48 protein-coding genes and 1 pseudogene (1 of these 49 cut by a window edge) are annotated in these 50,768 nt (G+C 71.7%); 25 read left to right on the top strand and 24 right to left on the bottom strand.

All coding sequences use genetic code 11. The features are described from left to right. The first annotated feature begins 151 nt into the window (after positions 1-151). Complete coding sequence (locus ACFXAE_RS15615; protein ID WP_384713923.1) at positions 152-595, top strand: ATP-binding protein; 444 nt, start codon at positions 152-154, stop codon at positions 593-595. A gap of 15 nt (positions 596-610) precedes the next feature. Here ACFXAE_RS15615 and argF read toward each other — a convergent pair whose 3' ends face one another. The 9 genes from argF to ACFXAE_RS15570 form a co-directional block, all read right to left on the bottom strand. Next, the gene (gene argF, locus ACFXAE_RS15610; RefSeq protein ID WP_384713920.1) at positions 611-1,618 is read right to left on the bottom strand and encodes an ornithine carbamoyltransferase; all 1,008 of its coding nucleotides are present in this window, start codon (positions 1,616-1,618) and stop codon (positions 611-613) included. Positions 1,619-1,689: 71 nt separating this feature from the next. Then, entirely contained in the window at positions 1,690-2,913 is a 1,224-nt protein-coding gene (locus ACFXAE_RS15605; RefSeq protein ID WP_384713917.1) for an arginine deiminase, read from the bottom strand. A 162-nt stretch (positions 2,914-3,075) separates the two neighbouring features. Further along, positions 3,076-5,667, bottom strand: a complete 2,592-nt coding sequence (locus ACFXAE_RS15600) for a polynucleotide kinase-phosphatase (RefSeq protein WP_384713914.1) — start codon at positions 5,665-5,667, stop codon at positions 3,076-3,078. Next, complete coding sequence (locus ACFXAE_RS15595) at positions 5,664-7,127, bottom strand: 3' terminal RNA ribose 2'-O-methyltransferase Hen1 (RefSeq protein WP_384713911.1); 1,464 nt, start codon at positions 7,125-7,127, stop codon at positions 5,664-5,666. The genes ACFXAE_RS15600 and ACFXAE_RS15595 overlap by 4 nt, the downstream gene beginning before the upstream one ends. A gap of 165 nt (positions 7,128-7,292) precedes the next feature. Further along, positions 7,293-8,216 (bottom strand): LLM class F420-dependent oxidoreductase, encoded by a 924-nt coding sequence (locus ACFXAE_RS15590; RefSeq protein ID WP_384713908.1) that lies wholly within the window; start codon positions 8,214-8,216, stop codon positions 7,293-7,295. A 105-nt stretch (positions 8,217-8,321) separates the two neighbouring features. Further along, positions 8,322-8,792 (bottom strand): DUF6099 family protein, encoded by a 471-nt coding sequence (locus ACFXAE_RS15585; protein WP_384713905.1) that lies wholly within the window; start codon positions 8,790-8,792, stop codon positions 8,322-8,324. A gap of 181 nt (positions 8,793-8,973) precedes the next feature. Continuing rightward, the gene (locus ACFXAE_RS15580; protein ID WP_384713902.1) at positions 8,974-9,342 is read right to left on the bottom strand and encodes a nucleotide pyrophosphohydrolase; all 369 of its coding nucleotides are present in this window, start codon (positions 9,340-9,342) and stop codon (positions 8,974-8,976) included. Then, positions 9,335-10,606, bottom strand: a complete 1,272-nt coding sequence (locus tag ACFXAE_RS15575) for an ATP-binding protein (protein ID WP_384713899.1) — start codon at positions 10,604-10,606, stop codon at positions 9,335-9,337. The genes ACFXAE_RS15580 and ACFXAE_RS15575 overlap by 8 nt, the downstream gene beginning before the upstream one ends. Before the next feature lie 87 nt (positions 10,607-10,693). Further along, positions 10,694-11,089 carry a cell division protein SepF gene (locus ACFXAE_RS15570; RefSeq protein ID WP_384713896.1) on the bottom strand — a complete coding sequence of 132 codons (396 nt, stop codon included), beginning with the start codon at positions 11,087-11,089 and terminating at the stop codon, positions 10,694-10,696. Positions 11,090-11,327: 238 nt separating this feature from the next. Between ACFXAE_RS15570 and ACFXAE_RS15565 the strand changes: the two genes are divergently transcribed. Then, on the top strand, positions 11,328-11,918 hold the full coding sequence (locus tag ACFXAE_RS15565) for a YdeI family protein (RefSeq protein ID WP_384713893.1): 591 nt from the start codon (positions 11,328-11,330) through the stop codon (positions 11,916-11,918). A gap of 19 nt (positions 11,919-11,937) precedes the next feature. Here ACFXAE_RS15565 and ACFXAE_RS15560 read toward each other — a convergent pair whose 3' ends face one another. The 4 genes from ACFXAE_RS15560 to ACFXAE_RS15545 all read right to left on the bottom strand — a co-directional run bounded on the left by ACFXAE_RS15560 (position 11,938) and on the right by ACFXAE_RS15545 (position 16,620). Beyond that, entirely contained in the window at positions 11,938-13,428 is a 1,491-nt protein-coding gene (locus tag ACFXAE_RS15560) for a glycoside hydrolase family 3 protein (RefSeq protein ID WP_384713890.1), read from the bottom strand. Between the two features lie 9 nt (positions 13,429-13,437). Beyond that, positions 13,438-14,271, bottom strand: coding sequence for a carbohydrate ABC transporter permease (locus ACFXAE_RS15555; RefSeq protein WP_384713887.1), 834 nt, complete (start codon positions 14,269-14,271; stop codon positions 13,438-13,440). Further along, positions 14,268-15,254 carry a carbohydrate ABC transporter permease gene (locus ACFXAE_RS15550; RefSeq protein WP_384713884.1) on the bottom strand — a complete coding sequence of 329 codons (987 nt, stop codon included), beginning with the start codon at positions 15,252-15,254 and terminating at the stop codon, positions 14,268-14,270. Before ACFXAE_RS15550 ends, ACFXAE_RS15555 begins: the two co-directional genes overlap by 4 nt. Positions 15,255-15,342: 88 nt before the next feature. Then, the gene (locus ACFXAE_RS15545; protein ID WP_384713881.1) at positions 15,343-16,620 is read right to left on the bottom strand and encodes an extracellular solute-binding protein; all 1,278 of its coding nucleotides are present in this window, start codon (positions 16,618-16,620) and stop codon (positions 15,343-15,345) included. A gap of 370 nt (positions 16,621-16,990) precedes the next feature. Between ACFXAE_RS15545 and ACFXAE_RS15540 the strand changes: the two genes are divergently transcribed. The 7 genes and pseudogenes from ACFXAE_RS15540 to ACFXAE_RS15510 all read left to right on the top strand — a co-directional run bounded on the left by ACFXAE_RS15540 (position 16,991) and on the right by ACFXAE_RS15510 (position 23,544). Beyond that, on the top strand, positions 16,991-17,755 hold the full coding sequence (locus tag ACFXAE_RS15540; RefSeq protein ID WP_384713878.1) for a GntR family transcriptional regulator: 765 nt from the start codon (positions 16,991-16,993) through the stop codon (positions 17,753-17,755). Positions 17,756-17,927: 172 nt separating this feature from the next. Then, positions 17,928-18,251: a hypothetical protein gene (locus ACFXAE_RS15535; protein WP_384713875.1), complete on the top strand. Its 324-nt coding sequence runs from the start codon at positions 17,928-17,930 to the stop codon at positions 18,249-18,251. Between the two features lie 70 nt (positions 18,252-18,321). Then, on the top strand, positions 18,322-19,347 hold the full coding sequence (locus ACFXAE_RS15530) for a phytanoyl-CoA dioxygenase family protein (RefSeq protein ID WP_384713873.1): 1,026 nt from the start codon (positions 18,322-18,324) through the stop codon (positions 19,345-19,347). Beyond that, positions 19,344-20,660, top strand: a complete 1,317-nt coding sequence (locus tag ACFXAE_RS15525) for a DUF6271 family protein (protein WP_384713870.1) — start codon at positions 19,344-19,346, stop codon at positions 20,658-20,660. Before ACFXAE_RS15530 ends, ACFXAE_RS15525 begins: the two co-directional genes overlap by 4 nt. Then, positions 20,618-21,820, top strand: a pseudogene (locus ACFXAE_RS15520) (type III PLP-dependent enzyme); the annotation flags it as partial. The gene ACFXAE_RS15525 and the pseudogene ACFXAE_RS15520, both read left to right, overlap by 43 nt. Beyond that, complete coding sequence (locus ACFXAE_RS15515; protein ID WP_384713929.1) at positions 21,815-22,354, top strand: GNAT family N-acetyltransferase; 540 nt, start codon at positions 21,815-21,817, stop codon at positions 22,352-22,354. The pseudogene ACFXAE_RS15520 and the gene ACFXAE_RS15515, both read left to right, overlap by 6 nt. Positions 22,355-22,359: 5 nt before the next feature. Beyond that, positions 22,360-23,544, top strand: coding sequence for an MFS transporter (locus ACFXAE_RS15510; protein WP_384713865.1), 1,185 nt, complete (start codon positions 22,360-22,362; stop codon positions 23,542-23,544). 280 nt (positions 23,545-23,824) lie between these two features. Here the strand turns inward: ACFXAE_RS15510 and ACFXAE_RS15505 are convergent, their stop codons facing one another. Beyond that, a complete protein-coding gene (locus ACFXAE_RS15505; protein ID WP_384713862.1) occupies positions 23,825-24,493 on the bottom strand; it encodes a MerR family transcriptional regulator in 669 nt (222 codons plus the stop codon). A 121-nt stretch (positions 24,494-24,614) separates the two neighbouring features. On the opposite strand from ACFXAE_RS15505, the gene ACFXAE_RS15500 reads away from it, so the two are divergent. After that, positions 24,615-26,048 (top strand): MFS transporter, encoded by a 1,434-nt coding sequence (locus tag ACFXAE_RS15500; RefSeq protein ID WP_384713859.1) that lies wholly within the window; start codon positions 24,615-24,617, stop codon positions 26,046-26,048. A gap of 263 nt (positions 26,049-26,311) precedes the next feature. On the opposite strand, the gene ACFXAE_RS15495 is transcribed toward ACFXAE_RS15500, so the two are convergent. Beyond that, the gene (locus ACFXAE_RS15495) at positions 26,312-27,010 is read right to left on the bottom strand and encodes a 2-phosphosulfolactate phosphatase (protein WP_384713856.1); all 699 of its coding nucleotides are present in this window, start codon (positions 27,008-27,010) and stop codon (positions 26,312-26,314) included. 50 nt (positions 27,011-27,060) lie between these two features. Beyond that, a complete protein-coding gene (locus ACFXAE_RS15490; protein ID WP_384713852.1) occupies positions 27,061-27,606 on the bottom strand; it encodes a GNAT family N-acetyltransferase in 546 nt (181 codons plus the stop codon). A gap of 126 nt (positions 27,607-27,732) precedes the next feature. Here ACFXAE_RS15490 and ACFXAE_RS15485 point away from each other — a divergent pair, with 126 nt between their 5' ends. The 11 genes from ACFXAE_RS15485 to ACFXAE_RS15435 are packed head-to-tail and all read left to right on the top strand — an operon-like array spanning position 27,733 to position 39,382. Beyond that, positions 27,733-28,989: an ATP-grasp domain-containing protein gene (locus ACFXAE_RS15485; RefSeq protein WP_384713847.1), complete on the top strand. Its 1,257-nt coding sequence runs from the start codon at positions 27,733-27,735 to the stop codon at positions 28,987-28,989. After that, positions 28,986-29,834 carry a Rossmann-like domain-containing protein gene (locus ACFXAE_RS15480; RefSeq protein ID WP_384713844.1) on the top strand — a complete coding sequence of 283 codons (849 nt, stop codon included), beginning with the start codon at positions 28,986-28,988 and terminating at the stop codon, positions 29,832-29,834. The genes ACFXAE_RS15485 and ACFXAE_RS15480 overlap by 4 nt, the downstream gene beginning before the upstream one ends. Then, positions 29,831-30,910, top strand: a complete 1,080-nt coding sequence (locus tag ACFXAE_RS15475) for a PLP-dependent cysteine synthase family protein (RefSeq protein WP_384713841.1) — start codon at positions 29,831-29,833, stop codon at positions 30,908-30,910. The genes ACFXAE_RS15480 and ACFXAE_RS15475 overlap by 4 nt, the downstream gene beginning before the upstream one ends. Beyond that, positions 30,907-31,968, top strand: a complete 1,062-nt coding sequence (locus ACFXAE_RS15470; RefSeq protein ID WP_384713838.1) for a dipeptide epimerase — start codon at positions 30,907-30,909, stop codon at positions 31,966-31,968. Before ACFXAE_RS15475 ends, ACFXAE_RS15470 begins: the two co-directional genes overlap by 4 nt. After that, positions 31,952-33,232 carry an MFS transporter gene (locus ACFXAE_RS15465; RefSeq protein ID WP_384713835.1) on the top strand — a complete coding sequence of 427 codons (1,281 nt, stop codon included), beginning with the start codon at positions 31,952-31,954 and terminating at the stop codon, positions 33,230-33,232. The genes ACFXAE_RS15470 and ACFXAE_RS15465 overlap by 17 nt, the downstream gene beginning before the upstream one ends. Then, entirely contained in the window at positions 33,229-34,035 is an 807-nt protein-coding gene (locus tag ACFXAE_RS15460) for a class I SAM-dependent DNA methyltransferase (RefSeq protein ID WP_384713832.1), read from the top strand. The genes ACFXAE_RS15465 and ACFXAE_RS15460 overlap by 4 nt, the downstream gene beginning before the upstream one ends. A 10-nt stretch (positions 34,036-34,045) precedes the next feature. Beyond that, complete coding sequence (locus ACFXAE_RS15455; protein ID WP_384713829.1) at positions 34,046-35,632, top strand: ABC transporter substrate-binding protein; 1,587 nt, start codon at positions 34,046-34,048, stop codon at positions 35,630-35,632. After that, entirely contained in the window at positions 35,629-36,582 is a 954-nt protein-coding gene (locus ACFXAE_RS15450; protein WP_384713826.1) for an ABC transporter permease, read from the top strand. The genes ACFXAE_RS15455 and ACFXAE_RS15450 overlap by 4 nt, the downstream gene beginning before the upstream one ends. Then, complete coding sequence (locus ACFXAE_RS15445; RefSeq protein ID WP_384713823.1) at positions 36,579-37,406, top strand: ABC transporter permease subunit; 828 nt, start codon at positions 36,579-36,581, stop codon at positions 37,404-37,406. The genes ACFXAE_RS15450 and ACFXAE_RS15445 overlap by 4 nt, the downstream gene beginning before the upstream one ends. Next, entirely contained in the window at positions 37,403-38,965 is a 1,563-nt protein-coding gene (locus ACFXAE_RS15440; RefSeq protein ID WP_384713820.1) for an ABC transporter ATP-binding protein, read from the top strand. The genes ACFXAE_RS15445 and ACFXAE_RS15440 overlap by 4 nt, the downstream gene beginning before the upstream one ends. A 33-nt stretch (positions 38,966-38,998) precedes the next feature. Beyond that, positions 38,999-39,382 carry a hypothetical protein gene (locus tag ACFXAE_RS15435; RefSeq protein WP_384713818.1) on the top strand — a complete coding sequence of 128 codons (384 nt, stop codon included), beginning with the start codon at positions 38,999-39,001 and terminating at the stop codon, positions 39,380-39,382. 72 nt (positions 39,383-39,454) lie between these two features. On the opposite strand, the gene ACFXAE_RS15430 is transcribed toward ACFXAE_RS15435, so the two are convergent. The 8 genes from ACFXAE_RS15430 to ACFXAE_RS15395 form a co-directional block, all read right to left on the bottom strand. After that, positions 39,455-40,381, bottom strand: coding sequence for a hypothetical protein (locus ACFXAE_RS15430; RefSeq protein WP_384713815.1), 927 nt, complete (start codon positions 40,379-40,381; stop codon positions 39,455-39,457). A 16-nt stretch (positions 40,382-40,397) separates the two neighbouring features. Beyond that, the gene (locus ACFXAE_RS15425; RefSeq protein ID WP_384713812.1) at positions 40,398-41,522 is read right to left on the bottom strand and encodes a DUF3696 domain-containing protein; all 1,125 of its coding nucleotides are present in this window, start codon (positions 41,520-41,522) and stop codon (positions 40,398-40,400) included. Further along, complete coding sequence (locus ACFXAE_RS15420; protein ID WP_384713809.1) at positions 41,519-42,685, bottom strand: DUF262 domain-containing protein; 1,167 nt, start codon at positions 42,683-42,685, stop codon at positions 41,519-41,521. Before ACFXAE_RS15420 ends, ACFXAE_RS15425 begins: the two co-directional genes overlap by 4 nt. Positions 42,686-42,730: 45 nt before the next feature. Further along, positions 42,731-44,479, bottom strand: a complete 1,749-nt coding sequence (locus ACFXAE_RS15415; protein ID WP_384713806.1) for an ABC-three component system protein — start codon at positions 44,477-44,479, stop codon at positions 42,731-42,733. Continuing rightward, entirely contained in the window at positions 44,479-44,724 is a 246-nt protein-coding gene (locus tag ACFXAE_RS15410; protein ID WP_384713803.1) for an ABC-three component system middle component 6, read from the bottom strand. Before ACFXAE_RS15410 ends, ACFXAE_RS15415 begins: the two co-directional genes overlap by 1 nt. 1 nt (position 44,725) lies before the next feature. Continuing rightward, positions 44,726-45,679, bottom strand: coding sequence for an ABC-three component system protein (locus ACFXAE_RS15405; RefSeq protein WP_384713800.1), 954 nt, complete (start codon positions 45,677-45,679; stop codon positions 44,726-44,728). A gap of 116 nt (positions 45,680-45,795) precedes the next feature. Then, complete coding sequence (locus tag ACFXAE_RS15400) at positions 45,796-46,215, bottom strand: hypothetical protein (RefSeq protein ID WP_384713797.1); 420 nt, start codon at positions 46,213-46,215, stop codon at positions 45,796-45,798. An 84-nt stretch (positions 46,216-46,299) separates the two neighbouring features. Next, positions 46,300-46,653, bottom strand: coding sequence for an ATP-binding protein (locus tag ACFXAE_RS15395; RefSeq protein ID WP_384713795.1), 354 nt, complete (start codon positions 46,651-46,653; stop codon positions 46,300-46,302). A gap of 252 nt (positions 46,654-46,905) precedes the next feature. Here ACFXAE_RS15395 and ACFXAE_RS15390 point away from each other — a divergent pair, with 252 nt between their 5' ends. The 4 genes from ACFXAE_RS15390 to ACFXAE_RS15375 all read left to right on the top strand — a co-directional run. Further along, entirely contained in the window at positions 46,906-47,745 is an 840-nt protein-coding gene (locus ACFXAE_RS15390; RefSeq protein WP_384713792.1) for a helix-turn-helix domain-containing protein, read from the top strand. Then, on the top strand, positions 47,742-47,948 hold the full coding sequence (locus ACFXAE_RS15385) for a DUF397 domain-containing protein (protein WP_384713789.1): 207 nt from the start codon (positions 47,742-47,744) through the stop codon (positions 47,946-47,948). Before ACFXAE_RS15390 ends, ACFXAE_RS15385 begins: the two co-directional genes overlap by 4 nt. Before the next feature lie 177 nt (positions 47,949-48,125). After that, positions 48,126-48,752 (top strand): RNaseH domain-containing protein, encoded by a 627-nt coding sequence (locus ACFXAE_RS15380; RefSeq protein ID WP_384713787.1) that lies wholly within the window; start codon positions 48,126-48,128, stop codon positions 48,750-48,752. Between the two features lie 535 nt (positions 48,753-49,287). Continuing rightward, positions 49,288-50,768, top strand: partial view of a lysyl oxidase family protein gene (locus ACFXAE_RS15375; protein WP_384713784.1) — the 5' portion only. The gene runs 283 nt beyond the window's last position; only the first 1,481 of its 1,764 coding nucleotides appear in the window; the start codon lies at positions 49,288-49,290; its stop codon lies beyond the right edge, outside the window.

Here is a 50,768-nt window from a genome sequence, read left to right as displayed (position 1 = left end):
GGGGGGGGGGGGGCCTGGGGGGGGGCCCCCCGCGGGGCGGGGGGGGCGCCGCCCCGGGCGCGGGGCGGCCCGGGCTTCGGGGCCCGCCCCCTCGAAGGGCCGCACCGGGTGCGCCGTACCATGGGCAGCCGAAAGCAGGAGCACCCGCTCCATGAACGGACCCGCTGTGCACGAACCCCCCGCCGCCTCCACCTCCTGGCGCGTCGCGCTGCCGCACACCACCGCGGCGGTGCCCGTGGCCCGTGCGCTGGTCCGCACGGCGCTGGCCGAGCGGGAGCACACCGCCGACTGCGACACGGCGGAGCTGCTGACGGCGGAACTGGTGGCCAACGCCGTGGAACACACCTCCGGGAGCACCCCGATAGAGCTGGTGGTGCGGCTGCTGCCGACCGGCTGCCAGGTCGAGGTGCACGACGCCGACCCGGAGCCGCCCGGCGATCTCACCCGTCCGGCCCGCGGCGTGCCCGACCCCTGGCAGGAGCACGGACGGGGGCTGCTGCTGATCCGCACCCTGAGCTCGTCCTGCGGCCACCGCCCCACCGAGTCCGGCAAGGCGGTGTGGTTCCGGCTGCCGGGCCGGCGGCGCCCGGTCTGAGCAGGACGCGGGCGCTCAGGCGAGGGTCGCGACCAGGACGGCCTTGATCGTGTGCATACGGTTCTCCGCCTCGTCGAAGACGACCGAGTGCGCCGACTCGAAGACCTCGTCGGTCACCTCCAGGGAGGTGAGGCCGTGGGTCTCGAAGACGTCCCGGCCGACCTCGGTGCCGAGGTCGTGGAAGGCCGGCAGGCAGTGCAGGAACCTGACATCCGGGTTGCCGGTGGCGCGCAGGACGTCCATGGTCACCGCGTACGGGGCGAGGGCCTTGATCCGCTCGTCCCAGACCTCCTTGGGCTCCCCCATGGAGACCCAGACGTCCGTGGCGACGAAGTCCGCGCCCGCGACGCCCTCGGCGACGTCCTCGGTGAGCGTGACGCGCGCCCCGCTCGACACGGCCAGCTCCCGCGCCCGGTCGACGATCTCCTGGGCGGGCCAGTAGGTCTTCGGGGCGACGATACGCACGTCCATGCCCAGCAGGGCCGCGGTGACGAGGTAGGAGTTGCCCATGTTGAAGCGGGCGTCGCCGAGGTAGGCGAAGGCGATGCCGGTGAGCGGCTTGGGGCTGTGCTCGGTCATGGTGAGCACGTCGGCGAGCATCTGGGTGGGGTGCCAGTCGTCGGTGAGACCGTTGAAGACCGGCACCCCCGCGTACGCCGCGAGCTCCTCCACCTTGGCCTGGCTGTCCCCCCGGTACTCGATCCCGTCGTACATCCGGCCCAGCACCCGCGCGGTGTCCTTCACGGACTCCTTGTGGCCGATCTGCGAGCCGGAGGGATCTAGGTACGTCGTCGAGGCGCCCTGGTCGGCGGCCGCCACCTCGAACGCGCAGCGCGTACGCGTCGAGGTCTTCTCGAAGATCAGCGCGATGTTCCTGCCCCGCAGGTACCGGCGCTCGGTCCCCGCCCGCTTGGCGGCCTTCAGTTCGGCGGCCAGCTCCAGCAGGCCGCGGAACTCCTGCGCGGTGAAGTCCAGCTCCTTGAGGAAGTGGCGGCCGGCGAGGGCGGTCGGGACAGTCGCCATGGGGTGCTCCAGGGATGGGGGACACGAACCCTTGGAAGTATATACGAAGTTTTGTATTTCTATACGGTGCTTTACACCGCGTCCCGCTGGACGGGACAACTCATGCAGCGCGGCCCGCCCCTGCCCCGGCCCAGCTCGCTGCCGGGGATCTCTATCACCTCGATGCCCTGCTTGCGCAGGTGCGTGTTGGTGGTGGCGTTCCGCTCGTAGGCGACGACGACGCCCGGCTCGACGGCCAGGACGTTGCAGCCGTCGTCCCACTGCTCGCGCTCGGCCGCGTGGACGTCCTGGGTGGCGGTCAGCACCCGGATCTCGCTGAGCCCCAGCGCGGCGGCGATCGCGCGGTGCATGTGCTCCGGCGGATGGTCGGTGACCTTCAGCTCCTTGTCCCCCACACCCGGCTCGATGGTGTACGACCGGAGCATGCCGAGGCCCGCGTACTGGGTGAAGGTGTCGCCGTCGACCATGGTCATCACGGTGTCGAGATGCATGAAGGCGCGCCGCTTCGGCATGTCGAGCGCGACGATGGTCTCGGCGGAGCCCGCCGCGAACAGCTTGTGCGCGAGCATCTCCACCGCCTGCGGGGTGGTCCGCTCGCTCATCCCGATCAGCACCGCGCCGTTGCCGATGACCAGCACGTCCCCGCCCTCGATGGTGGACGGGTAGTCGGCCTGCCCCTGGGACCAGACGTGGAAGGGCTCCGCGCGGAACAGCGGGTGGTGCCGGTAGATCGCCTCGAAGTGCACGGTCTCGCGCTGCCGGGCCGGCCAGCGCATCGCGTTGATGGCGACACCGTCGTAGATCCAGGCGGAGGTGTCGCGGGTGAAGAGGTGGTTGGGCAGCGGGCCGAGCAGGAAGTCGTCGAGCTCCATGGCGTGGAAGCGCACGGAGGTGGGCTCCGGGTGGGCCTCCAGGAACTCCCGCTTGGTCATCCCGCCGACCAGCACCTCGGCCAGCTCGGGCGCCGGAAGGGTCTCGAACGCGGCGCGGAGGTGGTCGGTGGCCAGCGGGCCGTACTCCTTCTCGTCGAAGACGCGGTCCAGGACGAGCGCGCGGGCCGCCGGGAGGGCCAGCGTCTCGGAGAGCAGGTCACCGAAGAGGTGGACGGTGACGCCGCGGTCGCGCAGGACGTCGGCGAACCCGTCGTGCTCGGCGCGCGCCCGGCGCACCCAGAGCACGTCGTCGAAGAGCAGGGCGTCCTTGTTGCTGGGGGTGAGCCTTTTGAGCTCGAGATCGGGCCGGTGCAGGATGACGCGGCGGAGCCGGCCGGCCTCGGAGTCGACGTGGTAGGTCATGTCTCCATCCTGACCAGCCGGGCACGTGTTCACCCCTGCCCCCGGGATCCCGGGGTCCGGAAATCCGCTTCCGCCGGCCGTGGCGCACGAGGTCGGCGTACACCGGTCCGGACGGAACGTGGGACACCCCGTCCGGACCGGGTCGTGGCGCGGGTCCGTCCGCTACAGCCTCGGATCCACCGGTTCCGATTCCAGGGCCAGCACGGCGAAGACCGGCTCGTGCACCCGCCACAGCGGCTCGCCCCCGGCGAGGCGGTCCAGGGCCTCCAGGCCGAGGGCGTACTCGCGCAGGGCGAGGGAGCGCTTGTGGTCGAGGAAGCGGTTGCGCAGGCGGGCCAGGTTCTCCGGGCGGGTGTACTCGGGACCGTAGACGATCCGCAGGTACTCGCGGCCCCGGCACTTGATGCCGGGCTGCACCAAACGGTCCTTCCCTCCCCCGCTCCCGGCTTCGCCCGAGCGGGCGGACCCCCACCGCACCAGGGCGCCGACCGGTTTGACGACCATGCCCTCGCCGCCGCGTCCGGTCATCTCCAGCCACCAGTCGACTCCGGCGCGTACGGATTCGGGGTCGGCGGTGTCGACGTAGAGGCGGCGGGTGGTCTGCAGCAGTCCGGTGGTGTCGTGCTCGACCATGCGGTCGATGAGGGCGAGCTGCTCGTCGTGGGGCAGGGCGGCGAGGCTGCGGCCCTGGACGGCGAGGATCTGGAACGGGGCCAGGCGGACACCGTCCAGGCCGTCGGTGGTCCAGCAGTAGCGGCGGTACGCGTCGGTGAACGCCGCGGCGGAGCCGGCACGTTCACGCTGGCGGTTCAGCAGGTCCTTCACCTCCACGCCGCGGGCCGCGGCGCTCTCCAGGGCGGCCAGGACACCCGGGAAGGCCGCTCCGGAGGCGGCGCCCACGGCGGCGTACTGGGAGCGCAGCAGTCCGGACGCCTTCAGCGACCACGGCATCAGTTCGGCGTCCAGCAGCAGCCAGTCGGTGTCCAGTTCCGCCCAGAGGCCGGCTTCGGTGACGGCCGTGCGCAGCCGGCCGAGGATCTCCTCCGTGACGGCCTGGTCGTCGAAGAAGGGACGGCCGGTGCGGGTGTAGAGCGAGCCGGACGGGCCTCCCGGGACGCCGAAGCGCTTGGCGGCCACGTCGGCGTCGCGGCAGACCAGGGCGACCGCGCGGGAGCCCATGTGCTTCTCCTCGCACACGACCCGGGCGACGCCGTCCCGCTCGTACTGGGCGAACGCCTCGACCGGGTGCTCCAGACAGCCGTCGAGGTGGGAGGTGGCGGCGGGCGCCATGGTCGGCGGGAGGTACGGCAGCAGGCGCGGGTCGACCGCGAAGCGGCTCATGACCTCCAGGGCCGCGGCGGCGTTCTCCTCACGGATGGATATCCGGCCGTGGTGCCGGGTCTCGACCACGCGGCGGCCCCGCACGTCCGCCAGGTCCAGCGGACGGCCGTCGTGGCCGCCGGGGGCCTCGGTGCGCAGCGGGCGGGCCGGCTCGTACCAGACCCGCTCGGCCGGTACGTCGACCAGTTCCCGCTCCGGCCAGCGCAGCGCGGTGAGCTTGCCGCCGAAGACGGCGCCGGTGTCCAGGCAGATGGTGTTGTTGAGCCAGGTCGCCTCCGGGACGGGGGTGTGGCCGTAGACGACGGCGGCCCGGCCCCGGTAGTCCTCCGCCCACGGATAGCGCACGGGCAGGCCGAACTCGTCGGTCTCGCCGGTGGTGTCGCCGTAGAGGGCGTGGCTGCGGACCCGGCCGGAGGTGCGGCCGTGGTACTTCTCCGGCAGACCGGCGTGGCAGACCACCAGCCGGCCGCCGTCGAGGACGTAGTGGCTGACCAGCCCGTCGATGAACTCCCGTACCTCGGCGCGGAACTCCTCGCTCTGCCCGTCCATCTGCTCGATGGTCTCGGCGAGCCCGTGGGTGTGCTGCACCTTGCGGCCCTTGAGGTAGCGGCCGAACTTGTTCTCGTGGTTGCCCGGCACGCACAGCGCGCTGCCCGCCTTCACCATGGCCATCACGCGGCGCAGGACGGCGGGGCTGTCCGGGCCGCGGTCGACGAGGTCGCCGACGAAGACGGCCGTACGGCCGTCGGGGTGGGCGCCGTCGACGTAACCCAGCTTGCCGAGCAGCGCCTCCAGTTCGGCCGCGCAGCCGTGGATGTCGCCGATGATGTCGAAGGGGCCGGTGAGGTGGGTGAGGTCGTTGAACCGCTTCTCGGTGACGACGCCGGCGTGCTCGATCTCCTCCACGCCGCGCAGCACGTGCACCTTGCGGAAGCCCTCGCGCTCCAGGTGGCGCAGGGAGCGGCGGAGTTCGCGGATGTGGCGCTGGATGACCCGGCGGGGCATGTCGGCGCGGTCGGTGCGGGCCGCGTTGCGCTCGGCGCACACCTGCTCGGGCACGTCGAGGACGATGGCGATCGGCAGGACGTCGTACTTCCTGGCCAGCTCGATCAGCTGCCGCCGGCCGTCCTGCTGCACGTTGGTCGCGTCGACGACGGTGCGGCGGCCGGCCGCCAGCCGTTTGCCGGCGATGTAGTGCAGGACGTCGAAGGCGTCCCGGCTCGCGCTCTGGTCGTTCTCGTCGTCGGCGACCAGGCCTCGGCAGAAGTCGGAGGAGACGACCTCGGTGGGCTTGAAGTGGCGGCGGGCGAAGGTGGACTTGCCCGACCCGGAGGCGCCGACGAGCACCACGAGGGAGAGGTCGGTGACGGGCAGGGTGCGGCCCCGCGGCCGCGGGTTCTCGGCGGTGGTCATGCGGCCTTCGCCTCCTGCACGGTCCCGGCCGTGAACACGGCCATCTGGGTGGGCGGCCCGACCTCGGGGTCGTCCGGTCCCACGGGCACGAACTCCACGGTGTAGCCGTGCCGTCCGGCCACCTCGGCCGCCCAGGCGCGGAACTCCCCGCGGGTCCATTCGAAGCGGTGGTCGCCGTGCCGGACGTGGCTGGCCGGGAGGGTCTCCCAGCGCACGTTGTACTCGACGTTGGGGGTGGTCACGAGGACCGTGCGGGGGCGGGCGGCACCGAACACCGCGTACTCCAGGGCGGGCAGCCGGGGCAGGTCGAGGTGCTCGATCACCTCGCTGAGCACGGCGGCGTCGTAGCCCTCCAGCCGCTTGTCGGTGTACGCCAGCGAGCCCTGGAAGAGCTGGACGCGCGCCGCCTGCCGTTCCCCCATGCGGTCCAGCTTCAGCCGCCGGGAGGCGATGGTGAGCGCCCGCATCGACACGTCGACGCCGACGATCCCGGTGAAGGACGGGTCCTTGAGCAGTGCCTGGAGGAGCTGGCCCTGGCCGCAGCCGAGGTCGAGCACCCGGGCGGCGCCACAGGCGCGGAGCGCGGCGAGGATCGCCTCCCGCCGCCGCACGGCGAGCGGGGTCGGCTTCTCCTCGGACTCGGTCTCCGCTTCCACGGCGTTGTCGATCTCCTCGACGTCGCTGTCGTCGGCCTCGGCCAGCCGGACCAGCTCGAGGCGTTCCATGGCCTGCCGGGTCAGCGACCAGCGGCGGGAGAGGTAGCGGCTGGTGATCAGCTTCTGTTCCGGGTGCGCGGGCAGCCAGCCCTCACCGGCGCGCAGCAGCTTGTCGACCTCGTCGGAGGCGACCCAGTAGTGCTTGGCGTCGTCGAGGACGGGGAGCAGCACGTAGAGGTGGCGCAGGGTCTCGGCGAGGGTGAGCGTCTCCGCCTCCAGGACCAGGCGCACGTACCGCGAGTCGCCCCACTCGGGGAACTCGGCGTCCAGGGCCACGGGCTCGGCGGTGACCGTCCAGCCGAGCGGCGCGAAGAGCCGGCGGACGAGTTCGGGGCCGCCGCGGGCGGGCAGCGCGGGTACCTCGACGCGCAGGGGGCGCGGCTGCGCGGGGAGTTCCGGGCGGGCGGCGCACACGCCGCGCAGCGCGCTGGAGAAGACGGCGCTCAGCGCGACGGCGAGCAGGGAGGACGCCGCGTACGGGCGGTCGTTGACGTACTGCGCGAGGGCCGCGTCGGGGGCGCCGCCGCGGCCCCTGCCCTTGCCGCGCCGGACCAGTGCCACCGCGTCCACCTCCAGCAGCAGCGCCGCCGTGCAGCGCTCGGCGTCCGCCTCGGGGTAGAGGACGTGGGCCGTGCCGTGGGACGTGGAGAACGCCTGCGCCTTCTCGGGATGCTTGTGCAGCAGGAAACCGAGGTCGGTCGCGGGGCGCTCTGCGGAGCCGGTGGTACTGATCGTCAGGAACACGGTGGTTACACCTCGAAACGCCTTCTGAGCTGGGGGTACACGCCGGATTCGGGCGTGTGGTGCCAACGTACCGGGAACCGTCGGGGACGCCCCGGGAATTTACCGGCGCATGCGGCGGGGCCGTCCGTTCCGTGCGGACGGCCCCGGGTGGTGCGGTGCTCGTGGCTACGACAGCTGGGACTGGACCTGGGCGGAGATCAGTTCCAGGTGGTCGAGGTCGTGCAGGTCGAGGACCTGGAGGTAGATGCGGCTCGAGCCGGTCCCGGCGTAGCGGCCGATCTTGTCGACGACCTCGGCCGGGGAGCCCGCGAGGCCGTTGGCCTTGAGTTCGTCGACCTCGCGGCCGATCGCGGCGGCGCGGCGGGCGACCTCCTGGTCGTCCTTGCCGACGCAGACGACGAGGGCGTTGGAGTAGACGAGGTCGCCCGGGTCGCGGCCGGCCGCCCGGGCGGCGTCGCGGACCCGGCCGAACTGCGTCGCGGTGTCCTCGATCGAGGCGAAGGGCATGTTGAACTCGTCGGCGAACCGGGCGGCCAGGCGGGGCGTGCGGGTCGCGCCGTGGCCGCCGATGAGGACCGGCACCCTGGCCTGGGCCGGCTTGGGGAGCGCGGGGGACTGGGTGAGGTCGTAGTACGTGCCGTGGTAGTCGAAGGTCTGGCCCGTCCCGGTGGCCCACAGGCCGGTGACGATCTCCAGCTGCTCCTCGAGGCGGGCGATCTTCTCCTTGGGGAAGGGGATGCCGTACGCCTTGTGTTCCTCCTCGAACCAGCCCGCGCCCAGGCCGAGTTCGATGCGGCCGCCGGACATCTGGTCGACCTGGGCGACCTGGATGGCGAGCACGCCGGGGAGGCGGAAGGTGCCGGCGGTCATCAGGGTGCCGAGCCGGATGCGCTTGGTCTCGCGGGCGAGGCCGGCGAGGGTGATCCAGGCGTCGGTGGGTCCGGGCAGGCCGTCCCCGGAGCCCATGCTGAGGTAGTGGTCGGAGCGGAAGAAGGCGTCGAAGCCGAGGTCCTCGGTGGCCTTGGCGACGGCGAGGAGGGTGTCGTAGGTGGCCCCCTGCTGGGGCTCGGTGAAGATGCGAAGATCCATGGCTCCATCCTGCACGGTCCGCGGCGGGACGCCGCGCGACGGTCCGGGGCGCCCCGTCCACGACCGGGTGAACCGGGCGGGGCCGGCGGTGCGGGGCGCGCGGTGTCAGCCCGCCTCCCGCTCCGGCAGGCGTTCGTCGCGGTCCGCCAGTTTGCGGAGCATCTCCAGGACGCGGTCGCGGGACTCGTCCGCCGCGTCGATGGCCTCCATGCACTGCCAGTACGTCGCCTCGTCGTCCGCGGAGCAGGCGAGCCCCACCAGGGCGATGCCGACCTCGCCGAGCAGACCGCCGAGGTGCATCAGGACCGGGCGGGGCTCCCCCAGCTCGGTGAGCCGGGCCGCGCGCAGTTCGCCCGGGCCGAGCTCCGGGGTGCCCAGCACTCCGCAGCCACGGCTCGCCAGCTCGGTCAGCCCCAGTGCCTCGCCCCGCAGTTCGGGCGGGCCGGCGACGGCGAGGCGGCTCCCTATCGCCTGCGCCAGGGCCTGCGCCTGCCAGACCTCGGTCAGCAGCTCCCGTCCGCCGCCGCCCGCGGCCAGCGCCCGCCTGCTCGTCACGATGAGCCGCACAGCGTCCATGCGCTGCCCCCGTCTGTCCGACGCGCTGCCCACGCGTCCGCATCCGTTGAACTCCCTTGTTCACTACCCAGAGTGAGGGCGTGTGAGACAAAAAGCCAGAGGAAGACCGAAATCTGCGGACAACGATTCGTACAGGGTTCACTTTTCGCATACGGAGAGTGAATACGGAGTTGATGGCTCCTCACCCGTGGGGTGGCTCCCCCACCGGAAATCTGCGCTCGTTGCGGTCGATCTTCGCGGCCAGCGCGGCCAGCGGGTCGACGCCGAGCACCTCGCACAGCTGGAGGAGATAGGCGAGGACGTCGGCGACCTCGTCGCTCACACGGTGCGCGGTGTCCGGGTCGTCCATGACGCGGACGGACTCCTCGGGCGTCAGCCACTGGAAGATTTCCAGGAGTTCGGACGCCTCCACGCTGAGCGCGGCGACGAGGTTCTTCGGGGTGTGGTACGGCTGCCAGTTCCGCGCGGCGGCGAACCGGGCGAGTCGGTGCTGGAGTCCCGCGAGGTCCTGGGGCTCGCGGGAACGCTCGGCGTCGTACGGATCAGTCACGGTCCAGGTGTACCACCGTCACCCCGCTCACCCCCGCCGCCCAGGAGGCGTCGCTCACCGCCCCGACCAGCCGGATGTGCCCGCGCTCGCACATCCGCGCCGCCAGGCGCAGCAGTTCGCCCCGCTGCCCCGGATCCAGTGCCCGGTCCAGGCCGTCGGCGAGGACCGTGAGGGTCTGGAGCGCGGCCGGGACCTCGCCGGGCGCGTCGACCTCCAGCACACCGGGCCCGGTGAGCAGCACCAGGGCGAGCGCGGTGTACCGCAGCTCGCCGTCGCCGAGGCGGCGCAGTTCGGTACGGGTGCCGTCACCCCGGTCGAGGAGGGCGCGGACCAGGCGGCCGGCGTCGTACGGCTCGGCGAGCAGGCCGGTGACCGGCCCCGCGCATCCGGCGCGCACCGCGTCCACGAGGAGGGCGTGCCGGCGTCCGCACTCGGCGCGGGTGCGCCACAGGACGTCGGCGAGGTTGTCGCAGCCGCCGAGCAGCCGCCCGGTGCCGGCCGGGACGGGGTCCCGCATCCGCTCGGGGCGGGGGTCGCAGGGGAAGACGGACCGCAGGGCGACCACCATCTGCTCGGCGGCGGCGAGCACCCTGCGCTGCCCGGGGGTCTTGCCGGCGACGCGCAGCGGCAGCAGCGCGGTGCCGAGCCGGTCGTCCGGCAGCGGGGCGCGGGTCACCGGGGCCGCCCCGGCCGTGTGCCAGGCGGCCTGTACGGTGCGCCGGCCGGGATCGCGCAGGGCGGTCTCCAGGAGGACCACCCCGCCCGCCGTCAGCCGCTCCCCCACGATCCGCAGCCCGGGTTCGGCCTGCACGGCGACCTCCAGCCGGACCGGCCCCTCCGGGCCGTCGGCCGTACAGCCGATGCGGAAGCCGCGGCGGTGCTGGGCGTCGGCGCGGGCCCGCTCCGGCACGCAGGCGCCGGGCTCCGGGAACGCCTCCCCCAGCCCGGCCCCGCCGCCGAGCCGGGCGAGCGCCTCGTACGCCCGCAGCGCACTGGTCTTGCCGCTCCCGCTGGGCCCGGCGAGCAGGGTGAGCGCCCCGAACGGGAGCGCCACGGCGCGATGCCCGGCGAAGGCGGACAGCAGCAGTTCGGTGACGCGCGGCCGGTCGGGACGGCCCACGGTGCCGCCGGCCCGTCCGTCCGTCAGGGACCGCGGGCGGTCGCCGGCTCCGGCGGGCCGCGCGGCCGGCAGGTCCGGTGCGGCCGGGCCCGAAGACGGGGGCGACGTGCTCACGCCCCGGCGGGGCGGGGAAGGTGGGGTCATGTGCGGGACGCTAAGGGGTCCGGTGCGGGGCGAACCGTTCCGCTGGACGGGCCTTCCCACGATCGGGCGAGCGGGTGCCCGCGCCGCTCACACCCCCGGCACCCCCACTCCCTCCATCAGCCCCGTGACCTCCGTGCCGGCCGGCGTCAGGAGGAAGACGTTGCGGTCGACCCGGTGCATGCCGCTGGCCAGGCCGAAGACGACGCCCGTACTGAAGTCCAGGACTCGTTTGGCGGTCTCGGTCTCCGCGCCGGTCAGGTCGAGCAGGACCGGTATCCCGGACATCAGTGTCTCGGCGACGTCGCGGGCGTCCGCGAACACGTTCACCCGCAGGACGACGAAGCGTCGGCGGGCCTCCGTCGCGGCCTCGGGCAGGGCGCGATGGCCCACCGCGGACGGCCACGCGTCGCGGCCCCGCAGCGGAACGACCTGGGCGAGCCCCTCCCACTGTTCGTCGGTGACGTCGTGGCTGTTCACCGGCATGCTCCGTCCCCTGTCGCACTGGCTGTCTGCATCGGGCAATTCTTACTCATGGTCACCCGTTCGGCCCAATAACGACACGCTCCGCCATCGCGGGGGCCGCGCAGCGTGACGCCCGCCCGGGCGCCTGCGGGGTGTGCGGCGCGCCGTCGGCGCCTCTCCCCCGCCGGGGCCGGGCCGCCCGGCTGCCGGACCGCGCGACCGCGTTGACCCGAACCGTCCGGGCCGGTTGCATGGGCGCATGACCGGTACAGCGGATGGTGTGGTGGGGCCCGTCGTCTCCTTCGGGACGCAAGAGGACTGGGAGGCGTGGCTGGAGGAGCATCAGGGGGACGTCGACGGGGTCTGGCTGAGGATTCCGAAGAAGGGGTCCGGGATCATCGGGGTCGACTACGCGACCGCGCTGGAGTCGGCGCTGTGCTACGGGTGGATCGACGGGCACAAGAAGGGGCTGGACGACACCCACTGGATCCAGCGGTTCACTCCGCGCCGGGCGCGCAGCCGGTGGTCGGCGGTCAACCGGCAGAAGGCCCTCGCTCTCATCGAGCAGGGGCGTATGCGGCCGTCCGGGCTGCGCGAGGTGGAGCGGGCGCGGGCGGACGGCCGCTGGGAGGCCGCGTACGCGAGCCAGAGCACGGCGACCGTCCCCGACGACCTGCGGGCGGCGCTGGACGCGGCACCCGGGGCCGGTGACTTCTTCGGCACCCTCGACAGCCGCAACCGCTACGCGGTCCTCCACCGGATCGAGGAGGCCAAGCGGCCGGCGACCCGGGCGGCCCGGATCGAGAAGTTCGTCGCCATGCTCGCCGAGGGGCAGAAGATATACCCGTAGATCTTCCGGTGACGGCGGCTCAGCCCGCCACTACCGCCTCCGCCGCCGCCACACCGCAGACGCGGGCGGCGCCGTGGGTGGCGATGTGCGGGGCGCCGCGCGGCGGCGACTGCGGTACACCCATCTCCACGACCACGGTGGACGGGTCGGCGGCGAGCAGGGTGTCCAGGGCCGTGCGCATCCACGGGTGCCGGTGCTCGTCGCGGACCACGGCGACGACGCGCCGGCCGGCCGCCGCCCTCAGCGCCCGCTCGCCGGCGTCGGGGCCGGTGAAGCCGCCGGTGGTGGTGCCGGGCAGCCGCCGTTCCAGCTCCGCGCCGACGCCCCACGGCGTCTCGTCGCCCACGGCGATGTTCGGGGCCGGATTGAAGGTGGCCACGTACACCGGCCCGGTGACCGGCGCCGAGCCGCCCGCGCGGGTGACGGTGACCGCGCGGCGGGCCGCCGTGAGGCCGATCTCCGGCTCGGGTGCGACGGCCGCGGCCGGGGAACGCCGTACGCCCGCGGTCCAGTCGGCCAGGGCGCGCACCCGGGCGGCGGCGTCGGCGAGCCGCTCCTCCGGGAGTTCGCCGGAGCGCACGGCGCCCACCAGCGCGTCCCGCAGGCTCCGCACCGTGCCCTCGTCGCACAGCCCGCCGCCCACGCAGATCGCGTCGGCGCCGGCGGCGATGGCGAGGACGACCCCGTGTTCGAGCCCGTACGTGCCGGAGATGGCCCGCATCTCCATGCCGTCGGTGACGATCAGGCCCTGGTAGCCGAGTTCGCCGCGCAGCAGGTCGGTGAGGATGCGCCGGGAGAGGGTGGCCGGGCGGTCCGGGTCGAGGACCGGCACCCGGATGTGGGCGCTCATGACGGCGCGGGTGCCGGCCTCGATCGCCGCCCGGAACGGCTGGAGTTCCCGCTCGTGCAGCGTGGTGGCGTCGAGGTCGATGTGCGGGATCGCGTGGTGGGAGTCGACGCTGGTGTCGCCGTGGCCGGGGAAGTGCTTGGTGCAGGCGGCGACACCGGTGGACTGCAGGCCCTCGACGTAGGCGGCGGTGTGCCGGGCGACCAGGGCGGTGTCGCCGCCGAAGGAGCGCACGCCGATCACCGGGTTGTCGGGGTTGGCGTTGACGTCGGCGGACGGCGCCCAGTTGAAGTTGACCCCGCACTCGGCGAGCCGGCGGCCCAGCTCGCGGGCGACGCCGCGGGTCAGGCCGGTGTCGTCGACGGCACCGAGGGCGTGGTTGCCGGGGAAGGAGGAGCCGGTGCGGACCTCCAGGCGGGTGACGTCGCCGCTCTCCTCGTCGATGGCGACCAGCAGGTCGTCCCGCTCGGCCCGCAGTTGCGCGGTGAGGGCGGTGACCTGCTCGGCGGTGGTGACGTTGCGGCCGAAGAGGGCGACGGAGGCGAGGCCCTCGGACAGGCGGCGGCGGATCCAGTCGGGCGCGGTGGTGCCGGCGAAGCCCGGCTGCAGTACGGCGAGCGCGTCCCGGGTGAGGGTGTCGGTGCCGGTGGTGAATGTCGTCATCGGGTGGCGTTATCCCTTCACGGCGCCCGCGGTGAGGCCGCTGACGGCCCTGCGCTGCAGGAAGACGAAGAGGATCAGGATCGGGACGGCGAACAGGGAGGAGGCGGCCATGGTCGCGCCCCAGTCGTCGCCGAACTGGGTCTGGAAGCTGGACAGCCACAGCGGCAGGGTCTGCGCGCCCCCGGATTCCTTGCTGAGCACCAGGACGAGGGGGAACTCGTTCCACGCGGTGATGAAGCCGAACATGGAGGTGGACATCAGGCCCGGCGCGAGCAGCGGCAGGATGACCCGGCGGAACGCCTGGGCGCGGGTGCAGCCGTCGACCATCGCCGACTCCTCCAGCTCCTTCGGCACGGCGGCGACGAAGCCGCGCAGCGTCAGGATGGTGAAGGGGAGGATCATCATCATGTAGAAGGCCGTGAGCGGCACCAGGCTGTTCAGCATCGAGGCGTCCCGCACGATCATGTAGATCGCGATGACCATGACCTCCCAGGGCGCCATCTGGGCCAGCATGAAGCCGATGACGAAGCCGCGCCGGCCCCTGAACCGCATGCGCGCCAGGGCGAAGGAGCCGGCCAGCGCGATGACCAGCGAGAAGACGACGGCCAGGCCGGTGACGGTCAGCGAGTTGCGGACGTACGTCCAGAAGTGCTCGGCGTCGGTCGCGGTCCTGAAGTGCTCGAACGTGACGTTCGTCGGGAACCAGACGGGGGTCTCCGAGATGATGTCGCCGGTCGGCTTGAACGCCGTGGAGAACATCCAGTACACGGGGAAGACGCAGACGATGAACAGGACGACGGCCGTGACGTTGGGCCACAGGCGGCCGAAGAGCGAGCGCTTCACAGCTCGTCCTCCTCTTGCTTGAGCACGATCCTGAGGTAGTAGGCGGTCAGACCGAGCATGATCAGAATGGTCAGTACGGCGATCGCCGCGCCCATGCCGTAGTGCTGGTTGCCGACTCCCTCGACGTAGGCGTAGACGGGCAGGATCTCGGTGAGCCGGTCGGGGCCGCCGCCGTTGAAGGTGAAGACCTGGACGAACGCCTTGAAGATCCAGATGATCTCCAGGAACGTCGTGGCGTAGAGGAACGGCCGCAGGAACGGCAGGGTGACCGTGGTGAAGCTCCGCCAGGCGCCGGCGCCGTCGAGGGCGGCGGCCTCGTACAGTTCGCCGGGGATGGTGGTGGTCGCCGCGTAGAGGTTGATCGCGACGAACGGGACGGACATCCAGACGATCAGCAGGGTGACGACGAAGAACGTCGACAGCTGGCTGCTGGTCCAGCTGTAGTCGGCCATGGAGTGCCAGCCGAGCTTGTCCAGGACCCAGTTGACGACGCCGAACCGCTGGGCGAACAGCCACTGGTAGACGGTGGTGGCGGCCACCACGGGCATGGCCCAGGCCAGCACCAGGCCGATCAGCAGGGTGAGCCGCATCCGCTTGCCGAGGCGGGCGAGCAGGAGACCGGTCAGCGCGCCCAGGACCATGGTCAGGGCGACGTTGACCGCCGTGAACAGGATGGAGCGGACGGTGACCCGCCAGAAGTCCTCGCCGGTGAGGACCTCCTTGTAGTTCTCGACGCCGTTCCACTCGGTGACGTGCTGGATCAGCTGCGCCATGTTGAGGTTCTGGAACGACAGCAGTACGTCCTTGAACAGCGGCCAGCCGAGCAGCAGCACGGTGGCCGCGACGGCGGGCAGCAGCAACAGGTACGGGGCGAGCGCGCCGGCGCGCGACGCGGCTCGCGGTGTGGGCCTGCCGGGTCCCCCGTCGTCCGTCTTGCGGACGTCCGCCGGGCCGGAGGGCGGCCGTTCGGTCTGCACGGTCATGCTCGCGATCTCTCTTCTCGGCGTGCTCAACGCGGGGCGGGGGCCGTCGCGTCGGTCGGCCCCCGCTCCGGTCGGAGCGCGTGCGCTGTTACTGCTGCTGCGCCAGGCGCTTGTTGAACTCGCCCTCGACCTGCTCGGCGGCCTCGGCCGGGGACTTGCCGTTCAGGACGGCGGTCAGGTACGTCTTGATCGGGTTGGGCGCGTTCTCGACGGCGGCCCACTCGGGGATCAGCGGCGTGGTGCCGCCGACGGCGGCGGCCGGCGCGGCGGCCTCGGCGGGGGCGTTGCCCTTGAGGTTGCTCTGCAGCGACTCCTTGTTGGGGATGACGCCGTTGGCCTTGGCGAGCGCGCCCTCGAACTTGTCGGAGAGGACGATCTTCAGGAACTCCTTGGCGAGGTCCTGCTTCTGGCTGCCCGCGGCGACGGCGAGGTTGGAGCCGCCGAGGAAGACACCCTCGGGCTTGTCGGCCGTGGCACCGGGGATGGTGAAGTAGCCGATCTCCTTCTCGATGTCCGGGTTGGCCTTGATCGCGATGCCGGCTTCCCAGCCCATGCCGATGAACGCGCCGGTCCTGCCCTTGGCGAAGACCTCGCCCTGCTGCGGGGTGGCCTCGTCCTTGTCCTTGGGCGCCTTCGACAGGGCCTGGAACTTCTTGTACGTCTCCGTGGCGGCGGCGACCTTCGGGTCGTCGAGGTTGGAGACGTACTTGTCGCCGTCCTTCTTGACCAGTTCGCCGCCCTCGCCGATCACCAGGCCGACGAAGTGGTACCAGTTCTGGCCGGGCAGGTAGATCGGCTCGGCGTCGGTCTTCTCACCGATGGTCTTGAGGGCGTCGTAGAACTCGTCGCGGGTCTTGGGGGTGTCCTTGAGGCCGGCGTCCGCCCAGACCTTCTTGTTGTAGAGGACGACGCGGTTGGCGAAGAACCACGGTGCCGCGTACTGCTTGCCCTCGAAGACGGACGACTCGTTGAGGGACTCGGTCCACTCGCCGCCGATCTCGGACTTGAGGTCGGCGAGGTCGGCGAGGCCGCCGGTCTTGGCGTAGGCCGGAGTCTGGGTGTTGCCGACCTCGATGACGTCGGGCGGGTTCTCCTCGGACAGGGCGGTGGTCAGCTTCTGCTGGATGCCGTTCCACTGCTGGACCTCGAACTTGACCTTCGCCTTGGTCTTCGCCTCGAACTCCTTGGCGAGGTCCGCCTGCCAGTCGTCGGGCGACGAGCCGTCCATCACCCACACGGTGAGCGTCTCGCCGGCGTAACCGTCCGCGCCGGCCTTCTTGCCGTCGTCGCCGTCGTCGCCGCCGCACGCCGCGACGGAGAACAGCATGCCCGCGACCCCGATCGCGGCTATCAGCTTGCGCTTCACGCGCCACCCCTCCTCAGGAATGCCTTGCACACCCACGCCCTCGGCGGTGACCCCCACAGCGGCGCAACAGCTCGGCGGGCTGGGACCCGGCTTCCTCTAAATGGTTTAGACCAGCAAGGGGAGCTTGGCCTAGACCTATGGCCCTGTCAAGGGTCGTGGACTCACGCCTGGATAACGGCTCGGACACCTCTGACGGGGCGCGGAACTCCACCCAAACAGGGACGGGTTGACGCTTGGACTAGACCAAAGCGAGAACGCACCGTTATAACGGGATCGCCGAGCGTGCGGCGCCGAACCCGGCCGTCCGCCGACGTGCACCGCGGTCGGCACCTGCCGTCCGCGCGCCGGACACCGCAGCCGGAGGCAGGTCTTGAGCACGGACGTCAGCAGCACCCAGGCCGACACGGGGGCGCCGGGTCGTATCGGGCGCGTACCGAAGTACTACCGCATCAAGCAGCGGTTACTGCAGATGACCGACGAGCGCGCCCCGGGCGCCCCGATGCCGGCCGAGCGCCTGCTCGCCGTCGAGTTCCGCACCTCCCGCACCACGATCCGCAAGGCCCTGCAGGAGCTGGTAGGCGAGGGCCGGCTCGACCGGATCCAGGGCAAGGGCACGTTCGTCGCCCGCCCGAAGGTCTACCGGACGCTCCAGCTGACCTCGTACACCGAGGACATGCGGGCGCAGGGGCTCAACCCCACCTCACAGGTACTGGACATCGGCTACATCGCCGCCGACGCGGACCTGGCGGCCCTGCTGGAGGTGGAACCGGAGGACAGGGTGCTGCGCATCGAGCGGCTGCGGCTGGCCGGCGGGGAACCCATGGCGATCGAGACGACCCATCTGTCCGACCGGCGCTTTCCCCGCCTGCGCCGCAACCTGACCCGCCACACCTCGCTCTACACCGCGCTCGCCGAGGTGTACGGCGTGCGGCCGACGGAGGCCGAGGAGACCATCGAGACCTCTCCGGCGACACCGCGGGAGGCGGGGCTGCTCGCCACGGACGTGGGCCTGCCGATGCTGCTGCTGTCCCGCCACTCGCGGGACGAGACGGGAACGCCGGTCGAGTGGGTCCGCTCGGTGTACCGGGGTTCGCGGTACAAGTTCACCGCGACACTGACGCGTCCGGGGCCCTGACCGGGCAGTTCGCATCCAACACAGCCTGATCTCAAGGAAATCGGGGCGACGCACCGAAAGGGCATTCCTTGACAGGGCCCATTGGTCCAGTCCAATATCCCAGTGGTCTGAACCAGTCGTGGCGCGTTCCGTACGCAACCGCCGCGTGCACAACCCCGCACGGAGGCACCGCATGACCGAGAGCAGCCACCCGCGACTGCCGCGGCGGGCGCACTCCGTGCTCCAGCCGGGCAACGCGTCCCGACCGGGCGGCCTCATGCCCGGCGCACCGGTCGACATCGATGTCGCACAGGCGGCCCGGGACACCGCCCGCCACGGCCGGACGCCCCGGGCGCGCTCCGGCCCGGTGCGCCGGCGGTCCGATGCCCTCGTCGCCGGGACGGGCGCGCCCGTGGGTGAGCACCCGGGGACGGTGTGCCCGGCGGCGCACGGCGCGCCCCGCGCATCGGGCAGCACCGCCGCCGAGGTCCTCGCGGACCGCACCGTGCCGTCGTAGCACCGACTTCCCACCGGCTCCTTCCTTCTGTCCGCATGCCGTGAGCGATCCCGATCTTTCGGAGTACCGCATGACGACGCACCACCGTTTCTTACACCGCGCCGCCTCCGAGCGCCCCTACTTCAGCGCCGACGGTGAGACCTACCTCGCCGGGGCGCAACTGCGGCACCTGACCAAGGACCTGCCGCTGCGGGTGCTCTCCGAGGAGCAGTTCGCGTCCTGGCAGAACCACGGCTACGTGGTGGTGCCGGAGGCGATCTCCCCCGACGCGGCCAAGCTGCTGCTGGAGTTCGCCTGGGACTTCCAGGGCCTGGACCCGCAGCGCCCCGAGACCTGGTACGAGGAGCGCTCCTTCCGCTCGGATCTCGACCGGGACCTGTTCGTCTACGGCTTCGTCGAGGCGTACCAGCACCAGCTGCTCTGGGACAGCCGGCAGGCCCGGCGGGTGTACGACGCCTTCGTGGACGTGTGGGACTGCGAGGAGCTGTGGGTCACCCTGGACCGGCTCAACCTCAACCCGCCCAATGTGAAGAACCGTTCGCGTTCCCTCATCGACCCCACGGACGAGGGGTTCGACATCGAGCTGCACTGGGACGTGGACACCACGGCGAGCGTGCCGCCGCAGCGGGTGCAGGGCATCATCGCGCTCACCGACACGGAACCGGACCAGGGCGGTTTCCAGTGCTCCCCGGAGCTCTTCCGTCGCTTCGAGGAGTGGAAGGTCGCACAGCCGGCCGACCGGGACCCGATCCGGCCGGGTGCCGACCGCACCGAGTTCCCGGTCGTCCGGCCCCAGCTCAAGGCCGGTGACCTGCTGATCTTCAACGGGATGCTGGCGCACGGCGTGGCCCCCAACACCTCGGCCGACGGGGTGCGCGCGGTGCAGTACCTGTCGATGATGCCCGCGCTCGAGGAACACGAGGAGCTGCGCCGCTCCCGGGTGGAGTCCTGGCGCACGCTCAGCACCCCCGAGTGGAACGCGACCCTGCTCGGTGACGCGGTGAAGCACGAGTCCCTGCGCTACGGCTCCGCCGAACTGGACGATCTGGGACGGAAGTTGCTGGGTCTGGACTCCTGGCACGGGCGGACCCGATGAGCGAGGGAGCCGACGTGCACCGGATATGCCTGAGCCTTCCCACCGACCGGGAGTGCTCCACGACCATCACCGCCATCGGCGGAGAGGCCGCGTACGCCGCCCGGCACTTCGACGTCGAGGTGCACCTGCTGATCCTCGACTCCTCCGACGAGCGGACCCGCGCGGCCCACGCCCAAACGGTCGCCGCGCTCCCCGGGGCCGCGGGCGTCGTCGTGCACCACCTCGACGAGTCCGCCCAGCGGGACTTCCTGCGCGGCGCCGTCGAGCGGGCCGCGCTCCCGGAGCCGGAGCGGGTCCTCGACCTGATGCTCCCCGACGCGCTCTCGTACGGTGCCTGCACCAACCGGGCGTTCCTCGTCGCGGCGGCGCTGGACTGCCGTTCGGTGCACCGGCGCGACTCCGACTGCAGTTACCAGGTCTTCGACGGCGAGCCCGTCTACCCCGTCCACCACGAGCTGACCTCCCTGGGCAAGCGCGCCCGTGACGCCTTCGCCGGGGTGTCGGAGGTGGTGCTCGACCCCGCGATCGCCGACCGGCCCGTGTCGATGGTGGGCGCCTCCTTCATCGGGGAGCTCTCCGTCGACATCGGCGGGATCCGGGAGCTCGACAAGGACGTGTACGACGAGGTGGTCGGCCTGTGGGCGCCCGGCCACTGGACCGCCGAGCAGAGGCGGGAGCTGGTCGAGGAGTCCTTCAAGGGCGCCGGGACACTGCCCTTCACGGGCGACCGCTCGACGCTGACGCTGGTCGACCCGATGCGCGTCGACATGTCCAACATCGCCTTCGGCCGGAACGTGTACGAGCGGCTGCCGCTGCCGCCCGCCACCGCGACCATCGGCAGCGACTACTTCCTCATCCACGCCGTGTACGACGCCGCGCTGCCCGGCGTCCTGCACAACCGGCACATCGAGAACTACTACACCGGGGAGCGCCGCACCCACGCCGGTTTCCTCGCGTACCAGACGCGGTTCGTGAAGTTCCTGCTCTCCATGCTGTACCTGCACCACGTCTACGAGCGGATGGCCGACGCGGGCGCCGCGCTGCTGGACGACAGGGGGCGGCTCGACCCGGCGCCGTTCGCCGCGTTCCTCGCCGAGAGCGTGCGGCTGGACCGTACGGAGAACGAGCGGCGGCTGGACACGGTCGCGGCGGCGTACGGACGGCTGGGCGGGAAGTACGCCGAGTTCGCGCGCGGCATGACGGCGGACCGGGAGCGGCTGCTGGACGAGGCCGCGCTGGACACCGAGGACTTCGTGGCACTGATCGGCGCCTGGGAGGCCCTCGTGCACGCGAGCCGGGGCGCTCTCCGGTGACCGCGGCCCTGCGCGCCGCCCTCGCGGCCGCCACCGAGGACGCGCTCGTCTACGACCTGGACGGGATCGCCGGCCAGTACGACGCGCTGACCGCGGAACTGCCCGGCGTGGACGTGCGGTTCGCGATGAAGGCGTGTCCCGTTCAGGAGGTCCTGGCCCTGCTGGCCGGCCGGGGCGCCGGTTTCGACGCGGCGAGCCCCCGGGAGATCGCCCGGGCGCTGGCGACGGGCGTGCCCGCGCACCGGGTCCACTACGGCAACACCGTCAAGTCCGACCGGGACATCGCGCGGGCGTACCGGCTGGGTGTGCGGGACTTCGCCACGGACAGCGTGGAGGACGTGGCGGCACTGGCCGGACACGCCCCGGGCGCCCGGGTGTTCTGCCGGCTGGCGACCCGCGGCGAGGGTGCGCTGTGGGGGCTGGGCCGGAAGTTCGGGTGCTCGGCGGAGGACGCCGTACGGGTGCTGGAGACCGCGCGGGACGCGGGTCTCGTCCCCGCCGGTCTTTCGGTGCACGTCGGGTCGCAGCAGATGACCGCCGAGGCGTGGCAGCAGGCCTTCGCGGCCCTCGCCGAGGTGCTCACGGCCCTGCACGGCCGCGGGATCGTGCCGGACCACGTCAACCTCGGCGGCGGTCTGCCGGCGCTCGGCTACGCCGACCGCCGGGGTGAACGGCTCGACCCCCCGCTGGACAAGATCTTCGCCGTGCTGCGCGAGGGCATGGAGCGGCTGACCGGACTGTCGCCCCGGCCGCTGGACTTCCTCGTCGAACCGGGACGCCATCTGGTGGCCGACCACGGCGCGATCCGGGCGCACGTCTCCCGGCTGACGTCCCGCCACCGGCCGGACGGGGAGCGGGAGCACTGGCTGTACTTGAGCTGCGGCAAGTTCAACGGGCTGTACGAGATGGACCAGGTGCGCTACCCGCTCGTCTTCCCGTCCCACCCGGACGCGGCCGACGACGGCCTGGTGCCCGTCGTCGTCGCGGGCCCCACCTGCGACAGCGACGACGCCTACGCCCACGAGCACCGCCGGGTGCGGGTGCCCAGGGCGGTCGCGTCGGGCGACCCGGTCTGGGTGCTGTCGGCGGGCGCGTACGCCGCCAGTTACACGACCGAGGGCTTCAACGGCTTCGAGCCGCTCCCCCGCGTCTGCGTGGGCGGTGACGGCCCGGACGTCCGCGTACGCCGTGTCGCCGAGGACGACTGGCCGCGGATCGCCGCGCTGGAGGCCGAGGTGTACGCGTCGGCCTCGCTGTCCGAGGGCGTCGAGGCGCTCCGCTCCCGGGGCCGGGCCTCCCCGTCGACCTGCTTCGTCCTGGAGACCGGTGACCGTGTCGCCGGCTATGTGCTCGCCCTGCCCTACCCGCGGCTGCGGTACCCGGATCTGGCCCGGCCGGAGGAGCGGGCGTACGACTCCCGCAATCTGCATCTGCACGACCTCGTGATCGCGGACGATCTGCGGGGCAGGGGGTTGGGCAGCAGACTGCTGCGGCACCTCACGACGGTCGCGGAACGGTCGTCGTACGAGCGGATCTCCCTGGTCGCCGTCGGCGGGACGGCGGGCTTCTGGTCCGGTCACGGCTACCGGCCCGAGCCGGGGGCCGAACTCCACGGGAGTTACGGCGACGGCGCCGTCTACATGTCCTGCCCGGTCCCGCACCACCGCCCCGGCGGCCCGGAAGAGGGGTCCTGACATCCATGCTGCCCACTCTCGGCGACTTCCGCCGTGACCAACTGGCGATCGCCACCCTGTTCTTCCTCCTCGGCTTCCAGTACGCCACCTGGGCCTCCCGGCTGCCCGCCCTCAAGGACCGCTTCGGCCTGGGCGGGACGGAGGTGGGGCTGCTGCTGATGGCCGCCGGTGTCGGGGCGGCGGTGTCCTTCCCGCTGGTCGCGCCCCTGCTGCGGCGGCTGGGCGCCCGGCGGCTGGCGCTCTGGTCCGCGCTGGGCCTGATGGCGGTGCTGCCCGTGCTGGCCGCGGCCGGCAGTTATCCGCTCGCCCTGCTGGTGATCTTCGTCGACGGTGTGGCCGTCGGCTGTCTGAACGTCGCCATGAACGCGCAGGGCGCCGCCCTCGAGTCCCACTACGGGCGGGCCGCGATGGCCCAGTTGCACGCGACGTTCAGCGGAGGGTCGCTCGGGGGCGCGCTGCTGGCCTCCGGGGTGAACACCGTGACGCACTCGGTGACCGCGCACTTCACGGTGGCGGCGGCGCTGGGGGTGCTGCTGCTGGCCGGTTCCCGGCCCCGGGTGATCACCGACGCTCCCCCGTCCGGGGAACAGCCGGCGGAGAACAGGAAGAAGGGGTTCAGGAGTCTGACCGGTGCCTCGCGCGCGGCGCTCTGGCTGGGCTGCGCCATGGTGTTCGGCACGGTCGTCGAGGGCGCCATGAACGACTGGTCGGCGCTCTACCTGACGGAGGAGACCGGCGCGTCGGGGCGGCTGGCGCCGCTGGGCATCGCCGTCGTCTCGGTGATGATGGTGCTGGCCCGCCTCCTGGGCGACGGCTGGCGCAACCGGTGGGGCGACGCGCGCATGGTGCGGGTGGGCAGCACGATGGCCGGCACCGGTCTCGCCCTCGCCCTGCTGGCCGACGGCACCTGGCCCGCGCTCGTCGGCTTCGCCTGCGTCGGCCTGGGCATGGCGACGGTGACCCCCTGTCTCTACGTCGCCGCCGCCGCGGAGGGGCCGGGCGCCCTCGCCCTGGTCGCCGCCATGGGCACCACCGGTCTCCTGGCGGGCCCCGCCGTGATCGGCTTCGTCGCCGGCCGCACGGACCTGACGACCGGCATGGCGGTGGTCGCGGTGTCCGCCGTGCTGGTGGCGGTGTGCTCGACGCGGGTCCGCTTCAAGACGCGGGAGAACGAGCCGGCGCCCCACTGAACAGCGGCGGGCTCCCGCACGGGACGGTCCGTGCGGGAGCCCTCCGACGGGTTCACGGGGCGAGCGGCAGCCCTTGCCGCTTGAGCGACTCCACGACTTCCTGCGGCTCGGCCTCCCTGCAGTCGGCCGTCGCATTGACCCTCGCCATGCCGATGCCACCGGCACCGCTCGCACAGAGGTCCGCGTTCTCGTTGAAGAGCCTGGGCAGCCGAGCAGGACAGGCCGGACCGGGGCAGTCGGCCGGGCCCGATCCGACCACCGCCGGTGCGCACGGCCTCCGTCACCCCTCCGCCTCTTCGTCCGGGCCGGTCCTGAACAGGCGGGCCGACTTGTCCTCCTGGGCGAGGCGGCGCATGGCCAGCAGTGCCGGTTCCAGGAGGACCGAGACCAGCACCGCGCGTTCGGCCAGTTCCAGCACGCCGGACGCGCCTTCCATCTGCCGGACGTCCAGCTCCGAGATGCGGTCCGCCAGCCGCGCGTAGGGCAGCAGGGACCGCCAGTCGATGCCCGAGTCCACGTCCGACAGGGCGTCGAGGACTTCGCCGAGACTCTGCAGGGCGGCGGTATCGGGGTGGACCTCCCAGCCCATTTCGGTGACCAGCTCACGCGCGTCCTTGACGCCGCCCGCCTCCTCACCCGCCTCCCGCTGCTCCCGCGCCAGTTGCTTCTGCCGCTGGGTGGCGGGGCGGGCGTCGGTCACGATGCCGAAGATCTGGTGCAGATCACCTTCCTCCGTGATGGCACCGAGGATCTCCTTCACCGCGCCCACCGGCAGCCGCCGCACGCCGACCAGGGTGCGGACGAGACGCAGGCGGCGCAGGTGCTCCTCGCCGTAGTCGGCCTGGTTGGCGGCGGTGGCCTGCCCGGGGGGCAGCAGACCGTCCCGCAGGTAGTACTTGATCGTGGGGATGGACACGCCGCTGCGGCGGCTGAGTTCCGAAATCTTCATCGAGCCTCACTCACTGGATATCGGATAGCGGATCGCACTACTATCCATTGCGGAGCCGGGGGCCTCCTCGTACCGGGACCCCGTGCGCCGCTCCGCCTTGTCGTACACGGGAGGTATTGTCATGGGCACTCTCAAAAAGCCGTTATGGTCGATCATCCTCGCATGCAGTCTGCCGATGTTCATGGTCGCGCTCGACAACCTGGTGGTGACGACCGCGCTGCGGGCCATGGCCGTCGACCTCGACGCGTCCACCGAGGATCTGCAGTGGTTCGTCAACGCCTACGTCCTCAGCTTCGCCTGTCTGCTGCTGACCGGTGCGGCGCTGGGTGACCGGTTCGGCCGACGCCGGGTCTTCGTGGCCGGCATCGCACTGTTCACCCTGGCCTCGATCGGCTGCGGTCTCGCCGACAGCAGCGGACAGCTCATCCTGATGCGGGCGTTGCAGGGCCTGGGCGCCGCGGCCGTGATGCCGCTGTCGCTGACGCTGCTCGCGGAGGAGGTGCCGGAGAAGAAGCGCAACCTCGCCCTCGGGCTGTGGTCCGCGGTCAGCGGAACGGCCGTGGCGTTCGGGCCCGTGGTGGGTGGCGCGGTGGTCGACGGCCTGGACTGGCAGTGGATCTTCTGGATCAACGTCCCGGTGTGCGTGGTGGCGATCCCGCTGGTGCTGTCCGTGCTCCGGGAGAGTTCCCTGGCCGGCACCCGGCTCGACCTGCCCGGCATGCTCCTCGCCACGGCGGGGCTCCTCGCGACCGTCTGGGCGATCGTGAACGGCGAGAAGGAGGGCTGGAGTTCGGGCATCGTCCTGTTGGCGTTCAGCGGCGGAGCCGTCCTGCTGGCCCTGTTCGTGGTGTGGGAGCGCCGAGCGGCCCAGCCGCTGCTTCCGCTCTCCTTCTACCGTGAGCGGGCCTTCGTCTTCTCCAACCTGGTCTCCGCGAGCATGTACTTCGGCGTCTTCGGGTCGATCTTCCTGCTGGCACAGTTCTTCCAAGTCGCGCCCGTCCGGACCCCGTTGGAGGCCGGTGTGCTCACGCTGGCCTGGACCCTGATGCCGATGTTCGTCGCCCCGGCCGCCGGCGCCCTGACCGACAGGGTGGGCGGCGGACGGCTGATGGCTCTCGGCCTCTTCCTCCAGGCGGCCGGACTGGCCTGGATCAATCTGGTGGCCACGTCGGACACCCCCTACGCGCGCATGGCCGGCGCCATGGTCGTCGCGGGCATCGGCATGGGCCTCGTCTTCGCCCCGACGGCGGCGGTGGTGCTGGGCGCGGTCGGGCCGCAGCACCGCGGGAAGGCGTCCGGTGCCAACAGCACCGTCCGCGAGCTCGGCGGCGCCCTCGGCACCGCCGTCCTGAGCAGTGTCTTCGTGCACTACGGCGACGACCGTACGGCTCAGGGGTTCGTCGACGGCATGAAGCCGGGCATCTGGATCGGCGTCGCCGTGGTCCTCGCGGGCGCCCTGTGCGCCCTCGCGATCCCGCGCCCCGGCGTCACCACCCCGGCCCCCATGACCGAGGACCGCGAACCCGACCGGACCTCCAGCCCGGTGACCCGGTGAGGCGATACGGAATACGCAGGGCGTCCGGCCGGGGAAGCGTGAGCATGTCCCGCTGCGCATGCGGCGTGCGGCGTGCGGCGTGCGGCGAGTGAGGTACCCCGCGAGATCAGCCCTGCGGTAGAGGCACCCGCGCACCGGCCGGTGCGCCGCAGAGGTCCTGGTCGGCATCGGCGTTCCCGGGGAACTCCCGGGTTCACCGACGAAGAGACGTCAAACGCGCCCAGCAGGGGCTCCGCCGCCCGGAAATCCGACGTTCCAGCGGTTCAGCGCGGACCGGACGGGGTGTCAGGCGCCGCGACGGGACGGAGCACCGTCAGGGACTCCTCCCGTCGGGCCGCCATCGCGAAGGGGAACCTGTCGATCTCCAGGCAGAGGTCGACGTCGTCCGGGTGGTATCCGCTCCGCAGTCCACCGGCGAGTTCGGCCGCGGCACGGGAAGTCCTCGCGCGGTGGAGGTACGGGGCCGGCTCGACCTCGCCCCCGGCCATGGACCGGCCGATGTACTCGGCGCAGGCCAGGTCCTCGTCGGCCCGGCCTCCCTCGCCGGTGACCACGAACGTCACCGGGCCGCGGTCCTCGGCCCGCAGGAACCGCGCGGTCGGGCCGGCCACCACGAAGCTCGCGCACAGGACCAGCGGCGCGTCCGCGACGGCCAGTGCGCCCACGGTCCCCGCCGTCGTCTTCTGCACCAGCGTGCGGCCGGTGAAATCGCGTGACCTGAGCAAGCCGGGTGAGTTCACCGCGTCGAAGCCCGCCGCCGGGGCTCCGTCCTTGAGCGCCAGCCAGTCCGCGTGGCTCCCCTTCAGGGCGAGTGCCTCACTCTCCGTCGAGGCCAGGACGATCCTCTCGACGCCACGCGAAAAGGCCCAGGCGGCGACGGTGAAGGCACGCATGACGTCGATGACGACGGCGACACGGGGAACGCCGGTCAACTCCGGTATGCCGACGAAGTGGTGTCCCATCGCGCCATTCTGACGCCTCGGGATCGTCCGAGCGAGCCGATTCCTTCCGCTCAGAACGGGATCTCGAAGTGGACCGTGGACACGCCCGGGCCGTGTTCGCCGGTGGTGCGGGCGTCGAAGATCTCCTTGGCCGTGCTGCGCCAGAAGGCTTCCGCGCCCTCGACGTCCACGTTGGTGTGCAGGTAGACGCAGTCGTAGCCGGGGGTGTTCGCGACGAAGTCGCACGCCGCGTCGACCAGCGTGCGCGCGAGGCCGCGGCGCCGGTGCTCCGGACGTACGTAGACGCGGACCAGTTGGGCGGTGGTGCCGGACGGGTAGCGTTCGGCCAGCCAGCGGGGGTGCGGCGGGTGGGCGGGGCCCTGTGAGTGCACGCCGGTGGTGGCGACCACCTCGCCGTCGTGGACCGCCACCAACAGGACGTGGCGGGGGTCGTCGAGGTACGTGCCCTTGAGGTCGGTGACGTCCCGGTGCCAGCGGGGCACGTATCCGTACCCGAACTCCTTGTAGAACGTGTCGAGCATGACGGCGCGGGCGCCGTCGGTGTCCGCGGGGGTCGCGGGACGCACGGTGTATCCGGCGGGTGCGGTCCGGCTCATCGCGAGGTCCTTCCGTATCGGGGCCCTCACAATACCTGACAATGAAAATGATTACCGATATCGTGACGCCCGTCGCGGCCCTGCCGTCAGGACCGTGCCGTACACGACGACACGAAAAGGGGAGCCGTGGCTCATCTGCTGGTGGTCGAGAGCTGGGTCGGATCGATGAGCAGGCTGCTGCCACGGGCGATCCTGGAGAGCGGACACGAGTTCACGTTCCTCACCCGCGACCTGCACCACTACCTGCGCTCGGCACCCGAAGGCGTGGCGCACCCGCTGCTCGGGGCACGCAATGTGATCACCGCGGACACCAACGACACCAAGGCCCTGCTGCCCCGGGTGGAACGGCTGCACACCGCGTTCGGCTTCGACGGGGTGGTCACCTCCTGCGACTACTACCTGCCCACAGTGGCACGGGTGGCCGCACGTCTCGGGCTGCCCGGCCCGGCGCCCGAGGCGGTCGAAAGCGCCTGCCGCAAGGACGCCACCCGCCGGGTCCTGGCCGACGCCGGGGTTCCCGGCCCCCGGTTCGCGGTGCACGAGGAGTGGGCCGAACTCGCCCGCTCGGCACGGGAGATCGGTTATCCGCTGGTGGTCAAGCCCGTCGACCTGTGTGCGGGCATGTACGTACGGCGGGTGGACGACGAGGAGCAACTCGCCTCCGCCGTACGGGCGCTGGCCGACTTCCCGGTCAACGCGCGCGGGCAGCGGCGGGCCCCCGTCGTGCTGCTCGAGGAACTCCTGGACGGCCCGGAGGTGAGCGTCGAGACCGTGTCGCACGCGGGCGCGGTCCACGTCGTCGGCGTGACCGACAAGAGCGTCGGCGGGGCACCCGCGTTCATCGAGACCGGCCACATGTTCCCCGCCGCCCTTCCGGCCGCGGACGCCGAGGCCGCCGAGCAGACCGCGCTCGGCGCGCTCAAGGCGCTCGGGCTGACGGACGGTGTGGTGGCGCACACCGAGATCAAGCTGACCTCCGCCGGGCCGCGCGTGGTCGAGGTCAACCCGCGGCCCGCCGGGAACCGCATCACCGAACTGATACGGCATGTCACCGGCATCGACCTCGCCGCGGCCTTCGTGGACGTCTGTCTGGGCCGCGCCCCCGACCTGCGGCGCACGGACACCGGACTGCGCAGCGCCGCCGTCGGCTTCCTCGTGCCCCGGACGGCGGGCACGCTCGAGGCGCTGGACGCCGGCCCCGTCCGGACCGCGCCGGACGTCCTCGAGGTACAACTCGCCGAGCCGGGACGGCAGGTGAAGGCGGCGGGCAGCAACAACGAGTACCTGGGGCACGTGATGGCGGGTGACCCGGCCGGCACCGGCGCCCGTGCCCGGGTCGAGTCGCTGCTCGACGAGCTGCGGTCCGGGCTGGTGATCCGGTGAGCCCCGCCGCCCCGGCGTCCGCCCGCGCGGCGACGTACGACGAACTCCTCGCCCGCGCCCGCGCCGGCGAGCTGGGACCGGATCCGGCCGCGCTGCGGATCTCCGTGGCCTTCACCACCCGGCAGGCCGTACGGCACGAAGGGCGCGGCACCGGCTACCGCAACGAGGTGCTCAGCCTGCGGCTGGCGGAGGCCGTCGGCAGTTGCGCGGTCGAGCCCGGCGCGCTGCCCGACGGCGCGGTGGAGGACTGCGTCGGCACGGACGTGGCCCGGCTCCTCGGTCATCCGCTGCCTCCGGTGCGGGTCGCCGCGCTCGACGCGTACCTGATGCACGTCACCCCGCACGCCCCGAAGAACGGGGCGCGGCCCGTCGCCCTGCCCGCCGGGACGTCGCTGGAGAAGTCCCGGGCCCGGGCCGATGCCGTCGCCGGGCTGCTCGTCCTGCCGCCCGGGGCGACGGTGCTCGTCGTCGGTGTCGTCAACTCCCTTCTGGAAGCGCTGCGTTCACGAGGACTGACCTACGTCCCGTGCGACCTCAAGGGCGGGGTCACCGAATGGGGGGAGACGGTCGTCACCGACGCACTCGCCGCCGTCGGCCGGTGCGACGCGCTGCTCGTGTCCGGGATGACGCTCGGCAACGGGAGCTTCGAGCCGCTGCGGGAACACGCCCTGCGGCACGGCAAGCAGCTGGTGATGTTCGCCCAGACCGGCAGCGCCGTACTGCCCCGTTTCCTGGGTCACGGGGTGAGCGCGGTGTGCGCGGAGCCGTACCCGTTCTTCTGGCTGGACGGCGGCCCCGGCACCGTCCACCGCTACCGCGCCGACCGTCCGGGAGGCACCCGGTGACCACCGCCGCCGTACGGTCCGCCGCCCGCCCGGAACTGCTCACGCTGCTCGGCCGCACCCCCGTCGTCCGCATCACCGCCGACCTGCCCGGACCGCACCCCGGTTTCTGGGCCAAGCTCGAAGGGCTCGCCGCGGGCGGGATGAAGGCGCGAGCCGCCGTCTCGATGCTGATGGGCGCCCGTGAGCGCGGTGAACTGCGGCCCGGCGCACCGGTGGTGGAGTCCACCTCCGGCACCCTCGGCATCGGGCTCGCCTTCGCCGGGCAGGCCCTCGGCCATCCCGTCGTACTGGTCGGCGACAGCGAACTGGAGCCTTCCATGCGCCAGTTGCTGCGCTCCTACGGGGTGCGGCTGGAGATCGCGGACCGGCCCGCGCCCCAGGGCGGCTGGCAGGCCGCGCGCCTCGCCCGACTGCGCGAACTGCTCGCCGTGCTGCCCGGCGCCTACTGGCCCGACCAGTACAACAACCCGGACAACACGGCCGGTTACGCCTCACTGGCCGCCGAACTCGCCGACCGGCTCGACCACATGGACGTGCTGGTGTGCAGTGTGGGCACCGGCGGGCACAGTGCCGGCGTCATCGGGCCGCTGCGCCGGCACTGGCCCGCGCTGCGGCTGATCGGCGTCGACTCCACCGGCTCCACCATCTTCGGCCAGCCCGCCCGGCCCCGGCTGATGCGCGGCCTCGGCAGCAGCATCCATCCGCGCAACGTTGCCTACGACGCCTTCGACGAGGTGCACTGGGTCGGCCCCGCCGAGGCGGTGGACAGCTGCCGCCGGCTGGCCCGGGGCAGTTTCGTCAGCGGCGGCTGGAGCACCGGCGCGGTCGCCCGCGTCGCCGCCTGGGCGGCCCGCGTCCACCCCGGCGCGGTCGTCGCCACCGTCTTCCCCGACGGCCCGCACCGCTATCTCGGCACGGTCTACGACGACGACTTCACCGCCGCGCACGGCGTCGACCCCGACGCGGCGGCCACCCGTCCCGTACAGATCCCGCACCCGTACACCGCCGAGGCCACCGGCTGGACACGGTGCACCCGCGTCACCGATCCGCTCGCGCATCCGAAGGAGGACCGGTGAGGACCGGCCTGCGCACCGTGCGCCTCGAACTCACCGAGCCGCTGCGCATATCCCGCTCGACGATGTCCGCCCGTGACGCCGTGTGGCTGGGCGTCGAGCACGAGGGCGTGACCGGTCACGGCGAGGCCGTCAGCAGCGTCTACTACCGGCTCGACGTCGAGGGTCTCGTACGCCACTTCACCGCCGTGGGCGCGGACCTGGTCCGCTTCCCCGACCCCGAGACCGCCCTGGAGGCCCTGCGGACGGGCGAGTTGGCCGCCGTCGGCACTCCCCCGGCCGTGACCGCCGCCGTGGATGCCGCCCTGCTGGACCTCGTCGGCAAGCGCGCGGGCAGGCCCGTCCACCGGCTCCTGGGCGCCGCGGACGCCCCGGTCGCGGCCACCGCCCGCACCATCGGCATCACGTCCCCCGCGCACGCGGCGGCGCAGGCCCGCTCCCTCGCGGCCCGCGGCTTCGAGGTGCTCAAGGTCAAGGCGGGGGCGGCCGATCCCGAGGAGGACGTCGAGCGCGTACGGGCCGTCCGGGACGCGGCGCCCGGAGCCCGGCTGCTTCTCGACCCCAACGGCGCCTGGACCACGGGGCAGGCGCGGGCGTTGCTGCCCCGGTTCGCCGAACTCGGCGTCGAGGCCGTCGAACAGCCCCTCGCCCCCGGTGACCCGGAGGCGCTGGGGGCGCTGGCCGAACGCTCGCCGCTGCCGGTCGTGGCCGACGAGGACGCCGTGGACCTGAAGGACGTACGCCGCCTGGCCGGGCGCGTCCACGGCGTCAACGTCAAGCTCGCCAAGTGCGGCGGGGTGCACGCGGCCCTGCGCATCGCCGAGTCGGTCGACGGCAGCGGCACGGAGCTGATGCTGGGCTGCCTGGCCGCCAGCACCCTGGGGCTCGCGCCCGCCGTGCACCTCGCCGACCGGGCCCGCTGGGCCGACCTGGACGGGCATCTGCTGCTCGCGCACGACCCGTGGACCGGCATCGGCGGCGAGGACGGCCGGGTACGGGCGAGCGGCCTGCCCGGACTGGGTGTCGAGCCGCGGGAGGGGCGCCGTGCAGACCTGGCATGAGATACGCCGCTTTCCGCCCGCCGTTCAGCTTCTGCTGGTCAACCAGCTCGGCGTCAACACCGGCTTCTACCTCCTCATCCCCTACCTCGCCACCCACCTCACCGAGAACCTGGGCATGTCGGCCGTCGTCGTCGGCGTCGTCCTCGGGGTCCGCAACCTCAGCCAGCAGGGCCTGTTCCTCGTCGGCGGCTCCGCCTCCGACCGGCTCGGCGCACGCGGCGTCATCATCGCCGGCTGCGCCCTGCGCACCGTCGGCTTCGCGCTGTTCGCGCTCGGCGACCACCTCGCCGTCCTGCTCGCCGCGTCCGTCCTCAGCGGGTTCGCGGGGGCGCTGTTCAACCCCGCCGTCCGCGCCTACCTCGCGCAGGAGGCCGAGGAGCGCAGGGCCGAGGCGTTCGCCCTGTTCAACGTGTTCGCCACCACCGGCGCGCTGATCGGGCCGCTGCTGGGCGGCGCGCTGCTGCTCGTGGACTTCCGCGCGTCGGCCCTGGTCGCCGCCTCGGTCTTCGCGGTCCTGACCGTCGCACAGGCCCTGGTGCTGCCCGCCCGGCCGGTCGAGCCGAGCGGGGGCGGGGTGCTCGCCGACTGGCGGGAAGTGCTCGGCAACCGCGCCTTCCTGGCCTTCGCGCTGGCCATGACCGGCCTGTTCACGCTGGAGAGCCAGCTGTACCTGCTGCTGCCCGACGGCGCCCGGCGGGCCACCGGCTGGGACGGCGCCGCCGGTCTCGTCTTCCTCGTCGGCGCCCTCGCCCACCTCGTGTTCCAACTGCGCCTCACCCGCGCGCTCAAGCGACGCGGCGACCGGGCCCGTTGGGTCGCGGCGGGGCTGGGCCTCATGGCGCTGGCCTTCCTGCCGCCCGCCCTGGTCACCACGGCGTCCGGCGGCCCGGACGGTGTGGCCGACGCGACGCTGCGGGTGCTGCCCGTGCTGGCGGGCGCCCTGCTGCTGTACCTCGGGGTGATGGTCGCCCAGCCGTTCGTGATGGACATGGTCCCCGCCTTCGGCCGCCCCGGGCTGACCGGCACCTACTTCGGCGTCTTCTACGTCGTCTCGGGCGTCGCCGCCGCACTGGGCAACACCGTCGTCGGCTGGGCCATGGACACCGGGCGGCACGGTGACGCCGCGTGGCTGCCGTGGGTGTGCTGCGCGCTGGCCGGGCTCGCGTCCGCGCTCGGTGTCGTCCGGCTGCGCCGGCTGGGGTCGCTGCCCGCGCCGTCCAGGCCCTTCGCATCCGCGGCCGTACGAGGAAGGACTCCGGCATGACCGGCAACCTGCTCACCGACAACCCCGCGTTGTACGAGGCCCGTTTCCCCGATCCCGACCGGCTGGCCGGACGCTGGGCGGAGGACTGCCTGCGGCGGCACGGCGCGGGCCGGCGCGTGCTGGATCTGGGCTGCGGTACCGGCCGCGACGCCGCGTGGCTGCACGGCGCCGGCCGCGAGGTGACCGGCGCGGACCTCTCCGGGGCGATGCTCGCGCACGCCCGCGAGCACCATCCCGGACCCGAGTACGTCCGTGCCGACCTGCACGGATTCGATCTGGGGCAGGGGGTGTCCGACGCCGTGGTGTGCCTGGACAGCTCCCTGCTGTACTGCCACACCAACGACCAGCTCGACGGTTTCCTGTCCTCCTGCCGCCGTGCCCTGGTCCCGGGCGGCCTGCTCGTCGCGGAGATGCGCAACGGCGCGTACTTCCTCGGCCGCACCGACCTGCTCGACGCGCCCAAGGCCAACGAGTTCACCTGGCAGGGCACCGTCCACCGGTCCGTCACCACGCTGACGGTCGACCGCACGGCCCAGTTGCTGCGCCGTACGCGGGTGTGGACCGCGGACGACGGGTCTCCGCCCGCCGAACAGCGCTCCGCGTGGAGGCTGCTGTTCCCGCAGGAGCTGCGCCACCTGCTGAGCGCGCACGGCTTCGAGGTCCTGGAACTCCACGACGGACCGGGCCCGCGCACCGAACCGCCCTGGCGGGAGGGCCTGCTTCCCGGCCGTACCACCGACGCCGACCGGCTGCACGTGGTGGCCCGTCTCACCAAGCCACCCACTGGCACGACTACCTACTGAGGAATCCCAGATGCACGACGATTCGACCCGTCATCTCCCCTTCCCGGCCCTGCGCCGTCGCGGCTTCCTCGCCGCGACCGGTCTCGGTGCGCTCACCCTGGCCGGATGCGGCGGCTCCGGTTCTGGTTCCGACGACGGCGAGGGCAAGGGCGACGGCTCGCCGAAGAAGGGCGGGCGGCTGCGTGCCGCGTTCGCCGGCGGTGGCGCGAGCGAGACCCTCGACCCGCACCTCGCCAACCTGTTCGCCGACGTCGCCCGCGCCAAGGCCCTGTTCGACAAGCTCGCCGACTACGGCGCCGACCTGTCCGCCGTACCCCGCCTCGCCGAGAAGTGGGAGTCGAACAAGGCGCTGGACCGCTGGCGGGTCACCCTGCGCGAGGCCACCTTCCACGACGGCAGCCCGGTCACCGCGAAGGACGTCCTCTACAGCTACCGCCGTATCGCCGACCCGAAGCAGGCGTTCCGCGCCAAGGCGTCCCTGGAGCCCATCGACCTCGACGCCAGCCGCGCCACCGGCGAACGCGCGATCGAGTTCGTGCTCAAGCGGCCCACGGCCGAATTCCCCAACATCCTGGCCGCGTTCGGCGCGTACATCGTGCCCGAGAACGCCACCGGGTTCGACAAGAAGCCGGTCGGCTCCGGCCCGTTCCGCTTCGTGTCGTTCGCGCCCGGCCGCTCGGCGGTCTTCCGCCGCTACGACGACTACTGGGAGGGCGCCCCGCACCTCGACGAGATCGAGTTCGTCGTGGCGAACGAGGAGTCGGCCCGGGTCAACGCGCTGCTCGGCGGGCAGGTCGAGTACGCCCACGAGCTCAACCCCACCACCGCCCGCGCCCACGAGGACCAGGGGCAGATCGAGATCGTGCGGCTGCGGGGCAGCGCCATGCAGGCGTTCTGCATGAAGACCGACCGGCCGCCCTTCGACGACGAGCGGGTGCGCCAGGCGTTCTTCCTCATCGCCGACCGCCAGGAACTCGTCGACGGCGCGCTGTCCGGCGCGGGCGAGGTCGGCAACGACCTGTTCGGCAAGGGCTACGAGTACTACGCCGACGGTCTGCCCCAGCGCGAACAGGACCTCGACAGGGCCCGCGCCCTGCTCAAGCAGGCCGGCGCCGAGGACCTGAAGGTCACCCTGGACACCTCCGCCGTCGCCGCCGGGTTCACCGAGGCCGCCAGCATCTTCCGCGACCAGGCGAAGAAGGCCGGGGTCACCGTCGAGGTGAGGATGGGCAGCAAGGACTCCTACTGGAGCGACATCCTCGACAACGGCTCCCTGTGCTGCTACCGCTCCGGCGCCATGCCCATCGAGGCACACATCTCCCAGCGGCTGCTCACCGACTCCACCACCAACGCCACCAAGTGGCGGCACAAGGACTTCGACGCGCTCTACCAGCAGGCCCAGTCCACCCGCGACAAGACCGAACGCGCCGCTGTCTACGAGCGCATGCAGCGCCGCCTGTACGCCGAAGGCGGCTTCCTCATCTGGGGGTTCGCCGACTGGATCATCGGAACGGCCCGTACCGTGAAGGGCGTGGAGACCGACGCGCCCGCCAACACCCTCGACTGGGCGCGCTTCGACACGGTGTGGCTCGCGTGAGCGGACTGCGCTCCTTCGTCGCCCGGCGGCTGCTCCTCGGCGCGCTGCAGACCGTGGCCGTGGTGCTGCTGGTCTTCGCGCTCACCGAGGCGCTGCCGGGCGACGCCGCGGTCGCCCTCGCCGGGGACCAGCCCGACCCGGCCCGCGTCGCGGCCATCCGGGAGGCGATGGAGCTCGACCGGCCGGCGTGGGAACGGCTGGCCGACTGGGCGGCCGGACTGCTCCACGGCGACCTCGGCACCTCCCTGGTCTCCGGCCGTCCGGTGAGCCGGTACCTCGCCGACGGCTTCGGCCCCACCCTGCTGCTGGCCTCGCTCACCGTGGCGCTGCTGGTGCCGGCCGGGTTCGGGCTCGGGGTACTGGCCGCCCGGCACGCGGGCCGGTGGGCCGACCGGCTGATCAGCTCCGTGACGCTCGCCGTGTACGCCGTCCCCGAGTTCGCCCTCGGTGTGCTGCTGGTGACCGTGTTCGCCCTGCGCCTCGGCTGGCTGCCGCCGACCGCCGTCGGCTACGGCACCGACCTGCTCGCCCACCCGGCCGCGCTGGTCCTGCCCGTGCTGGTCCTGCTGTCGCGGCCGGTGTGCTCGCTGGTGCGGCTGGTGCGCGCGGGCATGATCGACGCGCTCGCCTCCCCGTACGTGGCGCAGGCCCGCCGCTACGGCGTGTCCGGCGCCCGCATCCGGTACACCCACGCGCTGCCCAGCGCCCTGGCTCCCGCCGCCCAGCAGCTCGCCCGCACCGTCGACTGGCTGCTGTGCGGTGTCATCGTCGTGGAGGCCCTGTACGTGATTCCCGGGCTCGGCACCGTGCTGCTGGGCGCCGTCGCCGAACGCGACGTGCCCGTCGTCCAGGGGCTGGCGGTGGTGTTCGGCGTGCTGACCGTCGTACTGAACCTGGGAGCCGACCTGGTCGCCCACCGGCTCGCGCCCCGGGCGGGGGTGGCCGCGTGAGGACCCCGCGGACCCCGCGCACGGGCCGCTTCGCCCTCGGTCTCACGATCGTCGCCGTACCGCTCGTCCTCGCCCTGCTCGGCCCGGTGTTCGCGGGCGGTCCGGGTCCGCGGGCCGCGTCGTTCACGCTGGGCGACGGCCACTGGCTCGGCACCGACTTCGTGGGCCGGGACGTGTGGCGGCAGGTGCTGCACGGCGGGCGGCCGGTGGTGCTGGCCGCGCTCGCCGCGACCGCCCTGGCCTATCTGGTCGCCCTCCCGGTCGGGCTGGCCGGCGCGCTCACCCGGCACCGCTGGCTGGAGGAGCTGCTGCTGCGGCCGCTGGACGTGCTGCTCGCCGTCCCGTCGCTGCTGCTGATCCTGCTCGTCGCCACGGTGTTCACGCCGGGCACCGTCGGGCTCGCCCTGCTGGTCGCCCTGGCCAACGTGCCCGACGCGGCCCGGCTGGTGCGCGCCGCCGCCGCCGAGGCCGCCGCCCGGCCCGCGGTCGAGGCGCTGCGCATGCAGGGCGAGACGTGGTGGCGGATGGCCGTCGGCTATGTCGGCCGCTCCATGCTGCGCACCCTGGCCGCCGACGCCGGCACCCGGCTGACCGGTGTGCTCTACCTGGTCGCCACGGCCGCGTTCCTCGGTGTCGGCGTGGCGCCCGACGCCGCCGACTGGGCGGTCATGGTCGACCGCAACCGCACCGGGCTGTTCGTCCAGCCGTGGGCCGTGGTCGTCCCCGCCGTGCTGATCGTCGCGCTGACGACGGGGACGAACCTCCTCTTCGACGCCGCGCTGGACAAGGGCGGAAACAGGACAGAGAAGGACGTACGCCCGTGAAGCACGAGAAGGACACCGGTGCGGAGTGCGTCGCCGAGCTCCGCGACCTGCGCGTCGTCGTCGACGGCCGGGCGATCGTCGACGGGGTGGACCTGCGGGTCCTGCCCGGCCGGGTCACGGCGCTGATCGGCGCGTCCGGCAGCGGCAAGACCACCACCGGCCTCGCCCTGCTCGGCGAGTACCCGGCGGGCGCCCACGTCACCGGCGACGTACGGGTGGCGGCCGGCGGCCTCGTCGGCTACGTCCCCCAGCATCCGGCGGCGGCCCTCAACCCCGCCCGCCGGGTCTCCGCGCTGCTGACCGACATCGCCCGCGCCCAGGTGCGCCGGCTGCCGCTGCGGCAGCGCCGGGCGGCGGCCCGCGACCGCGTCCTGCGCGCCCTGGCGGAGGCGCAACTCCCCGACGGGGAAGCCCTGTTGCGCCGCTATCCACACCAGCTCTCCGGCGGCCAGCAGCAGCGCGTCGTCCTCGCCCAGGCGCTGCTGCTCGGGGCACGTGTCGTCGTCGCCGACGAGCCCACCACGGGCCAGGACGCCCTGACCAAGAGCCGCATCGTCGAGCAGCTCACGGCCCTCGCGGCCCGCGGCATCGCGGTGGTGCTGCTCAGCCACGACCTGGACGTGGTGCGCGCGCTCGCCGACGAGGTGGTGGTCCTGCGGGCGGGCCGGGTCGTCGAGTCGGGCCCGGCCCGGCGGGTCCTGCTCGCACCCCGGCACGAGTGGACCCGCGCACTGCTCGACGAGCGTACGGAGTCGCCGGACACGGACGCCCCGGCCGCCGGGCAGCCCGTCCTGCGGGTGCGTGGTCTGACCGCCCGCCACCGCGACGGCGCCCGCGGTCCGGCCGTCGTCCTGCGCGCCCCCGAACTCGACCTGTACCCGGGCCGGTCGCTCGCCCTCGTCGGCCGGTCCGGCAGCGGCAAGACCACCCTGGCCCGCTGCCTCGCCGGCCTCCACCGGGACCACGACGGCGAGATCCTCCTGGACGGCACGCCGCTGCCGCGAAGCCTGCGCGACCGCACTCGCAGCCAACTCGCTGCCGTGCAGTACGTCTTCCAGGACGCGCACGCCGCCTTCGACGAACACCGCCCCGTCGTACGGCAGGTCGCCCGCACCGCCGTCCGCCTGCGCGGCACCGACGAGGACACGGCGACCCGGGAGGCGCTGACCACCCTGGCCGGACTCGGGCTCCCGGAGGACCTGGCCCACCGGCACCCCGGCCGGCTCTCCGGCGGCGAACTCCAGCGCGCCGCCCTCGCCCGCGCCCTGCTCGCCCGCCCCCGCGTCCTCGTCTGCGACGAGATCACCTCCGGCCTCGACACGCTCACCCGCCGGGGCATCCTCGACGTGCTCACCGCGCTGGTCCAAGGCCGCGGTGACCTGTCCCTGGTCCTGATCACCCACGACCTGGACACGGCTGCCCTGGCCCACCGCGTCGCCGTCCTGGACGCCGGCGAACTCGTCGAACAGGGACCGGCCCGGCAGGTCCTGACCGCGCCGGCCCACCCGTTCACCGTCTCCCTCATGGAGACGACGGCACGTCTGACGGCGGGGACGTGACCCACGCGCCTCCCGGCGTCAGGCTCGCGGCACGTGGGGATCCAGGACGGCGGCGAGGGCCGGGCCGCGGAGGTGGCCCGCGACGCGGTGGAAGCCGAAGAGGCGGACGCTCTCCTGGAGATCGAGGTCCACTCCGTCGAAGTACGCCACTCCAGCCGGACCGCGTTGCCCGAGTGGCAGAGGTCCGGCAGGAACAGCGCGTACGGGGCGGACTCGTCGGGTTCGGCGTCCTCGACCAGTTTGAGCCAGCTCTCGATGTCGTGCCGGGTGGACCGCACGTCACCCCCGACGACGTGGACGCCGCCGCTGTCGGCCGGCTTGCCGTGGGCCAGGATGTGCACCACGGCGAAGCCGGTACCGGCCTCCGGCACCGACTCCACGGCCCGCTCCAGCGCCGCCGATCCGACCGTCGGGTGACCAGCCCCGGGCCGCGCGGGATCCTCGGGAAACCTGGTGCGATCGGCGGGGGACGCCGCGCCGTGCGGGTGGTCACTCGAGGTCGAGGTGGTCGGTGAAGATACCGATGAGGATGCGGCCACCGAGACGCTGGTCGGGCAGGCTGAAGTGGATCCTGTTGCGGTCGGGTTTTTCCTTGCCGTGCCATTCGCAGCGGTAGGTCTCGTTCTCGTGCTCGACGTCACGCTGCTTCATGATCTTCGGCTTGGACCGGGTGTTGGGGCTCTCGGGCGACAGGGTGAGTCCGTGGTTGCCGAGCGCGGCCTGTACGGCCCGGGTGTTGCCCGGGTTGGCCGCGTAGGCGTGGGCGAAGTGGTCGTGCACCACTCCGAGGACGGCGACGACCCAGTCACGCATGACGAGGTAGGAGCCGTCGAACTTGTTGAAGGTCAGGGACTCGGCGAAGACCAGCCGGGGGAACGCCTCACGGGCCCGCGCGAAGAAGTCGTGTTCCGTCACGTTCTCCCGGCGGAACAGCTCCCTCCAGAAGTCGGGGAGCGCGGACGGCTCGCCGAAGAAGTACACGGACGCCTCGGCCGTGGCCGCCGACACCTTCCGCCAGCCGGCCGGAGCCCCGCGCCGGGGAAACACCAGGCATCCGACGGTGCTGCCTTCGCCGGTCCGCACCAGCGCGTAGCCGAGCGACCAGGCCATCTCCCTGGCCGTACCGTCCAGCTCCACCTCGTCGGGCAATCCGGGAAGGTCCGTGTCCCAGATCGGGCAGCGGTCCATGAGGCTCTGCATCCGCAGCCGGGCGTCCCGGCCGGCCTTCGGCGGTGCGCCCTCGTAGAGCACCTGGTACAGCTGTTGTCCGTCCGCGCACTCGGCCTCGGCCCACCAGGGCGACACCGCGACCGGACGGCTCTCGCCTAACTCGGCGAGAGCGTCGCTGAAGTCGTCGAGCGCGTCGGTCAACTGGTCCTCCGTGAGCCCCCGGAAGTCGAAGGACGACTCGTCCACGACGAACCGGTACGGTTCACCTCCCCCTGCGCCTGGCACGGGCCAGCCTCCCGAGGTCGTGCTCGATCTGGTCGAAGAATCCCTTGGGCCACACGGTCAGCTCACCGCTCGCATGGAAGTCGATCGGGACGGTGCCGACCTCTTCGTCGCCGAAGTAGTGGATGACGCCCGCCTCGGGGTCGAGCACCCGGTCCTCCGCCACCGCGAGGCGCGCGCCGTTGAGGACGTGGTCGCTGTGGGTCTCCACGACGACCTGGGTACCGCTGCCCGCGACCCGGGCCAGGAAGCGGCCGAGCTTGGACTGTCCGCCGGGGTGCAGGTGCGCTTCCGGGTTCTCGACGATCAGCAGATCGCCGGGACGGGTCAGCAACCCCGCGACGATGACCGGAAGGGCGTACGAGAATCCGAAGCCCATGTTGGCCGGCCGGATCGCCTCGCTGAGCAGGCCCGGTTCCTGGAACCGGATGGTGCTCGCGGTGATGCCCGGCGGCCACTGGGCGTTGATCTTTATCGGGCGGATGATGTCGGACGCCCAGGTCTCCACCTGCGTCCGCAAGGTGGTCACGCCGTGGGTGGCCTCCGTGCTCGGATGCTGGAGCTCCTCGCGCACGGGCCGGGTCTCGTTGAGGGCCAGCACCTGCGCCGTGTACTCACCCTGGACACCGACGCCGATGAGGTCGGGGTGCTCGGCGGAGACCCCGAGCTGGTCGCGCGGCCCGAGGCGCTCGGCGCACAGGTAGGTGAATCCGCAGCCGCGTCGGGACAGCTCCGGCGGGCTGTCGGGCGTACCGTCCGGTACCCGCAGATACAGGGCCTGCTCGTCCGGCACGTGAAGGCGGTAGGTGACCGCCTTCACGCCCCGGACGCTGTCCAATCCGATCTCGATCTCGATCCACGAGTCGGGGGCGTCGGGATGCAGGACCTCGGACGCCTCGCCGAGCGCGAGGCCGTACGGCCCGTTGAGCTGGACGACGCCGCCGCCCCTGCCGGGCGCCTCGGCGAGCTGACGGGCGAGCAGCAGGGCCTGGATGGTGGTGCTCTTACCGGTTCCGTTGAGGCCGGTGAGGACCGTCAGGGGGCGCAGCGCGAACGACGCGTCGGTGAAGCGCTTGAAGTTGCGGACGCGTAATGAGGTGATCATTTGCCTGCCCTTGCGGCCTTGGCCGCTTCCTCGAACCGGTATTTCACTCGGCGCAGTCCGCCGGTGGATGCGGTGATGGCTTCCAGGTAGGTGTAGTCACCGGTCATGAGCCTGCGGGCGGCTTCGACGATCGCGTCGCGCCGCTGCTCCAGGTCCTCCGGCGCATAGCCGGCGAGAACGATCGACCATGTCTCGAACAGTGCGCGGTTGATGGGGTTCTTGCCGTTGACACCCAGCGGCCATTTGCGGAAGGCGTGCTCGCCGAACAGCAGCCGGGCGTTCTTCATCGCACGGTCGAAGTCGGCCATCAGTTGTTCCGCGCGGTCGGCGGGAACGGCCCGCTCGTCGTCGAGCAGGGTCGTCGTGTACTGGAGGAAGGGGTCCATGGCGGAGTACCGCGCGTACCCGTCGACTCCGAGCAGCCAGAACCCGGCGAACCGCAGCGCCATCTCACGGTCGTTCATCCGGATGTGGTTGCGCCACTTCGTCGCCCGGTTGAACTCGTCGGTCGACGTCATGCGCTTGAGGATGTTCCGGCTGCGGTCCTTGCTCATGCAGTGGCGAATCTCCTGCGCGTTCAGCGGCGTGCCGCCGGTGTTGATGCGCTTGAAGATGTCGTACATGACGTCCGGCGGCGTGGTGGGGTCGATGACGTGCGCCATGATCTGGGCGTTGTTGATCCGGCGCTTCCACGGGGCGGGCAGGTCCTCGAAGCGGGCGCCCTCGACCACCGTCGTGAGGTACTCCACGCCCTTGAGGGCGAAGCCGGACCTCTCGCCGCCGCGCACGAAGTCGTGGATGGTCGACAGCCGCTGGAGCCCATCGACGACGCGCATGGCGCCGTCCGTGTCCTCGGCGAAGTAGAAGGCGGGCAGCGGGATCTGGAGCAGCACCGACTCGATGAGGCGTGACTTCTGCCCCAGCTTCCACACCCGGCCGCGCTGGAAGTCGGGCGCGAGTTCCAGCGTCCCGTCGTCGATCATGTCGAGGGCGTTGCGCAGCGAGAACTGCTTGCTGTTGACCCTGATCTGCTCCGGCTTCCAGGGACGGTCGATCTCGGGCGGCGAGGTGTCGTTCTCGCTCTCCTCCTCGACGTCCAGGCCGCCTTCGACGGAGTACTCCTCCTTGATCTGCGACAGGTCTGTGGTCTCCGGGCTCGTCATGGAAGTGATCGTAACCGGCGGGGCACGCCCTTGTGCGGGTCCCGCTCAGAAGCGGAAGCCGAAGAGCCCGCCGTCGTCGTACCGGTCGTCGAGCCGCACGCTCAACAGGTGCGGTGAGGCGTCGAAGCCGAGGTGTTCCGCCTTCTGGAGGTCGTCGGAGTTGAGGGTGGCGATGTACTGCATGCCTTCGCGTTCCGTCACCTCTGCGGCCAGCTCCAGCGCCCTGCGCACCTGGCGGGCGTCGACGCCGTCGAAGAGATGACTGTCGTGCACCAGGAAATCGGGACCGCGGCCGTGCCGGTGGGCGACCACCGCGGTGGTGAGGTCAAAGCAGAAGATCACCATGTTGCCGATGCCGCGGCTGTCGTCGCTGTCCACATGCGGCACGATCTTCAGACTGCTGGGGCCCGCGTCGAACTCCAGATAGGCCAGACGGCCCGGCTCGTAAAGCCGTTGCGCGAACTCGGAGAAGAGCACGGTGGCCTCGTCGGTCTGCCGGACACGCTCGTCCAGGTCGCTCTTCAGCGCGGTCTGGAGCTGGAGGCGCTTGGCCTTGATCTCCAGTGCGCCGGCCTCCAGCGTCTGCGCGGCCTCGTAGCGGTGCCGCAACGCCTCGACGAATGCCTGTTTCTGCGCGAGGGCCTGCTGCAGCGCGGTCAGGGCCTCCAGGGCCCCGCCCTCTTCCAGGGTGTGCAGAACGCTCCCCAGTTCGGTCCCCAGCGCCTCCCGCTCGGCCGCCCTCTGTGCGAGCCGTGCCTCGATCGTCTGGATCTCCTCCGCGAGATAGCGCCTGCGGTTGCGGACGATCGACTCGTGGAAGCCCTTGACGTCGGTGAACCGGCGCTTGACCTGGTCACCAAGAAGAATCCCCAGCTCCCGATAGACCGGTTCGAGGTAACGCACATCGTGGTCGGTCGCCTCCGTCACGGCGGCCTTGAGATCGGACAGGTTACGGCGGTCGACAGCGTCCTGGGCATTGGACGAACGGATGCCGCGGTCGATGTCATCGGCCCGGCGCTTGAGCTCCTCGTACTGCGGTACGACGCGGAAGGCCTTGACCTGTTCCTCCAAGCGCCGGACCTCCTCCTCCGCGATGGTGATCTGCCCCCGCAGCTCGGACGTACTGCCGACGATCCGTCCCCACACCGGGTCGTTGACGGCTTGCCGGAGCTGCCGTCGGGTCGCCTCACGCGCCGAGATCTCGCGGTACCCGGCGGCCAGCTTCCAGTCCAGTCCCAGGAGATACGCGAGATTGGCCGCGGCGTCCGCCTCCGGCTGCTGGCCGTTGGTGCGGGTCGGCGTGTTGAAGGCGTGGCTGGAGACGCGCCGGACCAGGAAGGACAGCATCGTGCGGCCACTGAGCCCCTTGTGCTCGCCCCTCAGGCCGAACAGGTTCTCCTCGATGAGTCTCGTCCACTCGGTGGTGGCGATCTCGGCCGGCCCGCCGAGGGAGAAGATGGCGTCGCCGTCCGGCTCGGGCCGCTGGTCCAGCAATACCGTCTCGGGCCGCGCCCCGCGCCGCCGCACGGTGAGCCGGCCGCCGTCGGCGCCGGGCCAGTCGAGCTCCAGGACGAAGAAGATGTCCCTTAGTTGCTTGCGGGCGGCCACATGCTTCTTCTCGGCCCGCGCCCCGAGCAGGAAGTGCAGCAGCTCCACCATGCTGGACTTGCCGGTGCCGTTGCGGCTGTCCTTGTCACTGGAGTCTGCCGCGGTCTCGGCGACGAGAAGGTTGAGGCCGGGGCCGAAGTCGAGGCTGTGGAACCGCAGGTCGTCGGCGGTCAGTCGGCGCAGCATCAGGGCCTCCGGGGCATCAGCAGATCGTCACGGAGTTCAACAGCGCCGAGGGCGTGCAGGACATCCAGCGCAAGCACGAACCATCCGAAGGAGACCGGAGAGCGGTGGCCGAGGGCAAGACGGCGGTCTTTGAGCCGCGCCCAGGCCTGGCTGACGGTGAGCGGTCCGTCGAGCTCCTGAAGGATCTGAGCGCCCACGGTGAGCAGCGCGCGGTCGGGGCTGATGCCCTTGGTCGGGGTGAGCATGTCAGTTCGCTCCCGATATCCGCAGCGCGTCGTCGGACGTCCAGCCGTCCGGCGGGTTCTCGAAAACATGACAGCGCTCGAAGAAGTAGGCAAGCACCACCCAGCCGGCCTTGAGCTGCGCCAGATGTTGGAGGCGGTTTCCGTGGATGTAGAGCTGGAGGTCGAGAAGTACGTCGGCGGGGTCGGTGTGTCGCGCCCTTGAGGCCCGGTACTCGCCGGTGAAACCCGCGGCCACCTCGTCCTCTTCGAAGGGGTCGTTGAGGCCCGCGTAGTACTCCGCGACCAACCAGGTGTGTCCCATCCCGGTGACGAGCTCGTCCCTCTCGTCACCGATCACCCCATTGAAATCGATCTTCTGCTCGCTGACCGGATCGAGGGCCATCAGGGGGTTGGCGGTGCGGCGGCGCTCCTTGAGGTTGTCGAGCAGCCGGGCGACCTCGGTCTCCATGCTGATACCGAAGACCTGCGCCTCGATCGGTATGTCGCAGCCGAGCAGGTCCTCCACGACCTCACGGGGATGCGGTAATAACTCCGTCCACAGTCTCCTCGGGCCGATCTGCTCGAACTTGATGTCGGGGTGGTCATTGCGGGCCTCGGCCAGGCAGGTGGCCAGCTCGGGGTGTACGCCGTGCGGGTCGTTGTGGACGAAGACGAACGTACGGAACTGGCCGGGACGCTGGCGCAGCGCCGACTCCAGGTCCTTGCGGAACTTTTTGCGGATCTCGGCGGCTTTGAAGGAGCCGGGTGCGTAGCAGGCGTACAGCTTCTCCGCATGCAAGCTCAGCCCGTCGGAGCCCTGGTCGCCGAGTTGGCCGTAGGTGCGGACGTCGACGAAGTCCGGATGGCTGACGCACATCAGGTTGTGGAAGAACGTCTCGAAGGACTCGCCATGCAGGTCGGCCAGCTTCTCCCGAAACTTCAATTTGGCGTACGCCCGCTGCGCACCGCTGTCCATGCTCCCCCACCCCTCGTGCACCGCCTCGGCCGCCGTATGGACCGCCGCTACTGACGACGCTGCCCACACCCTCCCTGGCCGGGCCACGTCCTCTCCCTACCTACGCCGTGCTGCGATCAGAGATCTTTCAGACGCACGCCGTCCTCCGTGCACCACACGCTTTTCCCGTTCTGCTGGTTCCCTGCGATGACCGTGGCGGCCCGAGACGGCGTACCGAAGACCCGCAGACCCTCTACCCTCAGGTTTCCGTTGCCCAGGACCTCGGCGCGGTACTCCCGTTGGAGGTTGCGGCGGTTCCACACCAACCGCTGACCGGCCTTCAGACGGCCGTCCTTGAGGAAATCGGCGAGCCCGTGCTGCGGAAACCCCTCCTCACCCTGATCGTCGATCTCCTGTTCGACAGGTGTACTGCCGGAGGCCGGGAGGTCGAGTCCGAGGAGCCTGCGTAGAGCCGAGTTGGGTGTGTCCACGAAGGGCTCGGAGAGCGCTTGGAGCGCCGCGAACACCTCGTCGTCGATCCGAATCGTACGGGTCACGCCGCACCCCCTGTCAGCACCTGCGACATTGTGACAGTTGATAGCGTAACGGCAAGTACATTGCCCGAAACGGGTTTAGCCGTTTCAAGCCAGAGTGAAATCGAGTTCCGCCCAGACGGTTTTGTTCACGAGATCGTCGGCCGTCCAGCCCCAGTCGACCGAGAGGGCCTCCACGAGCAGCAGGCCCCGTCCACCCTCCGCTTCTGGAGGCGGGGCACTCAGAGCGCCGGGGCGTGGCGGGAGCCGGTCGGGGCGGGTGTCGGACACAGCGATCCGGAGTCGACCGGATACGGGCACGAGTGACAGGACGAGACGGAAGTCCCGTTCCGGGGTGCGACCGTGAGCGATCGCGTTGGCGGCGAGTTCCGTTGCGCCGGCGCCGGCGTCTTCAATGACGGATGCGGCGTGGGGGACGCCCCACCCGAGGAGCTGGCTCACGACAAGACGGCAGGAGAGGCGGGCGCCGCGTCGGGTAGGGCTGAGGCGCACGATGAACGGGCGGACTGGAGTGGCGATTTCTACATTCACAGGGTGACCGTCCCGTCACTGCGCATAACTGAATAGGGAAGTTCGGCGTACCTGGGCCCGCTGTACGGGCCGCGTACGGGCTTGTACGGGTCCGGTTGCGTGTCCTGGGACAGGCGGACCTGGTTGGTAGGGGCAACTCGCGGATGTGGGGATGTGGTGTCGATGGCAGCCCGCCAGCAGAAGAAGCCGTGCGGCAACAACGACGACAAGCCGGCGATCTGGACCGGTTACGGCAAACTGGTCAGGCTCTTCCGGGACAAGGCGGGGCTCACGCAGCAAGCGCTGGCGGATGCCGTGCAGTACTCGTACGAGCAGGTCGCGTCCATCGAACAGGGCCGCCGCCCGGCGAAGGCTGCGTTCACGGAGGCGGCGGAGAGGGTGCTGGGGACGGGCGGGGTGCTGGCCGCACTCCAGGACGAGGTGGAGCGGGCGAAGCTGCCCACCTTCTTCCAGGACTTCGCGCTCATCGAGACGGAGGCGGTCAGCCGCTTCTCCTACGACCCGCTGCTGGTTCCGGGGCTGCTTCAGACGGAGGAGTACGCCCGGGAGCTGTTCGCCGGGCACTGCCCACAGCTCAGCGAGGAGACAGCCGAACAGCATGTGGAGGCGCGGCTCAACCGGCAGAAGCTACTGACGCGCACACCGGTGGCGGAGCTGAGCTTCGTCATCGGCGAGGCGGCGCTGCGGAATCCGCTGGGGAGCACGAACGTGATGCGTGAACAACTTCAACACCTGCTTCAGCAGGGGAAGCTGCGCAACGTGGAGGTTCAGGTCATGCCCACGGTTCGGGGTTTCCATCCTGGGCTGAACGGGCCGATGGTCGTGCTGGAGACGCTGGAGCACAGGCAGGTGGGGTATATCGAGTCGCAAGAGACCGGGGTGGTGATCACTGCTCCTGCCAAGGTCAGCGCATTCGGCCTACGGTATGGCAAGCTGCGTTCGCAAGCGCTGAACGTCGAAGAGTCAGCACGTCTCATCGAGAATGTGGCGGGAGAACTATGACCATCGAGCCCACACCTTGCGACCTGAGCCCGTTGTCCTGGTTCAAGAGCAGCTACAGCGGATCGGGGGGCGGGGATTGCATCGAGGTCGCCACGGCCACCGCGACCGTGCACGTCCGGGACTCCAAGTACCGCGCCTTGCCCTCAATCAGCGTGGGTGCGGAGCAGTGGGCTGCGTTCGTCGGGTTCGCGGCTGACCAGTAGGCGGGGAGGAGACAACGTCACTCCTTCCCGCTGCGCTCCTTCGTCCAAGTGATCTGCTGAATCAGCGCGTCGGCGTAGTACTGGGTCAGCTGGCTGTCCGGTGCTCCATTCACACGCCCCGCTCGGCTGCCGTCCACTCTCAGCTTGCGCTCCCACTCCTCTGTCTGAGCGACGATTTTGCGCAGACCTTACCCCTCCGCCCCCTCCGCCCCCTCCGCCCCCTCCGCCCCCTCCGCCTGGGAAGGATCTGCTTCGCGTGGATCAGAAGCGCGCGAACGTGGGGCCTTCCGTCCGGCTCCGAGGGATCTCAAGTTCGCCCTCCGCCTGGAGTGTGCCGACGCAGGCCTGCTGACCCAGTTCCTCGTCACACCCTCCACCGACCGCCACATCACCAACGCGGGCAGTCTCGAACACCGCGCGCACAGCGCGTGGCTCGACGGGCTGCGTCAGCTCGGCGTCCGCGTCCTGCCCCAGCACACGCTCGGTGACATCACGGTACTGGGCTGCCATGCGAACGACGACCGGGCGGACACCGTACCCGGAAAGCCGGACGACGCCGAGGCACTGGCCCTCGCCATGCACCAGTTGCGCCAGGCGCCGGACTACGCGGCGGCGCTGTCCCTTCCACTCCCCCTCCATCTGGCAGAACTTGCTCAGGCATACGTCCTCCCGATGCTCGCGGAGGGGGACGGGAGCCTCGGCGAAGAGGCGGCTGAGCCCACCACGGAGCAGAGCCCGGAAGACCCGGACCTGGTCGACGCGGCCGACCTGGCCACCGAACCCGAGGTGGGCGAGAGCGAGTGAGCGCTGGGGCTGCAAGGCGGTGTGCGGTCGAGCCCGACTGAGGGTGATGGACACTTCATCATCCGGAGGGAGCCCGCTCCCGTTGGGGTGACGGACCACGCCGACCCAAAAGGAGCGCGCACTCGCGCCGATTGCGCTTCGCTGCCGATCCCGACCCGCAGATCGCCGCCCCTGGGCAGCGGGGCCGCCCTGCCTCTCCGTACCTCGTTCATGTCCGGGGCCGCGGCCGGCAGTCGCTGGGGGAGCTGCCTCAGCCCGCCCTCGGGAGCGGCGCCCAGCTCTTCGGCGAACGACGCGGCGACCACGCGGCGACCACGCGGCAGCATTCCAGCGCCTCGCCCTGCCGTCCCGGCCAAGTCCGGCAGCCGGTCAACGCTTTTCGGACAAACTGGGGGCCGTCCGGGTGGGCAGAGACAACCCGGAGGGTGCCCATCCGCCTCTCATGGTCCGAACACCACGAATCCTCAAGCCAGTTGGGGTCGTGCTGCTCGTCCACGTTCCATGACGCACTCAAAAGCCAGAAGCACGAGGACTGATGACCAGATTCCAGCAGGGCCGCCCCAGCCGCCTGACCCGCCCCTCCATCGCCGTCGCCGCGGCCATCGCCGTGGCCGGGGGCGTCGTCGCCGCCGCGCCCGACGCGAAGTCCGAGGAGCCGACGCCGAAGCTCGGCCTGATCGCCGCCTCCACCTCCGTCACGCTCGACTCGTGGAAGGAGGACCCCGGGGTCTATCTCGACCTGGGGACGTACGTCACCTCCGAGAACGGCGCCTTCGAGCTCAAGGTGACCCGCAAGTCCTACAAGGACCCGGTCGTCGCCCAGCAGATCCTCCGGAACGGGAAGAAGACCCGGACCAGGACGCTCCCCGCCGGGGTCGTGAACGACTTCGCCGGACTGCCGGACTTCACGCAGATCACCCTCACCGACGCGGCCGGCTCGACGGTGCTGGAGAAGAGCGAGGCGTTCTGCCCCAACAACGCCTCCGGACGGGTCCGGCCGGACGCCCCCGCCAACTCGAAGTATCCGGAGAGCTGCCCGACGAACCCCTTCACCCTCGGCTCGGTGTGGGGCGTCGAGAACGGCTGGGCGTCCAACACCTACTCGGGGCACTACACCGACACGGTCCAGCTGGCCGCCGGCACCTACACCGCCGAGATCAACGTGGCCGAGAAGTACCGTGATCTCTTCGGCATCGCCGACAAGCCGCAGACCGTGAAGGTGGTCGTCCGCGAGCGCAGCTGGGAAGACGAGGAGAGTGCCGGCGCCCGCAGCTCGGCGAAGACCACCGCCTCCGGGCACGGCGCCCACGCGCAGCACGACGCGCACACGGAGCACGGCGCGCACGCGCAGCACGGGGCCGCCGCGGACACCCCGGCCCCCGGCGCCGTGACGAGCGGCGCCGGCCCCTCGTACAACGCCGGCCACGGACCCTACCCGTCGGCTCCGCCCGCCCTGCCGTGGGCGATGAAGAGGAAGTCCCTGGGGAAGCAGGCCCTCACCACCGCCGAGGTCGGTGACAGCACCGGGCAGACCGACGGTTCGCGGCAGGCACCGGGCGCCCGGCCCCATGCGAAGCGGCCCGTCGGCAAGGCGTCCGTTCCCGACGTGCCGAAGCCCGACCTGCGCTCGCTGCCCGCGTTCGGCATCACCGTCAGCGACGGCTACGAGGAGGTGCCCGGCAAGGACTACCTCGCCTTCAGCGCCAACGTGTGGAACGCCGGCCCGGCCAAGCTCGTCGTGGACGGCTTCCGCTCCCCGGGCAAGGAGGTGATGGACGCCTACCAGTACTTCTACGACACCGACGGCACGCAGGTCGGATACACCCAGACCGGCGGCATGGAGTGGGACCCGCGTCCCGGCCACGAGCACTGGCACTTCCTGGACTTCGCCAGTTACCGGCTGCTGACGGCCGACCAGAAGGAGACGGTGCGCAGCGGCAAGGAGGCGTTCTGCCTGGCCAACACCGACGCCGTCGACTACACGGTGAAGAACGCCGACTGGCACCCGGGGAACAC

The sequence above is a fragment of the Streptomyces sp. NPDC059454 genome (assembly GCF_042749965.1).
GTDB lineage: Bacteria > Actinomycetota > Actinomycetes > Streptomycetales > Streptomycetaceae > Streptomyces.
This window is presented reverse-complemented; position numbering and strand designations above follow the sequence as displayed.

Excerpts from the sequence above, each read along its gene's own strand:
- ACFXAE_RS15565 (WP_384713893.1), top strand. The coding sequence starts at position 11,328 with ATGACCGGTACAGCGGATGGTGTGGTGGGGCCCGTCGTCTCCTTCGGG.
- ACFXAE_RS15505 (WP_384713862.1), bottom strand. The coding sequence starts at position 24,493 with ATGAAGATTTCGGAACTCAGCCGCCGCAGCGGCGTGTCCATCCCCACG.
- ACFXAE_RS15600 (WP_384713914.1), bottom strand. The coding sequence starts at position 5,667 with ATGACCACCGCCGAGAACCCGCGGCCGCGGGGCCGCACCCTGCCCGTC.
- ACFXAE_RS15615 (WP_384713923.1), top strand. The coding sequence starts at position 152 with ATGAACGGACCCGCTGTGCACGAACCCCCCGCCGCCTCCACCTCCTGG.
- ACFXAE_RS15425 (WP_384713812.1), bottom strand. The coding sequence starts at position 41,522 with ATGATCACCTCATTACGCGTCCGCAACTTCAAGCGCTTCACCGACGCG.
- ACFXAE_RS15420 (WP_384713809.1), bottom strand. The coding sequence starts at position 42,685 with ATGACGAGCCCGGAGACCACAGACCTGTCGCAGATCAAGGAGGAGTAC.
- ACFXAE_RS15530 (WP_384713873.1), top strand. The coding sequence starts at position 18,322 with ATGACGACGCACCACCGTTTCTTACACCGCGCCGCCTCCGAGCGCCCC.
- ACFXAE_RS15455 (WP_384713829.1), top strand. The coding sequence starts at position 34,046 with ATGCACGACGATTCGACCCGTCATCTCCCCTTCCCGGCCCTGCGCCGT.
- ACFXAE_RS15535 (WP_384713875.1), top strand. The coding sequence starts at position 17,928 with ATGACCGAGAGCAGCCACCCGCGACTGCCGCGGCGGGCGCACTCCGTG.
- ACFXAE_RS15590 (WP_384713908.1), bottom strand. The coding sequence starts at position 8,216 with ATGGATCTTCGCATCTTCACCGAGCCCCAGCAGGGGGCCACCTACGAC.
- ACFXAE_RS15570 (WP_384713896.1), bottom strand. The coding sequence starts at position 11,089 with ATGCCGGTGAACAGCCACGACGTCACCGACGAACAGTGGGAGGGGCTC.
- ACFXAE_RS15605 (WP_384713917.1), bottom strand. The coding sequence starts at position 2,913 with ATGACCTACCACGTCGACTCCGAGGCCGGCCGGCTCCGCCGCGTCATC.
- ACFXAE_RS15495 (WP_384713856.1), bottom strand. The coding sequence starts at position 27,010 with ATGGGACACCACTTCGTCGGCATACCGGAGTTGACCGGCGTTCCCCGT.
- ACFXAE_RS15550 (WP_384713884.1), bottom strand. The coding sequence starts at position 15,254 with ATGACCGTGCAGACCGAACGGCCGCCCTCCGGCCCGGCGGACGTCCGC.
- ACFXAE_RS15500 (WP_384713859.1), top strand. The coding sequence starts at position 24,615 with ATGGGCACTCTCAAAAAGCCGTTATGGTCGATCATCCTCGCATGCAGT.
- ACFXAE_RS15490 (WP_384713852.1), bottom strand. The coding sequence starts at position 27,606 with ATGAGCCGGACCGCACCCGCCGGATACACCGTGCGTCCCGCGACCCCC.
- ACFXAE_RS15560 (WP_384713890.1), bottom strand. The coding sequence starts at position 13,428 with ATGACGACATTCACCACCGGCACCGACACCCTCACCCGGGACGCGCTC.
- argF (WP_384713920.1), bottom strand. The coding sequence starts at position 1,618 with ATGGCGACTGTCCCGACCGCCCTCGCCGGCCGCCACTTCCTCAAGGAG.
- ACFXAE_RS15460 (WP_384713832.1), top strand. The coding sequence starts at position 33,229 with ATGACCGGCAACCTGCTCACCGACAACCCCGCGTTGTACGAGGCCCGT.
- ACFXAE_RS15415 (WP_384713806.1), bottom strand. The coding sequence starts at position 44,479 with ATGCTGCGCCGACTGACCGCCGACGACCTGCGGTTCCACAGCCTCGAC.
- ACFXAE_RS15410 (WP_384713803.1), bottom strand. The coding sequence starts at position 44,724 with ATGCTCACCCCGACCAAGGGCATCAGCCCCGACCGCGCGCTGCTCACC.
- ACFXAE_RS15585 (WP_384713905.1), bottom strand. The coding sequence starts at position 8,792 with ATGGACGCTGTGCGGCTCATCGTGACGAGCAGGCGGGCGCTGGCCGCG.
- ACFXAE_RS15575 (WP_384713899.1), bottom strand. The coding sequence starts at position 10,606 with ATGACCCCACCTTCCCCGCCCCGCCGGGGCGTGAGCACGTCGCCCCCG.
- ACFXAE_RS15525 (WP_384713870.1), top strand. The coding sequence starts at position 19,344 with ATGAGCGAGGGAGCCGACGTGCACCGGATATGCCTGAGCCTTCCCACC.
- ACFXAE_RS15510 (WP_384713865.1), top strand. The coding sequence starts at position 22,360 with ATGCTGCCCACTCTCGGCGACTTCCGCCGTGACCAACTGGCGATCGCC.
- ACFXAE_RS15385 (WP_384713789.1), top strand. The coding sequence starts at position 47,742 with ATGACCATCGAGCCCACACCTTGCGACCTGAGCCCGTTGTCCTGGTTC.
- ACFXAE_RS15390 (WP_384713792.1), top strand. The coding sequence starts at position 46,906 with ATGGCAGCCCGCCAGCAGAAGAAGCCGTGCGGCAACAACGACGACAAG.
- ACFXAE_RS15405 (WP_384713800.1), bottom strand. The coding sequence starts at position 45,679 with ATGGACAGCGGTGCGCAGCGGGCGTACGCCAAATTGAAGTTTCGGGAG.